The sequence below is a fragment of the Photobacterium minamisatsumaniensis genome (genome assembly GCF_050336695.1).
Classification (GTDB): Bacteria; Pseudomonadota; Gammaproteobacteria; order Enterobacterales; family Vibrionaceae; genus Photobacterium; species Photobacterium minamisatsumaniensis.
In genome coordinates, this window is record NZ_JAKJSI010000029.1 from 1 (window position 1) to 57,671 (window position 57,671).

General features: G+C 44.3%; 35 protein-coding genes. 25 read left to right on the forward strand and 10 right to left on the reverse strand.

All coding sequences use genetic code 11. The features are described 5' to 3' along the window. Positions 1–178 precede the first annotated feature (178 nt). The 25 genes from iadA to L4D78_RS16105 all read left to right on the forward strand — a co-directional run bounded on the left by iadA (position 179) and on the right by L4D78_RS16105 (position 41,502). A complete protein-coding gene (gene iadA / locus L4D78_RS15985) occupies positions 179–1,330 on the forward strand; it encodes a beta-aspartyl-peptidase (protein ID WP_428467852.1) in 1,152 nt (383 codons plus the stop codon). 475 nt (positions 1,331–1,805) lie between these two features. After that, a complete protein-coding gene (locus L4D78_RS15990) occupies positions 1,806–2,774 on the forward strand; it encodes an AAA family ATPase (protein WP_428467853.1) in 969 nt (322 codons plus the stop codon). Next, positions 2,771–3,721: a DUF58 domain-containing protein gene (locus tag L4D78_RS15995; RefSeq protein ID WP_428467854.1), complete on the forward strand. Its 951-nt coding sequence runs from the start codon at positions 2,771–2,773 to the stop codon at positions 3,719–3,721. The genes L4D78_RS15990 and L4D78_RS15995 overlap by 4 nt, the downstream gene beginning before the upstream one ends. Next, a complete protein-coding gene (locus L4D78_RS16000; protein ID WP_428467855.1) occupies positions 3,714–4,181 on the forward strand; it encodes a DUF4381 domain-containing protein in 468 nt (155 codons plus the stop codon). The genes L4D78_RS15995 and L4D78_RS16000 overlap by 8 nt, the downstream gene beginning before the upstream one ends. Then, positions 4,175–5,143 carry a VWA domain-containing protein gene (locus L4D78_RS16005; RefSeq protein WP_428467856.1) on the forward strand — a complete coding sequence of 323 codons (969 nt, stop codon included), beginning with the start codon at positions 4,175–4,177 and terminating at the stop codon, positions 5,141–5,143. The genes L4D78_RS16000 and L4D78_RS16005 overlap by 7 nt, the downstream gene beginning before the upstream one ends. Then, positions 5,136–6,986: a vWA domain-containing protein gene (locus L4D78_RS16010; RefSeq protein WP_428467857.1), complete on the forward strand. Its 1,851-nt coding sequence runs from the start codon at positions 5,136–5,138 to the stop codon at positions 6,984–6,986. Before L4D78_RS16005 ends, L4D78_RS16010 begins: the two co-directional genes overlap by 8 nt. A 6-nt stretch (positions 6,987–6,992) precedes the next feature. After that, on the forward strand, positions 6,993–8,270 hold the full coding sequence (locus L4D78_RS16015; RefSeq protein ID WP_428467858.1) for a hypothetical protein: 1,278 nt from the start codon (positions 6,993–6,995) through the stop codon (positions 8,268–8,270). A gap of 632 nt (positions 8,271–8,902) precedes the next feature. Beyond that, positions 8,903–9,295 carry a DUF2799 domain-containing protein gene (locus tag L4D78_RS16020; protein ID WP_428467859.1) on the forward strand — a complete coding sequence of 131 codons (393 nt, stop codon included), beginning with the start codon at positions 8,903–8,905 and terminating at the stop codon, positions 9,293–9,295. Positions 9,296–9,800: 505 nt separating this feature from the next. Next, positions 9,801–12,188 (forward strand): beta-glucosidase BglX, encoded by a 2,388-nt coding sequence (gene bglX, locus L4D78_RS16025; RefSeq protein WP_428467860.1) that lies wholly within the window; start codon positions 9,801–9,803, stop codon positions 12,186–12,188. A gap of 46 nt (positions 12,189–12,234) precedes the next feature. Further along, entirely contained in the window at positions 12,235–13,887 is a 1,653-nt protein-coding gene (locus L4D78_RS16030) for a sulfatase family protein (RefSeq protein WP_428458674.1), read from the forward strand. A 226-nt stretch (positions 13,888–14,113) separates the two neighbouring features. Beyond that, positions 14,114–17,572, forward strand: coding sequence for a hypothetical protein (locus L4D78_RS16035; RefSeq protein ID WP_428467861.1), 3,459 nt, complete (start codon positions 14,114–14,116; stop codon positions 17,570–17,572). A 452-nt stretch (positions 17,573–18,024) separates the two neighbouring features. Continuing rightward, positions 18,025–19,143 (forward strand): ABC transporter ATP-binding protein, encoded by a 1,119-nt coding sequence (locus L4D78_RS16040; RefSeq protein ID WP_428467862.1) that lies wholly within the window; start codon positions 18,025–18,027, stop codon positions 19,141–19,143. 41 nt (positions 19,144–19,184) lie between these two features. After that, positions 19,185–22,565: a GH36-type glycosyl hydrolase domain-containing protein gene (locus tag L4D78_RS16045; protein WP_428467863.1), complete on the forward strand. Its 3,381-nt coding sequence runs from the start codon at positions 19,185–19,187 to the stop codon at positions 22,563–22,565. Between the two features lie 193 nt (positions 22,566–22,758). After that, the gene (locus L4D78_RS16050; RefSeq protein ID WP_428467864.1) at positions 22,759–23,745 is read left to right on the forward strand and encodes a LacI family DNA-binding transcriptional regulator; all 987 of its coding nucleotides are present in this window, start codon (positions 22,759–22,761) and stop codon (positions 23,743–23,745) included. Positions 23,746–23,882: 137 nt separating this feature from the next. Then, entirely contained in the window at positions 23,883–25,127 is a 1,245-nt protein-coding gene (locus L4D78_RS16055; RefSeq protein WP_428467865.1) for an extracellular solute-binding protein, read from the forward strand. 79 nt (positions 25,128–25,206) lie between these two features. Next, the gene (locus L4D78_RS16060) at positions 25,207–26,082 is read left to right on the forward strand and encodes a carbohydrate ABC transporter permease (protein ID WP_428467866.1); all 876 of its coding nucleotides are present in this window, start codon (positions 25,207–25,209) and stop codon (positions 26,080–26,082) included. Between the two features lie 2 nt (positions 26,083–26,084). Next, positions 26,085–26,906, forward strand: a complete 822-nt coding sequence (locus L4D78_RS16065; protein WP_428467867.1) for a carbohydrate ABC transporter permease — start codon at positions 26,085–26,087, stop codon at positions 26,904–26,906. After that, positions 26,906–27,379, forward strand: coding sequence for a hypothetical protein (locus L4D78_RS16070; RefSeq protein WP_428467868.1), 474 nt, complete (start codon positions 26,906–26,908; stop codon positions 27,377–27,379). The genes L4D78_RS16065 and L4D78_RS16070 overlap by 1 nt, the downstream gene beginning before the upstream one ends. 92 nt (positions 27,380–27,471) lie before the next feature. Continuing rightward, positions 27,472–29,643 (forward strand): glycoside hydrolase family 3 N-terminal domain-containing protein, encoded by a 2,172-nt coding sequence (locus tag L4D78_RS16075; protein WP_428467869.1) that lies wholly within the window; start codon positions 27,472–27,474, stop codon positions 29,641–29,643. 84 nt (positions 29,644–29,727) lie between these two features. Continuing rightward, positions 29,728–31,329 carry a sulfatase family protein gene (locus L4D78_RS16080; protein ID WP_428467870.1) on the forward strand — a complete coding sequence of 534 codons (1,602 nt, stop codon included), beginning with the start codon at positions 29,728–29,730 and terminating at the stop codon, positions 31,327–31,329. A 141-nt stretch (positions 31,330–31,470) separates the two neighbouring features. Beyond that, positions 31,471–33,132: a methyl-accepting chemotaxis protein gene (locus tag L4D78_RS16085; protein ID WP_428467871.1), complete on the forward strand. Its 1,662-nt coding sequence runs from the start codon at positions 31,471–31,473 to the stop codon at positions 33,130–33,132. 88 nt (positions 33,133–33,220) lie between these two features. Beyond that, positions 33,221–33,853: a GDSL-type esterase/lipase family protein gene (locus tag L4D78_RS16090; RefSeq protein ID WP_428467872.1), complete on the forward strand. Its 633-nt coding sequence runs from the start codon at positions 33,221–33,223 to the stop codon at positions 33,851–33,853. 182 nt (positions 33,854–34,035) lie between these two features. Further along, complete coding sequence (locus tag L4D78_RS16095; protein ID WP_428467873.1) at positions 34,036–36,666, forward strand: glycoside hydrolase family 3 C-terminal domain-containing protein; 2,631 nt, start codon at positions 34,036–34,038, stop codon at positions 36,664–36,666. A 107-nt stretch (positions 36,667–36,773) separates the two neighbouring features. Continuing rightward, positions 36,774–39,410: an alpha-L-fucosidase gene (locus L4D78_RS16100; RefSeq protein WP_428467874.1), complete on the forward strand. Its 2,637-nt coding sequence runs from the start codon at positions 36,774–36,776 to the stop codon at positions 39,408–39,410. Between the two features lie 181 nt (positions 39,411–39,591). Continuing rightward, a complete protein-coding gene (locus tag L4D78_RS16105) occupies positions 39,592–41,502 on the forward strand; it encodes a family 43 glycosylhydrolase (protein WP_428467875.1) in 1,911 nt (636 codons plus the stop codon). Between the two features lie 92 nt (positions 41,503–41,594). Here the strand turns inward: L4D78_RS16105 and L4D78_RS16110 are convergent, their stop codons facing one another. The 10 genes from L4D78_RS16110 to L4D78_RS16155 all read right to left on the reverse strand — a co-directional run bounded on the left by L4D78_RS16110 (position 41,595) and on the right by L4D78_RS16155 (position 57,648). Then, positions 41,595–42,533 carry a hypothetical protein gene (locus L4D78_RS16110; protein WP_428467876.1) on the reverse strand — a complete coding sequence of 313 codons (939 nt, stop codon included), beginning with the start codon at positions 42,531–42,533 and terminating at the stop codon, positions 41,595–41,597. 182 nt (positions 42,534–42,715) lie between these two features. Then, positions 42,716–44,185: a sulfatase-like hydrolase/transferase gene (locus L4D78_RS16115; RefSeq protein ID WP_428467877.1), complete on the reverse strand. Its 1,470-nt coding sequence runs from the start codon at positions 44,183–44,185 to the stop codon at positions 42,716–42,718. A 17-nt stretch (positions 44,186–44,202) separates the two neighbouring features. Continuing rightward, positions 44,203–45,609 carry a CehA/McbA family metallohydrolase domain-containing protein gene (locus L4D78_RS16120; protein ID WP_428467878.1) on the reverse strand — a complete coding sequence of 469 codons (1,407 nt, stop codon included), beginning with the start codon at positions 45,607–45,609 and terminating at the stop codon, positions 44,203–44,205. 21 nt (positions 45,610–45,630) lie between these two features. Next, on the reverse strand, positions 45,631–46,830 hold the full coding sequence (locus L4D78_RS16125; protein WP_428467879.1) for a serine hydrolase domain-containing protein: 1,200 nt from the start codon (positions 46,828–46,830) through the stop codon (positions 45,631–45,633). After that, positions 46,817–49,993: an efflux RND transporter permease subunit gene (locus L4D78_RS16130; RefSeq protein WP_428467880.1), complete on the reverse strand. Its 3,177-nt coding sequence runs from the start codon at positions 49,991–49,993 to the stop codon at positions 46,817–46,819. The genes L4D78_RS16125 and L4D78_RS16130 overlap by 14 nt, the downstream gene beginning before the upstream one ends. Next, complete coding sequence (locus L4D78_RS16135) at positions 49,990–51,288, reverse strand: efflux RND transporter periplasmic adaptor subunit (RefSeq protein WP_428467881.1); 1,299 nt, start codon at positions 51,286–51,288, stop codon at positions 49,990–49,992. The genes L4D78_RS16130 and L4D78_RS16135 overlap by 4 nt, the downstream gene beginning before the upstream one ends. Positions 51,289–51,290: 2 nt before the next feature. Beyond that, positions 51,291–52,712: an efflux transporter outer membrane subunit gene (locus L4D78_RS16140; RefSeq protein ID WP_428467882.1), complete on the reverse strand. Its 1,422-nt coding sequence runs from the start codon at positions 52,710–52,712 to the stop codon at positions 51,291–51,293. A gap of 265 nt (positions 52,713–52,977) precedes the next feature. After that, entirely contained in the window at positions 52,978–54,456 is a 1,479-nt protein-coding gene (locus L4D78_RS16145) for a sulfatase family protein (RefSeq protein ID WP_428467883.1), read from the reverse strand. Between the two features lie 55 nt (positions 54,457–54,511). Next, positions 54,512–55,816 (reverse strand): anaerobic sulfatase maturase, encoded by a 1,305-nt coding sequence (locus L4D78_RS16150; RefSeq protein WP_428467884.1) that lies wholly within the window; start codon positions 55,814–55,816, stop codon positions 54,512–54,514. 416 nt (positions 55,817–56,232) lie between these two features. Continuing rightward, positions 56,233–57,648 (reverse strand): sulfatase, encoded by a 1,416-nt coding sequence (locus L4D78_RS16155; protein WP_428467885.1) that lies wholly within the window; start codon positions 57,646–57,648, stop codon positions 56,233–56,235. Between the last annotated feature and the right edge of the window lie 23 nt (positions 57,649–57,671).

A 57,671-nucleotide genomic window follows, 5' to 3' on the forward strand; every position in this document is an offset into this window, starting at 1 on the left:
AAATAATGATCTGTGACAAAGATATTTAACAAAAATAAACCGTATGAAAATAATGATCTGTGACAAAGATATTTAACAAAAATAAACCGTATGAGTCTATAAACAATGATAAAAATAGGCGATGAAATATAAGAATAAGCTGTGACGCACTTAAAAATTACAATATGGAAACAAAAGTATGACAAACCTTACTCTGATTAAAAATGCCAATGTTTATGCGCCTACTTCACAGGGTACCAAAGATGTTTTAGTTGCTGGCAATAAAATTGTAGCTATTGAAGATAATATTAATCTCAGTGGTCTAGGCACAACGGTAAATACAGTTGATGCAACTGGCAAGTTGATGGTCCCTGGACTTATTGATCAGCATGTTCACTTAACAGGCGGTGGCGGTGAAGGTGGTTTTAGTAGCCGGACCCCCTCAATCACCTTCTCTAAATTGATTAAAGCAGGTATTACCTCAGTAGTTGGTGTGATGGGGACTGATGGCTCTACTCGCTCTCCACAAGATTTGTTCGCGAAGGTTATGGGATTACGCGCTGAAGGTATTTCTGCTTGGATGCATACAGGTTCTTATCAAGTGCCGACGGTCACTTTAACAAACAGCATTCGAGATGATCTTGTTTTTCTAGAGCCTGTTCTTGGCGTTAAAATTGCTATTGCTGATCACCGAGGCTCATTTCCATCGACGGATGAATTATTGCGAATTACGTCTGATGTACGAATGGGAGCGATGCTTGCTGGGAAAAAAGGTGTGCTGCATATGCACATGGGCGGTTTACCTGATCCTTTCAAGCAAATAAATGAGTTAATAGAACGGGGTATTCCTCATAGTAATTTCTCACCAACTCACGTTGCTAGGACTATTCCTCTATTTGAAGAGGCTGCTAAGTTTGCCAAAGCCGGTGGTGTTATGGATATCACTTCTGGTGGTAGCTGTGCCTTCAACGACCCTGGTGAGGCTGTGTTTGCTGCTTTGGAGTCGGGTGTACCTTCAGATCGCATTACGATTAGCTCAGATGGTAACGGAAGTATGCCGATATTCAATTCTGCAGGAGAAATGACCAATATTACTGCAGCGGCTGTTGATTCCAATATAAACGTGTTCCGAACATTGATTGACCGTGGTTTAAATGTGAGCCAAGCAAGTGCGATGATGTCAGAAAATGTCGCAAGGTCGCTTGGTATTAATAAAGGTGATTTGGCAATAGGCTCTGATGCTGATTTCCTTCTTCTTGATGATAACCTTGAAATTGATTCGGCATTCGCAATGGGTAAGGCAATTATTCTAGGGAGAGAACAGCTTATTATGGGTAATTTTGAGGAGTAATCAATTAGTTGTTGCGCCTGCTGCCATGGTTGTTATCCGTACTGCAATTCCCATGATAGGTGGTATTGTGACGCTACTGGTTATGACAATGATGCTGATGTAACGTGTCATTGAAAGCCTGTGGCTGGAAGATTTTCTGAGTTTGAATAGAGAAACTTTCAGCTATCAATAAATAAGCCAGCATGTATGCTGGCTTATTTATTTTTCAGTTGTTATTGAACAGAGCGGTGTTCTATACAAAAAAGTGAAATGTTTATATTGTTTAATGTAAACGTGAAAAGCGTGTGGATTCTGATAAATATTCTTCTCTTTCTTCCCTGTTAGGCCTGCTGTATGGCGTTTTATGTAACTTGATAAATTGTGAGATAACATTCACAAAATCTGCTTTTAGCCTCTACAACCGCTCTGATAAATTGATATTCTTGCCGAAATTAATATAAACGTTTCGAAAGCGATTTATTCAGGGGTTTCTTTCATGCAGAACCATGCTCTAGCAGATACTTTCCAGTCTCTTAATGACTACCTCCAATCTCAAGTTATCGGGCAACCTAACTTGGTTAAGCAACTACTTATATCGCTACTTGCGGATGGGCATATTTTAGTGGAGGGGCCGCCTGGGCTTGCCAAAACACGGGCAGTAAAAGTGCTGGCGGAGTGTATTGAAGGCAGTTTTCAGCGTTTACAATTTACCCCTGACTTATTACCAGCTGATTTGACGGGCACGGATATTTATCGCCCTGAGACGGGGAATTTTGATTTCCAGGCGGGTCCTATTTTTCATTCATTGGTACTCGCCGATGAAATTAACCGTGCGCCAGCAAAAGTTCAGTCGGCAATGCTAGAGGCAATGGCTGAAAAGCAAATTACTGTCGGTAAAAAAACCTACCCATTACCCGAACTATTTCTAGTAATGGCCACCCAAAACCCGATAGAGCAAGAGGGCACCTATCCGTTGCCTGAAGCACAATTAGACCGTTTTTTACTGCAGCTACAAGTTGAGTATCCAGATAGTGACAGCGAGTTGGCTATTCTTCGCCTGAACCGTGGAGAAGCCTTGGGGCAAAAGGGCGATGAGCCTGTGCATTTATCGCAGCAAGATATTTTTACGGCTCGCCAAGAAGTACTTGGGCTTCATATGGCGGAAGAAATTGAACAATATATCATTCGTTTAGTCATGGCGACCCGCACACCACAACGTTATGACGATCAACTTGCGAGTTGGTTGCAGATGGGGGTTAGTCCCCGCGCGACACTGGCACTTGATCGTTGTGCTCGTGCACATGCTTGGCTTGATGGGCGTGACTTCGTTACTCCTGATGATGTCATGACAATGGCTTACCCTGTTCTTCGGCACCGACTATTACGCAGCTATGAAGCTCAGGCTGAAGGTATATCGACAGATATGATTGTGTCGAAACTACTGACATGGGTGACAAGCGCATGACCCTCCCTGCTCATAGTGACGGCGTAACACTGTCATTGGCCGAGCTGTTGCACTACCAAAAGCAGTCAGTTCGTTGGCTGCCTCCTGCACGCAGTATTTGGTCGTATCTAAGTGGGCACCATGACAGTGCGGGCAAAGGGCGGGGCATGGATTTTGCTGAAGTACGCCCTTATCAAAAAGGGGATGATGTCAGGTCCATTGACTGGCGTATTACGGCAAGAACGGGCAAGCCGCATACCAAGTTGTTCACTGAAGAGCGAGAGTGCCCTGTGATGGTGGCTGTTGATCTCTCGGCAACCATGCAATATGGCACAAAATTATTATATAAATCGGTTCAATCGGCCCATATCGCGAGTTTGATTTGCTGGCTAACGGTTGCCCAAAAAGATCGTATCGGTGCTGTGGTGATCGGTAATGATCGTGTCGAAGACTGTGTGCCAACTGCGCGCCAGCAAGGCCCGTTGCACATCATGAATACCATGAAGCGGGTTCAAGAGCGCACTCTTCATGTACAGCTTCCTCAAAGCAGTGGCCCTTCACTGGGGGGAGAAACGAATAAAGAGACGTTTTTTACCGCAATGAGCCAATTACACCGTTTATGCCCTAAAGGAAGTGATCTGATTATAGTAAGCGATTTCAATAGTCTGTCTGAAAAATCTGAAAAACGTTTAATGCAACTTGCTCAGCACAATCATTTACGATTGCTGCATGTTTTTGACCCCATTGAACAAGGTGAAACGGCTTATCGAGGCCGATTTTGGTTGGGTGATCAGCGTCGTTCATTACAGGTAAACTTTGGTCGAGAATCGACGCTATCTTCATTGCAGCAAGACTTTGAGCGGCATCAAGCACGGTTAAAGGCATTAGCCCACCAACTACGTTCGCCCTTGTACTCTGTCTCTGCAGGCCAACCGTTGTTAGAACAACTGGGAGGCATTCATGGCTAACACCGATAAATTCCTCAGTTTAGCGCCGCTTGAAAGAGCACCTGAGCCCAGTTGGTGGCCACTTCCCTTGTCTGCATGGGTATTGATTGGGGGGGCGGTATGCATTGCTGTTATTGTGCTCGCTGTTGTTGTTTGGCGTCATGGTCGAAAACAGATCAAACGTAAGGCGTTACATCAATTATCAGGGCTTGCTATAGAACAAGATTTATCATCCCTCGACAATTTACTACGGCGTGTTGCCTTGACGTATTTTCCTCGCAATGAGGTCGCGGGGTTAACCGGAGAGGCTTGGCTAAAATGGCTGGATACGCAACTCGTTACTCCACAATTTTTGCCGCTATCATCGCAGTGGAGTGCGGCTTTGTACCGGGGGAATTCGCTCGATAATTGCCAATGGAACACCTGTATCGCAGCAAGCCAACAGTGGATCACCCAGCTTAAAACGGAGGCCAAATGTTAGCCTTTGAATACTTAGGTCTCTTGTTACTCATTCCATTACCTTGGCTGGCTCGCCGTTTAATGGCTGAAGCCCAGCCTGAAGCTGTACTCAGACTTGGCCGTTTGCCAGACGATCTTAATGAAAGCAAACATGTAAGCAAAGTCCCCATCGTGCTAGTAACGCTTGCTTGGCTGTTCCTGATTTCGGCTTTAGCGCGTCCTGTGTGGTTAGGTGATCCAATCAGTGTTCCGAGTGAGCACCGTGATGTCATGTTGGTCGTCGATCTATCAGGCTCAATGGACATTGAAGACATGAGTGCGAGTGATGGCGAGCCTATTAGCCGAATGACGGCCATGAAAAGTGTACTTGTTGATTTTGTCGGTCGTCGAGATGGTGACAGGCTTGGGTTAGTACTGTTTGCCGATCATGGTTATTTGCACACGCCACTTACTTTAGATATTCGTAACCTTGAACAACAGATCAATCAATTGGCACTGGGTTTAGTGGGTTACATGACTGCTATTGGTGAAGGGGTCGCAATCGCGACTAAAACCTTTATTGATAGTGATGCCCCTCAACGTGTGATGATCTTACTGAGTGATGGCAGCAATACGATTGGCGCCGTTGAGCCAATGGATGCAGCGCAGCTTGCTAAAGACAGTAACGTCACCATATACACAGTCGGCCTCGGGGCTGAAACCATGATGGTGGAAAATGTATTTGGTGATCTTTATGAAACCAATCCCGCTTGGGATTTAGATGAAGAGTTGCTGACCGATATCGCCGCGCTCACTGGCGGAAAATACTTTCGGGCACGTAATCAAGATGAACTTGCGAATGTGTATTCACTTATTGATAGTTTAGAGCCCGTTTCAGAAACCGATCAAACTTGGCAGCCTCGTTATGACCTATTTCAGTACCCACTTTTCGTGACTTTGAGTCTTATTGCTTTATTAACCTTCTATCGGAGACGTTATGATTAATTTTTTTTCTCCCTTATGGTTGCTTGGCCTTTTTGTTACACCTGTTTTTTTGTGGTTCCAATATCAAAAATCACAGCAAGGGCTGGTAGCTTCTCATCTGCAACAGAAGCGTACAGGTTTACATCGCCGTAGTATTGGGTTTTGGATGACAATTGGTTGGGCTATTGCCATGGTTGCTCTGGCAGGTCCGCATTGGAGGGAGCAAGATCGGCCACTTTCAGAGCTTGATCGCGCAAGGGTCATTGTTATGGATATGTCTGAAGCGATGTATGGCGAAGATATTCAACCTAACCGGTTTCAGCAGGCCTTCTTTAAGGTGACCGATCTTATCGAGCAAATTGATGAAGGTTACACTGGCTTAGTGGCATACTCCGATGAAGGTTACATCATTAGCCCGCTTACGCATGACAACAATACCGTGCTTACCCACATTCAACACCTGTCACCAGAAGTGATGCCAAGCTCAGGAAAAAATGCCGCGGCTGGGGTGAAAGAAGCAATCACGTTATTGGCCCAATCTCATTTCACTTTCGGTGATATTTTATTGGTAACCTCAGGCGTGAGTACTGCTGAAAAGCGAAATATAGAGCAGTTACTTATCGATACGGACTACGCCTTATCAACGTACGCGATTAGCACGCCAGAAGGGGCGGTGTTGTATGATGAGCAAGGTCAAATACGCCGTAACGCTGAAGGACAGACCATTTTTTCTCGGTTGGTGCCAGAGCGCTTACAGGCATTAGCAACCCAAACTGGCGGTATAGCCCTGACGTACCAGCATTCTCAGGAAGATATCGAACAGTTGCAAACTTACCTACAAAAAGTTCGCAGTGTCGAAGAGCGTCAGGAGCTCTCAGAAGGCCTTGCCGCTCAATTTATTAACGATGGTTATTGGTTGCTGTGGCCTTTAGCGGGTATGTTGTTGTTTGCATTTCGTCGAGGCGTTATTTGGTCTGTTGCACTGTTCATGGTGTTGCCTGTAACACAAACAGATGCCAGTGAACTTAACACGCTTTGGAAAAATGCTGACCGTCAAGGCTATGAATACTATCTGGATAAAAGTTACCAAGATGCTGCTGAAGTATTTACCGATCCTGCTTGGAAAGGGGCTGCATTATATGAATTGGGTGACTATCAGGGGGCGATTGCTGCTTTTTCACAAGTGACTGATGGCAGCAGTGATTATAACCTTGGCAATGCACTTGCTAAGTTGGGTAATTATGAGGAAGCAATAACAAAATACCAAAGCGTCTTAGAGCAAAACCCAGATCATCAATGGGCACTCATGAACCTAGGGTTGGTTGAAGATATTATGGCAGTTCAAGTGGAAGAAGAGCAGCTTGTTGATGGTGAAGACGGTAACTCTGAGGAGCAGGAAGATGGCGAAAGTGATGGCGATGAAGAGCGCGAGGATGACGCTGAGGAAGATCAGAGCGGTGGCGATGATAATTTAGAGACAGATCCTGACACCGAARACGAGCCTGAAGAACAAGGTGCAAGTGATAACACCGGAAGAAATGACTCTCACGGTGATGGTTCGCAAGATCAGCAATTTTCCGATAATACCGAAGGTGACCCTTTACCGCCCCAGCAACAATTTGGTGAATCAGGTGAATACGATTCAGATAGATTTGGTGTCGGCGATATAGACGTAGACTTTGGTACACCCTCAGAAGAAGAAATCGAAGCAATGAAGCATCAGCTCAGTGAGCTTGGTGAAGTGAACCCCGTACTCAATCGTTTATCGCAAATACAAGATGATCGTACGTTGCTATTAAGAAACCTTTTACAGTTGCAGGCTGAGAAAAAACAGCCCTCAGAACCCATCGACATAGAATGGTAATCCAAGATGACCAAAAGATTATTTATCTTTCTTAACTGCCTACTTGTAAATACGTTGGTGTTTGCGTCAGAGGCGAAAGTGAGTACTGATACTTCACAAGCCTTATCATCACTATCAGCAGAGCAGAGTGAGTCCGAGGTAGATCGAAATACCACTGAGATTTTTATATCGGCTGAATTATTAAATGATACCGTTTACCCAGAGACCGAGGTTATTTATAACTTAACCGTAAAATCTCGCGCAGATATTCATTTTTCAAGCGTTAAACCACCACGAGCAAAAGGCGTTAATGTTCGACGTGGCAAACAAGATCACCAATATAATTTTGTGGGTAATAACGAGTTTAGAGTCTCGACCTATAGTTTTTATGTCTCAGCAGAAGAGGCTGGCACATTTGTTTTAGAAGGGGCGTCTCTGGCTCATGTTGAAATCCAAGAAGACGGAAGTCGTAAACGGGTACTCAATAAGTCACAGCCTGTCAGCTTGAACAGCCGGTCGATCCCTGATAACTATCGTGGATTATGGTTGCCATCAGTATTAGTGACACTAAAGCAAGAGTGGTCATCCGACATTGACACGTTACAAGCGGGAGAGTCGATAACGCGTACGCTTACCTTGTTTATTCATGGGCGAGATATTGACTCATTTCCTGAACTTTCGATGACTTCTCCTGATACTGCGAATGTTTATAATGAACGCCCGCAGTTTCAAGGGCATGACGGTGGGATGAGCATGACATTACAGCAAGTCATTGTTCCTCGACTTGAAGGCGAACTGACTATTCCTGCGATTGCGATACCTTGGTTCGATCTAGACATTAACGAGGTGAGTGTCGCATCGGTAGAGCCTCTAACGCTGACAGTAACGCCAAATCAAATACAGACATTGGCACTTCAGTCATCGATACAGGAGCCCTCTGCAGGTTATTGGCCCTTTGCGACGATACTGGTTACCTTGCTGTGGGGGATGACATCCTACTCATTGTTAAAAACACGAAAAGCTTTAGCCGTTTTTTTAAAACCAACGAAAGTGGTAACAGAGAAAGAAAGCAGCCTACAACAAGCGTTGGAAGACAATAACCCTCAAGCTGTACTTTGTGCATGGCGTACTGCTGATGAACATGTAAAACGATCTTGTAACCCATTGATGGATAACTATCTTGCAGCCCTTTATAGCGCGAACCCTACCAGTGGGGAAAAAGAGCGAGATGCGCTTATCGTGCAGCTTAAGGTTACAAAAAAATCCAAAAAACAGCCTGCGGATTTTGCGTCAATTGAGCCGTAATAAGTACGAAGCTAGGCCACCTGTCTGAGGATAAGGCCTCCGGTTAAAAAAGGGTAATATCTGTTACCCTTTTTCATTTCTGTTCAGTATAGGTTCATTTTCACCCAGTCGATATGATAGATTTAATTATTAAATCTATCATTAGTTAATCTCTGTATTTAATTTTAAAAGTAAATCTATGTAAAAACATTATTATTTTTGATGTTTAATAATAGGGGGTTCGTAGAAATAAAGTGGGATAAATAATTTATTTCTATAAGTGGATATATGCACAATTATATTGTTTCGCGTCCTGCCTTTTTTAAATTGTTGATTTAAAGTGTTAAATTATTTTTATGTTAGTATATTGTTGAACTGAAATGATTATATTTCGATAAGTTTCAATTGCTATATTAAGAATYGATAGAATAATAGAGCATATTATGGTTTATCGATTCGCGTCGCAGGCTAAGTTAAATTAAATGCGAAATTTAATTTAATGGTATATGTTAAATACATACCTTTGATTTACGTTATATGAAATATTGAATCATGTGAGCTATTGATTGTTCCTACATACAATAATTTGTCTAAAACAGAGGTGACTTGGTATTTATTTATCGCACAATAGCCGTTTCACTAAGGAGTTGATTATGGGTGTTAATAATAAACTAATGATTGTTAGCATTACCTTGTTACTCGCAGGTTGCTCTTCAACTATTGCACTTAACGAAGGAGAAACGTGGGAGCAGTTTGGTTATGATTTGGCTATGCGTGGCAGCCAAATGCTTGATGGGCAGCACCTAGAGCCTGCCGAATTACAAGAATACCGTAAAGGCTATATCTCGGGGTTAAAAACATTTTGTAGCCAAGATGGATACGATGTTGGCCAGAGTGGTCTTTTTTACCAAGGCACTTGTGACAAGATTAACCCTGATTTTGCGGAGCAATATAATATTGGTTGGGTAGATTCAGAAATTAATCAGCTAAATTATGACAATGAACTAGGTACATACATGCCGACTGAAGAATCGTATGATTACTAATGTCACACGTTATTCACAAGGTGGCATATAGTGACTCACTATGGTGCTGGTTTGTTTCGACTTCGGTAAGGAGCGATCAATCCAGCATTGTTTTATTGAATGAACACATAACGTTTAACCTCTGATTTTATTGCCAACCTATAACGTTGCCTTATTTTTACATCGCCCTGCATTTTCTATACTCCATTGACCTTTCTGGCTCACTCGTCGTGACCTTTTCTTCATACTTGATTAAACGGGGCTAGTGTCTCATTTTTCAAATTACCTCGTTGTCGAAATGATTCTATTAATCTAACATTCATTTCATTATTTGGAACGCATTTCTTAGCTTGCTACTGATTGGATAATGATTTTTGTCTGTTTTATCAATCAAATATGTTGTTTCTTGTAGGTGTAACACCAATAAATGCAGTCGAAACGTTATGGCTGTATTGGTTGTTTAAGCCTGTATTGATAACGGTCGCAGCTGGTTCCTGCTTGATTTTAAGATGATTTTGGAAATGTTATGAAAAAGGTATTAAAGCCAACTTTGCTAGCGCTTAGTATGACGATGGGTGGTTATGTAATGGCAAGTTCAATAATGTTTAGTGACATGATAAATGTTGAGCGCGTTGCGCCTGTGTCATCTTCGCATTGGCAAGATGATAAAGAAACAATGGATGCCTTCCTTAATGGCTTGATCAATAAGATGTCATTGCAAGAAAAAGTAGGCCAGCTTGATCTGCAAAGTGGTTTTCGTAATGTAACAGGGCCATTTGTCAATGAAGCTTATGAGCAGCAAATTAAAGATGGACAAGTTGGTGCAATCTTTAATGCTTATGGTGCCGAATTTGGCCGTCAGCTTCAGCGTATCGCTGTTGAAGAAACACGGCTAGGTATCCCACTTATTGTGGGCCACGATATTATTCATGGGCACAAAACTATTTTCCCTCAGTCCATTGGTGAAGCTGCTACATGGGATCTTGATGCGGTTAAATTGAGCGCTCGCGTTGCCGCAAAAGAAGCTTCTGCAGATGGCATTATGTGGACCTTTGCACCAATGGCTGATTTAGTAAGAGACCCTCGTTGGGGGCGTGTTTCTGAAGCCGCAGGTGAAGATGTCTTCTTATCGACCGCAATGGCTGTTGCACGGGTTGAAGGTTTCCAGGGTGATGACCTAAGCCAAGATGATACGATTATGGCAACGGCGAAGCACTTCGTTGGCTATGGTCTGTCACAAGGCGGTCGTGATTACCACACCACAGATGTATCAGAGCATGAGCTCTGGACAACCCAGATGCCTCCATTTAAAGCAATGGTTGATGCTGGTGTTGCAACGTTTATGACATCATTTAATGACCTAAACGGTATCCCAGCAACGGGTAGCAAGCGATTATTGAACGATGTTCTACGCGATCAGTGGGGATTTGAAGGCTTTGTCGTCACCGACTATACCGCTATCAATGAGCTGGTACCACATGGCTATGCCCGTGATGATAAGCATGCCGCTGAAATAGCGTTTAATGCTGGCGCAGACATGGATATGGTTGGCCAGTTATACATTAATTATCTTGAAGATCTCGTTGCTGAAGGCAAAGTATCTGAAGAAAAGATTGATACCTCTGTTCGTCAAATCCTAGAAATGAAATGGCGCTTAGGCTTATTTGAAGACCCATATCGTTATAACGATGAAGCACGAGCTGAAAAAGATATTCTGAGCTACGAAAACCAGTCTGCTGCACGTGATGTTGCACGTAAGTCTTTCGTATTACTTAAAAATGATAATCAAACTCTGCCGTTAAAAGACGACAAAATTAAGTCTATTGCCTTGATTGGCCCGCTTGCAGACAGTAAATCAGACATGATTGGCAACTGGGCTGCAGCAGGTGATCGTAAGTCGCACCCAGTAACTGTATTGGAAGGCTTCGAACATCGTTTTGGTAAAAATATTAAGATCAATTATGCCAAAGGCGCAAGCTACGACTACATCACCTCGAAAGAGGACATCAAAGCCCTTGACGGTATTGGTATCCCACGTATTACAGCCGATGATTCGTCACTTAACAGAGAAATGAAGCGTGCAATTTCTGCCGCAAAAAAATCTGACGTCATTGTCATGGTTATGGGTGAAGAGCAGCGCATGTCTGGTGAAGCGTCAAGTCGCGTTGAGTTGACCCTGCCTGGTAACCAGCAGCAAGTGATGGAAGAGCTGAAGAAGCTTGGTAAACCAATGGTCTTGGTTGTGATGAGCGGTCGACCAAATGATCTCCGCTGGGCTGATGAAAACGTTGATGCGATTTTGCATGCTTGGTACCCAGGCACGATGGGCGGTATCGCGGTCGCTGATGTGCTGTCTGGCGATTATACCCCATCGGGTAAATTACCAATGACGTTCCCACGATCTGTTGGTCAGGTGCCAATTTATTACAACGAGAAGAATACAGGCCGTCCTTACCTCGCTGATAACCCGAACCAGCGTCAGGAGCACTATAAATCTCGTTATGATGACTCACCCAATACACCGCTATATGCGTTTGGCCACGGCTTGAGCTACACCCAGTTCGATTATGGTGATATTGAGCTAAGCAGTAAAACCCTTGATACAAATGGTGATCTAACAGTATCTGTTCAAGTGACAAACAGTGGTGAGTATGCCGGTGAAGAGGTTATTCAATTATACACCCGCCAACACGTTGGTTCGATCACTCGCCCAGTCAAAGAGCTAAAAGGTTTCCAGAAGGTGCATTTCGATAAAGGCGAATCAAAAACCATCACCTTTACACTGACACCGGCAGATTTAGCCTTCTACCGTGCTGACATGAGTTGGGGTGTTGAACCGGGTAACTTTGATGTGTTTGTTGGCACAGCTTCTGACAATGTGAAGCAAGCCAGTTTCGAACTTGTTGAAAAGTAAAATAAATTTAGCCCGTCAGTGACGGGCTTTTTTAAAGGGTATTTTCATGAAAAAAGCACTTTTATCTTGTTTAGTTGCTGGTGTTATTGCTCAACATGCCGTGGGTCCTGTTGAAGCTACGGAGCTAAGTACAGAAGCAACGCCAGAACGTCCAAATATTCTCTTTATCATGTCTGATGATCATGCGGTACAAGCACTGAGTGCTTATGGTCATCCTGTTTCTAAGCTAGCCCCAACCCCTAACATTGACCGTATAGCCGAGAATGGCGCGAAATTCCAACGCTCTTATGTTACCAACTCATTGTGTGGGCCAAGCCGAGCAGCCATGCTGACAGGTAAGTTTGGCCATGAAAATGGTTTTACCTATAACGGTCAAATTTTTGATGGCACGCAGTTCAACTGGCCGAACGCACTACAAGATGCTGGTTACACGACGGCAATGATTGGTAAGTGGCACATCAACCGTATTCCGAATGGTTTTAATTTTGATAATTGGGAAATTCTCAACGATCAAGGGGAATACTATAACCCTGACTTTATAACGCCAGATGGCGTAACCATGGAAATGGGCTACACCACTGATTTAATCACAGACAAAACATTGGCATGGTTAGAGGAAGGGCGTAATAAATCGAAGCCATTTGCCCTGTTAATGCACCATAAAGCCCCGCATCGTAATTGGATGCCAGCTCCTCGCCATACACAGATGTTTGAAGATGTTGAGTTTCCGCTCCCTGATAATTTCTTTGATAATTACGATGGCCGAAAAGCGGCAAGCAAAACAACGATGACAATTGCTGACCATACGCAAGATGGTCATGATATTAAAATGACTGTCGCGGAAGGTGACGGCGAGTGGCGTGAAGATATTTGGCCGCACCTCTTGGCCCGACTAACTAAAGAGCAGCGTGCAGAGTGGGATGCTGCCTATCAAGCCCGAAATGATCACATGAACGCCAATGAAGCCAACTGGACTGAAAAGCAGATGGCTGAATGGAAGTACCAGCGTTATATGCAAGACTATTTAGCGACGATTGCGGCGGTTGACGAAAGTGTTGGCGAAGTTCTCGATTATCTTGAAGAGTCAGGGTTAAGTGAGAACACCTTGGTTGTTTATACCTCGGATCAAGGCTTCTTCTTGGGCGAACACGGGTTTTACGACAAGCGGTTTATGTATGAAGAATCGTTTTCAACGCCACTCGTCATGCAGCTACCGGGGGTTATAAAGCCAGGAAGTGTGGTTGAGGAGCTGGTACAAAATATCGATTATGCGCCGACATTCCTGCAATTGGCTGGAGTGGAAACACCGGATGCAGTTCATGGTAAATCGCTCCTTCCACTGCTGAGTGAAGACGGTGCAAGCGACTGGCGTGATGCGCTGTACTATCACTATTATGAATTCCCAGGGTTTCATGATGTCGCTCGTCACTATGGCGTGTCTGACGGCCGTTATAAACTCATTCACTTCTATAACCCAGGTGATGAATGGGAATTTTACGATTTAGAGGCGGATCCGTCTGAGATGGTCAATGCCATCAATAATCCGACATACAAAAAAGAAGTTGCTCGACTAAAAGTACGTTTAGCTGAGTTACAGAAAGAGTATGCTGTTCCGCCACTGAAAGAATGGCGTGATGAACCTTTGGATCGTCATCCAAACCCATCTTTGGAGGAGCTGTTCCCACAAAGTTTCAAGTAAGTCATTCTAGCCGGAAACGCCTTTGTTTCCGGCTAGTCAATAATAATATCCCTTACCGTACTACTTGCTGTTGGCGTGATATTGCTAAAAGGCTCCTGGTGTTCTGATTGTGTTGTTTTAACGCTGGAACAAAATGGGAGTCTTTTTGTTGGTATCTCGTTTTCCTAATGGATGAGGCTGTACTTCTAGCATGCTGGTTTGATTAGGGTGTAATGGACGAGGTTATGTGACAATGATAAAAACGGGCATGCAGAATTATAAAAAATGGTTCGCCCTTAGTTTACTGGCTGTGTCAGTAGCTGGCTGTAATGGTGGAGGTAATGACAACTCTTCGAACGGTGGAAATCCAGGCGTTTCACCTCCCGATACAGAATGGCCGTTACAAGATATCACGATTGATTCATGGGAGTTTGATGGTCAGGGCGACCGTGTTGCTGTCGCTCAGTTTTCTGGTCAATATGCAGTTGCGGAAAGTAGCCGCTTACAAATCGAAATCCGTAATATTCGCCAAGAACTACTCAACGAGATTGATGTTGCTGATATTTCGTCACTAGTGCCAGAGATGAACCTGTCTCACGACGACGCGCTGTGCGGAATGACCTTCACGCCTTCTGGTCGCTTTCTCTACCTTGCGGTTTGCGATAAAAGGGCTGGAAACGATGGCGCTATTATTGCCTTCAATACCAATACTAAAAAGGCGACACTGTTAACCAAGTTAGCGCTCACCAAGCAAGGCCAGAGTGGTGATCATCAAATCGGTATGGGGTATTTTGCGTCACAGCTTTATGTTGGTACTGCTGGTGGTGTTTATCGAATCGGGGCAGATAAAAATGCCGCCTATGAAGGACAACCGTCACAAGCGCCACAGCTTATCTCATTACCGAGTCCGGTTCGTGATATCGCCATTGATATGGCGGAAGGAAACCTCTTTTTACTGGCTGGCGATGTGATTTATCGTATGGCATCCGAAGGTAGTCAGCCAAGGGAAGTCTATCGTCAAACCAATATCTCCGATCTCAGTTTTAGCCGAGTATTTGGCCAAGAGTCTGATGGAGGTCTGTATTTCTCTCGCTTGCCTAATAGTGATATGGCGCTGAACAGCGACCTAAAAGAGCAGTTTAATACTGAGTTGTACTGGGTGCCGGTTAATGATGCTCGCAGCTCGTCATCGTATAACCCGAAACCTTATCTACGTACACAAGCTGAGTGGAGCAGCTTTTCACTCACGCCAGATGGACGTCTTTTGTTTAGCGATGGATCACCATCCATTTTATCTGACAATGCAGATAATCGTCTAGGTTTTGATGCTTGGATGAAAGACGAGTTAGGTAATTATGTCACGGCGATTAAAGGGCTTACCGCATCGAATATGTCAGGTAACTTTGCATCTCCGGAAGGTTTTTTACATCGGAAACTAGAACATACCAACCCTAATACCTCTCCAGTTGCGGACAATGTTGGCTGGGCTTTGTACCTGCTGATGATCGCTGACCAAATTGAGCATGATCCAGAAATTGAACAGTACGTTGAACTATTGATTAAGCGCCATGCAGGGCTTCATGAAGATGGTCAGGGCGGTGTGAAAAGTATTGATGGCCATTTTGTACGTAACTACAACACCGATGGAACAATCAACGCGAATAACCCGCAATACCAAGTTTACGTCAGTATGAAATTTCTACCTGCTGCAATTAAAGCGGCAGAGATGTATCCAGATAACGACAACATCGTCAACTATGCCAAATATCTTAAGCAAGTGTTCCAACGCTCAGGAGACGTAGTACGTGCAGAGCAACGTGTTACTTGGGACTCGGATGATTTTGGTCCGGTTCGATTGAACAGACTGATGTCTAATGAATCATGGCTGTACGGTGATATTGCGGCCGCTCAAGACCCCATTGCAACACGTAACTATGGTGCGTTCACTTATGAAAGGGAAAACTTTAGGTATGACGACGAGTTATTAGATCAGCCTGTCATTATGTCCTCCCATTCAGCGTTCATTATCATGGGGGGCCCACTGATTTTAGATCATCACTTTAATGGGAGTGCGTGGTCTGAACAAAACCATAATTACTATGCGTTAACCCAGTCGGAGACTGATGAATTAGGTTTGCCTTATTTTGCTGCTTTCTCAGCAGGCCATAGCCCGAACTCAAGTGGTAACTACTACAATGATGGGCCTACTGATCATCCGGATGATTTCATTCACTTCCCCGCGGTTAAAGGGTTCGGTCAATTAGGGAAAACCGATGCGGTAGTTGGTGCTTACATGGCTTATCGTGATGGCCGTCGCGATACCATGGTCAGTGCGGGAGGCCGTGATGCTAACCTGTTAATGCGCTGGTCAGCCAATATGCCAAACTACGAGCAAATGAGCGTCGGCATCGCTGATTTCTGGTATGGGGCAGTAGGCTTAGCCGAAACCATCCAGCCGGGTGTAGTGCAGAAGTTTAGAAATACCTTTTACCGCCCTGAAATCGAGATAGAAACTAATGCCCAGGGACATCAGCAAGTACTTTATTCAACCATGACACCGCGTTTAGTCACCGGTGTACGCTCCAATGGGGATGAAGTGCAGTTTGGCTACCATCGCTCGCCATTCGTTGTGCCTACAGGTGAAACTTTTTCTGATTTTAAAGTAGAAGACCCACAAGGTGACTGGGTAGAACTTGATGACATTGTCGGCATTCACAATATTACCGCGCCAATCGAAGGCCGTAAGGTGATATTTAAGAATCCTAATTTCAACCAAGGCCTTGCGGGTTGGGAAACCTTAGCTGGTAATGCCAATACTAGTGGTGGTATCCATGACAACGGTGTGACGTTGTCTGATGAGGCTAACTTAACACAAGCTGTTCATCTACCTTACGGCATTGAAGGCAGTGAGTATCGCGTCTCTACTTTTATCGAGCCGCAAGGCCAAGCTGGTAAAGCTAAACTTCGTTTAAGCTGGTCAAGTACTGGCAATATCGCTGATGCGGATATTAGTAGCCAAGTCGTAAGTGGTAACGTGTTTGGAAATTGGTCTGCTAGAGTTGTCACTCTTGATGTGAAGCAGCCTGTGGATGCAATCTACCTGCATATTGAGTACCTGACTGAAGGCAATGGACCATTTGTCTTTGGCAATACAGCGCTGCAATCTTTTGGTGCGAAGCAGTTTTTCAATAATGGTAATTTCGAGCAAGGCAATACGGACTGGAATTTAAGCAACAATATATTCATTACCGAAGATCCAAATGAAGTCATTCAAGGTAGCAAGTCACTGAAGTTTGAGTTAAGCGGTGGCGTGACGAGTTGGCGAAGCGCTGAGCGACACATCGATATTTCGAGTGATCCTGTCGGTACTCGCTACTTGGTGCGCTTTAACGTAGGTGATCGTGATCTGACTGATGCCAAATTTGAAATTAAGTTTGATATCGAAAACCCGCAGCAGCCACCAAACTCAACAGCAAAGCCAACAGATGATTGGCGAGATGTCGGGTTTATTGATAACGACACGCCTGATGAGGTCACGGTAACTGTGCGTAAACGTCCAGGAGAAACTGGATTGAACTTGGTACTCCGCATGCAGCAGAATAGTAACAATGCAGGGCACAGCTATGTAATTTTGGATGATGTGCGTGTTTATCACCAAAAAATGCTTGATGACAACTACTGTAATTACGGCGGGCAGTGCCAGTAGTCGTTCTATAACAGGTCATTGAAACAAGAAAAGGGCGCGAAAGCGCCCTTTTTTATTCAGGCGATATACAGTTTTGGATCACGTTCTACCGAAATGTAGATAAATCGTTTCGAAAGCAATGAAATTTATTTTGTGAAATTTCAATTAGTATTGAGGATATAGTTAGATATATATCAATGTTTAGCTATGTTTATGATGTATATCACGGTTTTTCAATCTAATTAAAACGCTATTTGATAAGAAATAAATAAAAATTCGACATTTGTGGTGCGCCATCTAAGTGCTTGTTTTTAATCACTTTGTTTTTGTTTTTTTGTTTTTTCAATTTAAGCGAAAAGAAAAAATGTGACCGATGTACCTGATTTGAGACCTTTTGTTGACAGAATAAAGGGCTTTCCTTAATATCCGTAGAAACGTTTCAACACAAACAACTTTCTACGAAGAGTACGGTTATGGCCCAGGTCAAGCTGCAACACATAAACAAAATTTATAAGAATGGTTATCACGCTGTTCATGATTTTTGTCTGGACATCAAGGATGGTGAGTTCATGGTGCTGGTTGGCCCTTCGGGCTGTGCGAAATCAACCACACTACGAATGATTGCCGGTCTTGAAAGCATTACCAATGGTGATCTTTATATTGGTGATAAACATTGTAATTCTGTTCAACCAAAAGATCGCGGTATTGCGATGGTGTTCCAGAATTATGCTCTCTACCCACATATGACCGTGCGTGAAAATTTAGCGTTTGGTTTAGAAACACGTAAAAAGCCAAAAGACGAAATTCACCGTCGAGTGACAGAAGCTGCGGAAATACTTGAAATTACAGAACTGCTGGATCGTAAGCCTGGCCAAATGTCAGGTGGCCAGTGTCAGCGTGTTGCTCTTGGTCGTGCAATGGTTCGTAAGCCTGAAGTCTTTCTGTTTGATGAGCCTCTTTCAAACCTAGATGCCAAATTACGTGTTTCGATGCGTATGCGTATTTCACGTTTGCATGAAGAACTAAAGCAAAGTGGTAGCCCTGCAACAATGATTTATGTAACTCATGATCAGGTTGAAGCGCTGACGATGGGTGATCGAATTTGTGTGTTGAACCGTGGTGCAATTATGCAGGTTGATACACCAATGAACTTATACCATAAACCAGTTAATAAATTTGTTGCTGAGTTTATTGGTTCTCCAACCATGAATATGTTGGAAGGCAGACTTGTTAAAAAGGATGATGGCATTATCGCTGTCGACGTAGATGGAAATACATTTACATTACCTGAAGAGAAACAAGCATTAGCAATGCAATACCTTGGTCATGATATTTATTTAGGCCTGCGTCCAGAACATATTTTGATGGAAGCCAGTGACAATAGCTGTGATGCGAATATTACAGATATAGAAGAAATGGGTTCAGAGTCATTTGTATATTTGGATTTTAATGGTAAGCAGATGATTTGTAAGCAATCAAATCCTGACCTGTCATTGTGCAAACAAAGTGTTCACCGTATTTCTTTTAATATGGCTAAGTGCCATATATTCGATAAAAGCACAGAAGAAAATATCTCTCTTCTTACAGAATAATTGACAGTTTTTAAAATTTAATTAATAGGTAGCTATATTTCATGATTCATTCAATTACTGATTCATGCCATTTAATGTCAAATGGTCTTCTGAGCCTAACGTTTACAGACCATAACATTCTTCAGAATATTAAGTCTGGCAATGTGATGGTGAACTTGTATGAACCAAACGAGTTCGAATGTGCACTATCAAATATTTACATTCGAGTTAAAAGTGATGCAGGTATTACTTTTACACCGTTGATGTATAACAATGAAAATATGCGTACCTTCCGTACTAAAGAAGGTTTAGTTGGTTGGGAAACAACAACTGATGCATTTCGTGCTTCTGTCATTATTAGCTTAGATTCGGGTTCTGAAAAAGTTTTCTTCACGACTAACGTTGAGAACTTACAACAAGACAGCTTGAAGTATGACTTAGTATTTGGTCAAGATCTTGCGCTTGCAGATGAAGGCGGTGTTAAGAGTAACGAATGTTATGTTAGCCAATACCTAGATCATCAGGTATTTGATCTTGAAACTGAAGGCTATGTTGTTTGTTCTCGCCAGAACTTGCCTCAAAGCACGGGTAACCCATGTTCACAAATTGGTTCTCTTACCGATAAAGTTGTCGGTTACTCGACGGATGGTTATCAGTTCTTTGGTAAAGACTACCGCTTTGAACCGACCCCAGCGGTACTTTCTAAACCAACGCTTGAAAACGTCAAGTTGCAGTTCGAAATGGGTTATGTTGCACTTCAAACTGCAGATGTAACGCTAAAGACGTCTGAAATGGCGCAGTCTGTTTTCTACATTGTATTCAACAATAATTTGCCAGCGTCGAATGTGACTGAAGCTGCGGCTATCGACACAATCCAAGCGGCATACCAGACACCAGCAATCGAAACGGCGACAGAGCAAACATTGCCAGCATTTTTCTTAAATACTCAAAATGTATTGGTTGGTGAAGCATTATCTGCAGAAGAAGTAACAGAGTTCTTCGGTGAAGAGCGTCGTTTTGCAGAAGAGCAAGACGGTGAACTACTGTCATTCTTCTACGGTAAAGAAAAAGGCGAGAGTAACTACGTTACGCTTGCGGCAAAAGAACGCGTACTTGAACGTTCAACAGGCCACATGGTGTCTTCTGGTAACTGCCAGAACTTCGAAAATGCCGTAATGAGCTCAACGCATGGCATGTACGGTGTATTCAACTCACACGTTGTTATCGGTAATACATCATTCAATAAACTATTGGGTGTTGATCGTACCTCGCTAAACTTATTCAAGTTCAGCGGTCAGCGTATCTGGGTGAAGGACGGTGAAGAACACCGCATCCTAACCATGCCATCTGCTTATGAAGCTGGCTTGAATTTCTCTCGCTGGGTGTATAAATATCAGCAAGGCTTTATTTTAGTTACTAGCTTCAGTGCACAAGATTCTACCGCTATCCAAATGGATATCGAAACGGTGAATCTAGAAGCGTTAGATATTATTGTAACCAACCAATTGGTAATGGGTAACAATGAAAATGATGCAACCGTAACGGTTAACCGTGATGGTGCACATCTAAATGTATGTGGTGATTTTGAGCTGATTAGCTCAACGTACCCTGAAATGCATTATTCAATTCTTCCTGATGCAGCGCTGGCTGAAGTGTCTCTTGTAAAAGCGGGCGACTCTGTTCGTTACGCACTTTTCCAAGGTCGAGTAGAAAGCAAAGCAAGCATCACTATTCTAGGTGCATTGTCAGCAGATAAGCCTCAGCAGGCTGCGAAATTAAATGTTGAAACTGAAATTGCTCAATATCAGGCTTCACAGCATGCACTTATCAATAACTTCAATGTTGAGTTTGAAAACGATAGCTACAATGCGCAGAAATTGAATGATGCAATGCAGTGGTTTACTCACAATGCATTGGTTCACTACAGCACACCTCACGGTCTAGAGCAGTACTCTGGCGCTGCATGGGGTACACGTGATGTATCACAAGGTCCGTTTGAATTCTTCATGTCGATGCAACGTTATGATCGCGTGGTTGACCTTCTAAAGACTATCTACAGCCATCAGCATGTTGAAACAGGCACATGGCCACAATGGTTCATGTTCGATAAGTACTCGAAAATTCAGCAAGAAGACTGTCATGGCGATATCGTTGTATGGCCACTGAAAGCCATCGGTGATTATATTACTGCGACAGGTGATGTTGATGTACTAAACATTAAAGTGCCTTATACCAGTATCGAAGATGGTTTTGAATTCACAGCGGAAGAGCACACGTTGTTTGCGCACGTTGAACGTCAGGTTAAGCATATTTTTGATAACCTAGTTCCGGGTACGTCTCTGTCTTGCTACGGCGATGGTGACTGGGACGATACGCTGCAGCCTGCAAACCAATCACTTCGTGAAAACATGGTTAGTGGCTGGACGATTCCACTGACGCTACAGGCTTTGAAGACGCTAAGTAAAGCACTTAAATCTGATGATAAGTACACAGACTTTATTGCTAAAATCGAAGATTTAGCCGTCAACATGGAAGCGGATTACCACAAGCTACTGGTTAAAGATGGTGTTATTGCTGGCTTTATCCACTTACCGAACAAAGATGTTGATCAGGTAGAGCACTTGCTACACCCATCAGATCAGAAAACGGGTATTAAATACCGTTTACTGCCTGCATCTCGCTCTATCATCTCTGAAACGTTTGATAAAGAGATGGCTGACCAACATATGGCGATTATTGAAGACAACCTTGTTCACCCTGACGGTGTTCGCTTGATGGAAAAAATGGCGAAGTACCAAGGCGGTAAGCAAAGTTACTTTAAGCGTGCTGAACTGGCTGCAAACCTGGGCCGTGAAGTTGGTTTACAGTACTGCCATGCTCACATTCGTTTCATTGAAGCGTTGTGTAAAATGGGTAAAGCCGATGAAGTTGTAGAGAACCTGTATAAGATCATCCCGGTTGGTATTCAGAAAGCAGTTCCGAATGCTGAAGTTCGTCAATCAAATGCTTACTTCTCAAGTTCAGACGGTAAATTTAACGACCGTTATGAAGCTTACCGTGATTTCGACAAGCTTAAGACCGGTGATGTAGCAGTTAAAGGCGGCTGGCGTATTTACTCTAGTGGCCCAGGTATCTACATCAATCAGGTTATTAGTAACGTACTGGGTATTCGCTACCAAGATGACTCATTGCTACTTGACCCAATCATTGCTAAATCAATGGGTAAAGTGACATTAGACTTCACGTTATATGGTAAGCCTTGTCGTTTGGTTATCAATCCTGAAGAGGGCGTATATACGCCGAAACGTGTTGAGCTAAATGGTGAAGAGGTCGCTATCTCTTTAACTGAAAATGCTTACCGTACTGGTGGTGCATTGATTAATAAGCAAGTGCTTACATCAGCTTTGAAAGATACCGATAACGAATTGGCTATCTGGCTGTAAGATCAATTGCAGCGCCTTGGCATCATTAAGGCGCTGCAGTTTTCGTTGTATCTGTGTCATGCGTCAATGTTGCTCTCTGGGGATTTGTAGAAACGTTTTACATAATCCGTTATACTTAAGAAAAAAGCGCTGTATGTATTTGAAGTCATTGCAGCAAGTGGATTTGAGTTGAGTGAGGGATAAGATTGAACTAATGAGACCTACAATTAAAGATGTCGCTAGAGAAGCGAATGTGTCTATTTCTACTGTGTCATACGCTATTAATAATAGTGATCGTATCAGTGAAAAAACACGCAACCATGTGTTAGAAATAGCCAAAAAGCTGAATTATTCAGCGAACAGCAACGCAAAACGTCTCCGACAGAAAAATGTAGGTGCTATCGGTATCTTCTTTAACTCTTGGTTCGGCCCTATCTATAGTGAATTGGTTCAGGGCATTGAGCGTAAAGTACATGAAATGGGTTATGACTTAATTGCTTGTAGCTTATTTGGCGGATCTGAATCGACAGCACACCGATACCTTAAAGATCAGATGATTGATGGTGCGATTATCCTGAGCAATGCGTTTGATGATGATTTTCTTAAATCTGTCGCGTCGAGTAACTTGCCAATCGTCGCTCTAGACCGAGAAGTGAAAGCGCCGCATATCTATAATATTCTAATTGATAATTTTGGTGGAGCCTTTGGCGCAACTAAACAATTAATTAATAGTGGCAGTGAAGAAGTTCATTATTTCTGTGGTCCAGATGACTCTTACGATAACCAAAAACGCCTAGAAGGTTACATTGCCGCATTAGGCTTTTATAATGTTAAGTTTAATAATAACTTAATTATTAAATCTGATTTCACAGAAGAAGATGCTTATTTAAAAATGAAGGAAACGATTGAACAAGGTGTTATTCCTGAAGCAATCTTTTCGGCAAATGATGAAATGGCGCTTGGTGTAATTAGAGCAGCGAATGAATGTAATATAAATATTCCAGAAAAACTGAAAATTATCGGTTTTGATAATATTCGAGAATCTGAAAGAACAACCCCTGCATTAAGTACTGTAACTCATCAAAAATATGAAATGGGTGTTAAAGCCGTTGAAGTATTATTCAGTGCAATGAAAGGTGATAAAGAAATAGAGCAGGTTACCATATTACCAACTCAAATTATTGAGCGAGAAACATTGTAATAAATTGTTCTGTTAATGACTTTCTTTTAGAAACTTGAATTACCATTTAATTAATGTATAGCCATGACAAAAGTCATGGCAATACCCTTATTTTGTGTATTCCGGGCGAAACTCTACAGCCTCACAAGGATAACTAAATGATGTACAAGTGGCTTACAATATTTTTAGTTGCCATAACCAGTTCTGTTCATGCAAAGGAAAGAATAGAGTTTATGGTGTCATCGGGCGATCAGATGGCATTTGTTGAACAAGTCATAAAGCCAGAGTATGAGCAGCGTTATCCTGATGTCGAGTTAGTATTAACGAACGATGGTAATTTGGAAACCCGAATGGCCGCAGGCGATTATCCAAATGTATATGCGGGTATTTTTGGTTACATGGTGCCTCGATACGCAAAGCTTGGGCGCTTGATGTATTTGGATGAGTTCGACGGTTTTGATGAACTAAAAGAACGTATTGAACCGCAGTTCATGGATCAACATTTTGGCCGCCAGTATTACATTCCATGGCACGCAACCACTCAGATGATGATTTACAATAAAGAGTTGTTTCGTGAAGCAGGCTTAGACCCAGAGTTACCGCCTGAGACTTGGGATGAATTTATTGCAGCAGCAGAAAAGATCAGTAACTTACCCGCACGTTCAAACGGGTCACGTGTTCATGGTGTTGCGCTATGGAATGATGCATTAGCCAGTGGCGGTTGGTATTGGAATATGTTGTCACCAATGTATTACAACTTCAATGATGGTGAGTACCAACTATTAAACCGTTACGGTACCCACCCAGTGTTTGATAAAGAAGAAGCCGGTATGGTGCCGTTTCTTGAAACGATGAAGCAGCTGCAGCAGTATGCACCATTGACGATGGAGCAGAATTTCTTCTCTCGTACCATTGGTATGTGGCCTCAGTATGGCATTGCTTGGCGAGTGAACTTACAAGATGCAGCAGGCAAGCCAATGGTGATTGGTGAAGATGTTGGTATTGCCCCAATTCCCGTACGTGAAAAAGGCGATATTCATTATTCTAATTTAGATGGCCGTGCGTTGATGGTATTTAAAAATACACGTCATATTGAGAAACGTAGCTGGCAACTTATTGAATTATTAATGGAAGATGACTTTAACCTTGAAGCAAATATGCAACTGCAAAATTTGCCAACGTTAGCGTCATTGCAAGATCATCCATATTTTCAACAGCCTGATATCCAACCATTTGTTGAACAGCTACAACATGTCGTGATGAATGAGTCAACAGCTGCAGTATCAGAAGTATCAAGTATTATCCTTAACTATTATTCACAATCAGTTGTGATGAATAGATTAACACCGGAAGAAGCAGTGAAAGCCGCCATGGAAGATGTGAAAAAAATAATGCGGAAGTAACGCTCGATTTTGTTTTCGATTAAAGGCTGCAGGCAACTGCAGCCATCAAACAGATTTTAAATTTAAATGGAATAAAACCATGAACATAAAACGTTACTGGGTGTCATACCTGTTTATGTTGCCATGGGTAGCATACTTCTTAATCTTTATGCTCTACCCCTTCTTTTTATCACTGCAAAATAGTTTTTTGGATATTAATATTCTTAACCCTGAAAACACGCGGTTTGTCGGATTAGGCAACTGGGTGAAATCGGCGACAGACTTTAAATTCTGGCAATCTATTTTTAATGTGTTTTTTAATCAGGCTATTTTTATAACCTTAAGTTTTGTCTGTGCCATGGGCGCGGCTTTAATGTTGAATGAAATCACGTTCTTGTCGAGCTTATTCCGTACGGTATTATTTATTCCGGTTGTGACATCTATCACGGTGGCGATGATTATATTCGATTTCATTGCGGGACCTTCTGGCCCAATTCAAACCGTGCTGATGGATATTAATTTACTCAGCTCACCTATATTTTGGAAGTTTGAACAATGGCTTCCTATGCCAGTTATTGCGGTATTCAGTGCTTGGAAGTGGTTTGGTGTGCAAATGATCATCTTCCTTGGTGGTATCGCGAGCATTAACAAGTCGTTGCTAGAAGCCGCTGACATTGATGGTGCAGGCTGGTGGCGTAAAATCACCAAAATTATATTGCCGCTTATTAGGCCTCAGATTGTTTTCGTTTTAACCATTAATGTCATTAATGGCCTACAAATGTTTACTGAAGTCTTCATGAACTTCGATCTACAAGGTGGCCCACATAATTCGGCATTAACACCGGTTCTTCACTTATACCAAATTGGTTTCGAACAAATGAAGATGGGTGAAGCGTCAGCCGTTGGTCTGCTGTTGGCCATCGTGATCTTTGTTCTAACAATGCTTCAGTTGAAACTGACAAAGGGTAAGGATTAATAATGAATAATTCTGCAAAGGGTAAGTGGTTGATTTATATTGGCTTGTTCGTCGCAAGTCTTATCGTTCTATACCCGTTTTTCTTTATGATTATTAACTCGTTTAAATCGGGTTCTGAAATAATGCACTCACCAAACTCATTGCCTACTTCGTGGTCGATGAAAGGCTACACTGAAGTGTTTGATAGTGTAAATCTATGGCGCATATTCTTTAATACTATCTTTGTTTCAGTGTCGGTAATGGTATTGAATTGTCTGTTATCTGCAATGGTCGCTTATGCAATAGCAAAAACGAATATGCCTAGCCGTCATGTTTGGTTACGCCTTATTCTATCTTCGATGATGGTGCCAGCGATTCTATTTACCATTCCGGTTTATATGATGATGTATGACTGGGGTTGGGTAAATACATACCGTGTGCTTATCATTCCTGGTGCAATCAGCGCTTATAACATTTTCTTGCTTTACCAGTTCATGACGCAGGTTGATGAAGCGTACCTTGAAGCTGCCCGAATTGATGGTGCCAGTGAATTCCGCATCTTCTTTAAGGTTGTATTACCAATGATGCGCCCAGCAATGGCCACAGTCGGTATCTTGACCTTCATGGGCGCGTGGAACGACTTCATGGGACCGCTACTTTATATCCGTGATGACTCGATGCTGACATTGCAAATGGCGCTGTTTAAGTTCCAGCAAGATATTCCAGCAGGTAACCTTGAGCAGGTCTGGGCAATGACAACCATGATTGCGGTACCAGTGGTCTTTGTCTTCTTCTTCATGCAGAAGAACTTTATTAAGGCATTTACTGGAGTAGGGGTGAAGTAATGAATCAGTATAAAAAAATTGCCATGCTTCTGGCCGTTGTCTTGGTCGCGTACTGGGCTGCATGGGGAAAAGCGTATTTTCTTTCGAAAAGCTATTTTGATTATGCGGTAGAGCAAGAAGCAGCTCAAAATTATGTCTTCGCACTAAAAGGCATGAACAAACTAGAACTTAGAATTGATGACGAATATTTAGGTGGTTATCAGCAAGTTATCGAGTCGTGGGAGTATGCATTATTTGGTATTCGTCCTGCTTTTTACGAGAAAGCGCTAGTCGCACCTCAGCGTATTATTCCGTTATTAAGTGATGATGACTTACAAGCTTTCATCGATATTTATGTTCAGCTTGATAGCAAATATGTGCCAGAAGTGGCGTTAATGCAGCTGAAGCGCGCTCAGCAAGCCGGTAATGAAGAACTTGCTGCTGAAATGGAAGAGTTCTTGTCCCAAGCATTCCCAGAGTTTGACGTTAAGTAATAACGTTTATTGTCTTTTGCCGCCCCATGGGGCGGCCTTTTTTTAATGATCTCAACTGAGATTAATTTGCCTTATAGATTTCGGAGTATTGTATGGTTACGCCATATCAGAACAGCACTTTGCCAGTAGAAGATAGAGTTGAAGACTTATTGTCTCGTATGACGGTGGCAGAAAAAATTGGCCAATTATGTCAATCGCCCATGCTGGAATACAATACTCACCGTGACGCTTATCTTGATAATATTCGTCAAGGTCGTTGGGGATCACGCATTTTGGCTGATACTGCATGGGCAGGGAATGCGCCAGGTGAAACCGTTAATCCGGTACAGCTAAATGAAATTCAGCGTGCAGCGGTTGAAGAAAGCCGTTTAGGTATCCCTTTAATTGTTGCTCGTGATGTGATTTACGGTCAGCAAACGGTATTGCCGATTCCACTGGCACAGGCAGCCTCTTGGAATCCTAAGCAAGTTCAAAAGGCCTATCGTTGTATTGCCAAAGAAGCGGCTTCACTGGGTATTCATTGGACATTTGCACCGATGCTCGACATTGTTCGTGACCCGCGTTGGGGACGTGTCATCGAAAGTAGCGGTGAAGACCCATACCTAACAAGCCAATTTGCTAAAGCCGTGGTAAATGGATTCCAAGGCGATTCTCCAGCAGATGAAGATTCATTGGTTGCATGTGCCAAACACTTTGTTGGTTACGGCGCTTCTGAAGGCGGTCGTGATTACGACACAACAGAAATCTCAGACAATACCCTTCACAACGTTTACTTGCCGCCTTTTGCCGCAGCTGTAGAAGCCGGCGTTGAAACTATCATGTCTGGGTTTAATGATCTTGGTGGTACACCCGTTTCAGGCAGCGAGTCGCTAATCAATGGTTGGCTAAAATCGCAGCAACAATTTGATGGTATGGTCATTAGTGATTGGGGCTCAATTGCCGATCTTGCGTATTTTGGTATTGCAAAAGATGCAGAAGAAGCGGCTGAAAAAGCCTTGAAAGCTGGCGTTGATATGGCTATGACCAATGAAGCGTATGAAGATCACCTACAAGCTTTGTTAGATAAAGACGCGATTGATATTGAACATGTTGATGAAGCTGTTCGTCGTGTTCTTCGTACTAAATTCAGAGCGGGTTTATTTGAAAAGCCTTTCGTTGATGAGTTTAAACACAAAAGCGTTATGCGCCATCCTGACCATGTTGCAGAAGCGCTTACCGTGGCAGAACAGAGCATGGTGCTATTGAAAAACAATGCGGTGCTACCTATTAATGTTCAGCCAATGACGATTGCTGTTATTGGTCCACATGCACATTCGAAGCGTCAACACTTAGGTTCTTGGTGTTTAGATGGACGAACAGAAGATGTGACGAGCATCTATGAAGGTATCACCCAATGGGCATCAAAATTCGATTGCGCTATTGATGTGATTACTGAAGAGGCAGCATTTACCGATGAGATGGTGGAATGTGCCCACCGTGCTGACGTTGTTATTTTATGTACTGGCGAAAGCCACCGTCGTACAGGTGAAGCCCGCAATATTGCCGAGCTCGAATTACCTGCTGGTCAAGAAGCGCTAATTGAAGCTATTGGACAGGTTGGCAAACCGTTAGTGGTTGTACAATGTACTGGGCGTCCCGTCCCTTCTGCTGCCACAGAGCAATATGCTGACGCACTTTTATATGCATGGCAGTCAGGTACTGAAGCGGGTCACGCCGTTGCTCGTTTACTATTTGGCGATGTATCACCATCTGGTCGTTTACCGATGTCTGTACCGCGTAGTACGGGTCAGATCCCGATGTATTACGCCCGTAAGCCGTTGGGTAAAATGCGTGATTTCTTAGACTACCAGCCGTATAAAGATCAAAAAGATACGCCACTGTACCCATTCGGGTTTGGCTTAACGTATGGCCAATTTGAATACAGCAACCTGCGCTTAAGTCAGAGTGAGTTGACTGAGGGTAGTACGCAAGATATCACAGTAACATTGACCAATAGTGGTTTGGTGAAAGCGACGGAAGTGGTTCAGTGCTATGTACGCCAGCAGACAGCATCGACTACCCGTCCTGTACGTGAGTTAAAAGATTTTACCCGAGTGACATTGCTGCCCGGTGAGACGGCAGAAGTGACGTTATCTCTGTCTGCAGAAAAATTGAGTTTCTATGGTCTGCAACAGACTTTCTCGTTAGAACCCTCAATTGTTGACGTTTATGTGGGTGGTGATTGCAACGCTACCTTGAACGCTTCATTTCAAATTAAGCAGTAACGATAACGATCGTTAAGTTCATATCCGTTAAGTTTGTAATACCTTGTTGCTAACCCAGAGCAAGGTATTGCTAAAGAGTTAGCTATGACTAATAAGAATGCCTCTGTTCAGCAATCTCAGCCTCGTCCTAACATCATCTACATCATGTCAGATGATCACGCTATTCGTGCTTTAAGTGCTTATAACAGTGATATCGCCCATTTGGCTCCGACCCCGAATCTTGATCGTATCGCTAAAAATGGTGCACGGTTCGACCAATCTTTCGTAACCAACTCGCTATGCGGCCCATCTCGTGCGGCAATGCTGACTGGCAAGTTTGGCCATAAGAATGGGTTTAATCACAATGGTCAGTTATTTGATGGTCATCAGCCAACGTGGCCAAGATTACTAAAATCTCATGGCTATAACACAGCATGTATCGGTAAATGGCACATTAACCTAACACCGGAAGGCATTGATTTTGACCATTGGGAAATTCTCAATGATCAAGGCGAATACTATAACCCTGATTTCATTACAGCTCAGGGGGTTAAGCGCGAGCATGGCTACACCACAGAGCTGATCACACAAAAGTCGTTGCGCTGGCTGGAAGAGCAGAAAGACAGTGATGAGCCCTTTGCGTTGTTGTTGCACCATAAAGCACCCCACCGTAATTGGATGCCAGCCCCTCAGCATATGAAAGCATTTGAGAACACGACCTTCCCAGTTCCTGATAATTACTTCGATACGTATGAAGGGCGTGCGGCGGCTGCCATGCAAACCATGACGATTTATCGTGATGCGCAAGAAGGCCATGATTTAAAAATGACCAAAGGCGTTGGTGACACTGAATGGCGTGAAGATATTTGGCCGTTTCTATTGGCACGTTTAACACCTGAACAGCGTAAAGCGTGGGATGAAGCCTACCAAGATCGCAATGATTGGTTTAATGCCAATGAAGCGGGCATGACAGACAAAGAAATTGCAATATGGAAATACCAACGTTACCTGCAAGATTATTTAGCCACCATTATTTCAGTTGATGAATCGGTTGGTGAAGTGCTTGATTACCTAGAAGCCAATAATATGGCTGATAATACGATTGTCGTATATACCTCCGATCAGGGCTTCTACATGGGGGAGCATGGCTGGTTCGATAAGCGGTTTATGTATGAAGAGTCGTTCCGTGCCCCATTGTTAATCCAATACCCAAATAAAATAAAGCCGGGCACCGTTGTTGATCACATGGTGCAAAATATCGATTATGCCCCAACATTCTTGGAATATGCGGGTGTTGCTGTACCGTCTGATATTCAAGGTGAATCGATGGTACCGTTATTAAACGGCGAATCGCCAGCAGATTGGCGTCAGTCACTGTATTATCATTTTTATGAATATCCTGCGATGCATGATGTAACACGCCACTATGGTACACGTGACAGCCGTTATAAGCTGATGCATTTCTACTATGATATTGATGAATGGGAATTCTACGATATTGACGAAGATCCAACCGAGATGAATAACGCCATCAACGATCCTCGTTACCAGCAGGAAATCGCCCGCTTAAAAGCGGAAATCACTAAGCTTGAAATTAAATACGATGTGCCGCCACGCAGTGAGTGGGTGAATCTTCCATTAGAGTATAAACCTGCACCAACTCTGCAAGAACTGTTTCCTCATAGCTACCAAGTTACTAGTCAATAGCCAAGCACCAAGCACCAAAGACAAATAATTAGTACCCCAGCTCTGCGCTGGGGTATGCATGCCACTCCGGTACTGAAACTGTGCTTAGTTTTTGAGCTCTGAAAAATAATAACACCCTACAAAAAGAGAATAAAAATAACTATGTCATCATTACTTATATGGATAAGAAAAATAACCAACCGGTTAATCGTCACTATCGCAATTGCCTTTTGTTCTATTGCATTTGTCGGCTATGAAGGATTAACGGGACTTAATTTAATATCTAATCAAACTGCGTTGTTGGTTGAAGACGATTTAGCGAAAATTATCACTATCAGCGATATTCAGCAGCGTGTTGAGCAAGCTCGAGTACACTCGATGCTGGCGATTCAGCATGACCCAAGTGGTATTAGTGCCAACTATCATGAGCATCCAATCTCGAATCATACTGACTTAATCCTCGATAGCTATGATGATTTACAGGCGCTTTTTTTCGATCTCATGGCGTTTAATATGGGCACATCTTTAGCTCAGACCGCAACGCGTGCCGAATCTTTAATGGATGAAATATTTTTTTCTGGTTTTGAAGAAGTTGTCGATTTGCTTGCCGACGAGGATTTTGAGCAAGCGAATCTTTTACTGCTCAATACTATCAACCCCTCAATAGAGCAGCTAAAAGTACTACTAAATAGCATGAATGACTTGAGTGCCACAGAAGCTCGGGATGCGTACGCTAGCTCTGTCAGTAGCGGACAACGTTTTGTCTTTAGTATGACAGCGGCTTTGATCCTTAGCACCTTGATCTTAGTCGCTATTGCATTTGTCACCGTTCGACGGATTGTTTTTGCATTGAAGGGATTACAATCAACAGCAAACAGTATTGCTAATGGTGATCTAACTTGTCGTGCGCAAGTGAATGGGCAGGATGAATTTACGGTTATTGCCGATGCGGTTAATCAAATTGCGGCTAGCTTTCAGCAAACTGTTTCTCTCATTGGTCATTCAGCGACAGAGTTGAGCAGTGTGTCTCAGCAGAACACCAACTTGAGTAAGCAAACAGCATCGAATGCCGCCTCACAACAAACACAAATTCAACAAATTGCTACCGCGACAGAAGAGCTCACTGCAACGGTAAGTGATGTTGCAGCAAGCGCTGTAGCGGCAGCTGAGGCCTCACAACAGTCTGACGATTTAGCACAGTCTGGACTAGGTATTGTCAATGAAGCGATAACACAATCGATTGAGTTGGCTCAGGAAATTGAGCACGCGAAAGTTGTTATTAATGAACTTGGCCAACATTCCCAAGATATTGGTAGTGTGTCTGACACCATTCGCGATATTTCCGACCAGACTAACTTATTGGCATTAAATGCAGCAATAGAAGCAGCACGAGCTGGCAGCTACGGTCGTGGTTTTGCCGTTGTTGCTGACGAAGTTCGATCGTTGGCGCAACGAACTAAAGATGCCACTCAAGATATTCAAAATATGATTGCGCGTTTACAAACGGGCTGCCAGCAAGCTATTGAACGGATGGACTCGGGGGATCAATACGCCCGTGAAAGCACCGAAAAAACCAAGCAAGCAGGGGATTCATTGAAAGGCATTACAGAGACAGTTGCTAGCATTGCCGAAAAGAATATCCAAATTGCTTCTGCTGCTGAGCAACAAGCGGTGGTCACGGCTGATGTTAATACCAATGTGTATGAGATAAATACCTTAGCGGATAAGACCGCTTTAGACTCTGAATCTAGCCAAACAGCATCACAGTCGATTGCTGAACTTGCGAAATCTCTATCATCAGAAGTGAAACGCTTCACTGTGTAGAAACGCTGTGTTGCTTGATTAACCGGTATGTTTTGAATGAGGACTGTTATTGATGTCGGTACCATTTTTTAGTTTCAGGATGATATGTTTGTTGCTGCCATTTCTATCGATGTTTCCAATCCAAGCGATAGCAGGTAGTGATAATACGATCCACATAGCTTGTGTCGGAGACTCGACCACGTTTGGTATGAATATCAAGGAGCGTGAGAATTTGAGTTATCCCGCTCAACTGCAACAGTTACTGGGGGATAACTATACAGTGGGCAACTTTGGATCCAATGGGGCGACAGCCATTCGGACCACACCAAAACGCGGGCCTTATATCACTCGTGATGTTTATCAGCAGAGCCTTGAGTCAGAACCCGATATGGTGATCCTTACCCTAGGGGCGAATGACTCGAAAGCCAGTTTTTGGAATGAGCAGCAATATCAAAAAGATCTTACTCTGTTGCTGGAAGAATATTTAGCACTAACACCCATCGTATTGCTGGGGCTGCCTGCTCCTGCATTTAACCAGTCTGGGGAGTGGGATGTGAATGAAGGTAATCTTGTGCATGCACGCCTTTTGGTGCGCGAACTTGCGGCAAAGTATCATTTGCAGGTCGTCGATTTCTATTCTCCGTTACTGGATGAGGGCTTATTCCAAGCCGATGGTGTTCACCCTAATAGGTATGGTGCCCAAAAGATGGCATATGCGGTAAAAAATCACTTAGGTCTCTGAAAAATAGCTCTAATCCAGAGCTGTCGTCTTATGTATTAGCGATAATGATAGAGAGGTTTTTTTATGTTTCTTTAGGGTAAACATAGCTCTCAAAAATGACATTTTGCATGCTTTGTGATTAGTTTTAAACCAAGTGATTTGATAGCCTTAACTGTAGTCGAAACGTTTAAATTGAGGCAAGGATGAAACTAAAAACGATGGCCATTGGTGCAAGTCTATCTGCTGTTGCCATGGGCGTAAATGCCAGCAATCAAGACTATGATAACCAAGAGAATATTGCATTTTTTGATCACATGCTCACAATCGAAGAGCGACTAGATGACATTAGTGCTCGGTTAACAGATAAAGAAAAAGGCAATATGATCTCACTGTGGAACGAAGGCGTTCCTCGTTATGGGTTAACCTCATTTATGCCGGGCGAGGCTCTTCATGGCTTGGCATCCCCCCGACAAAATGCAGCTACCGTTTTTCCTCAATCAATTGGCTTGGCTGCGACTTGGGATCCCGAGGCGTTAACCCGTATGGGAGATGCGGTTTCGGACGAAGCAAGAGCGCAATATCATAATGGCCCAGTAATAAAAGATGGTAAGCGTGGCCCGTTAACGTTTTGGTCTCCTGTTATTAATATTGCCCGCGACCCTCGCTGGGGACGAACACAAGAAGCGTATGGTGAAGACCCACTAATCAATGGCACGATGGCCAGTGCTTATGTTAATGGTTTACAGGGTGATCATCCTACATATCTAAAAACAGCGGCGGGTGCAAAACACTTCGTTGCTAACAATGAAGAACATAACCGCTTTCACGGCAACGCTGACATTTCAGAAAAACAGCTAAGAGAATATTATTTCCCTGCTTATAAGCAAGTGATTCAAGAGGCTAATGCTCAGATTGTCATGACCGCTTATAACTCACTGAATGATGAGCCAGCCGTTACCAATACATGGTTAATCAAAGATGTTCTTCGAGGAGAGTGGGGCTTTAACGGGTTTGTTCTTGGTGATTATGGGTCTATATTAATGACCACGAAAGGCTGGGGAGAGCGCGGATTTCATGGCCATGATATTTATGAATCCCATGTTGATTCGGTCGCAGCAGTACTAAATGCTGAAACGTTAGATTTTGACAATACCCGTTTATTCCGGCAAGAAGCAATAACGGCAATCAAGCAAGGTAAAACCAGTTCTGAACAACTGGACCGAGCATTCCGAAATACCATGCGTGTTGGCTTACGTTTAGGCATGTTTGATCCCGAAGAGCTATCGCCATGGAAAGACGTGCCGTTTGACATTATGACAACTTTTAAACCGCTAGCGCTTGAATTAGCTGAAAAAAGTATGGTGTTATTACAAAATGAACCGGTTGACGGCTCACCATTACTTCCTCTCGATAAATCAGCATTAAAAACGGTTGCAGTTATTGGCCCAAATGCGAATGTCCTCAATTTTGGTACCTATGCCGGTACACCAAGAAACCCTGTCACACCACTTAAAGGGATTACTGAATATTTAGGAGATGATGTCGAGGTTATCTATGTACCGTGGCAAGGAAACCAAGAGACATTAACGTCAATTCCAATGGATAACATTACCTCACTTGATACGCAAGGAATGGGGGTGTGGAACGCCGATTATTTCAGTAATAATGGTGCTTATGGCGAGCCTATTGCAAGTGATACTGCTGGGGATATTGATTTCAATTGGAATGGCGTTTTACCTAACTCTGCCCTGAAAAAAGGAGGCCGTTATTCTGTTCGCTACTCGACAACGATAGTACCACCACAAAGTGGTCTTTATACGTTAGGGTTTGAGAGCATCGGGGCTAACGTTACTTTGAATGTCAACGGTTCGACGGTGTTACGCAGTCACAGTGATCCGAATAAACGTTTACCGTCACAGGTCGAAATTGAATTAAATGGGGAGCAAAGCTACGAGCTTGAACTCTATACCATGCGCCTGCCCCATGCACAGAATCATGAACTGACTTTTGGTTGGAAGCTTCCAACGGTTAATTCAGCGCTTTCTGGTCAAGAGCTTGTTGCAGCAAAAAATGCCGATGCCGTTATTGCGATAATGGGACTATCGACCGATTATGAGCGTGAATCTATAGACCGTATCGCGGAAGGACTACCTCGTGAGCAAACAGAACTCCTAGAGCAAGTGGTTGCCGCTAATTCTAATACCGTAGTGGTGCTGCAATCGGGTTCTTCTATTGAAAGCCCTTGGTTAAAAGATAATGTGCCAGCTATTTTACAAAGCTGGTACCCAGGTGAGCAGGGCGGTGTTGCCATTGCCAATACCTTGTTTGGTGACAATAACCCTGGCGGCAAGCTACCAATGACTTTTGTTAAAAGTTGGAGCGATTTACCAGCATTCAATGATTACGACATTAGCAAAGGGCGCACTTACCTGTACTTCGATAAAGAACCGTTATGGGCCTTCGGTCATGGGTTGAGCTATACCCAGTTTGCTTTGTCAGGTTTGAAGTTAGGTAACAACGTTACTAAAGATGGCCAAATTGATGTCACAGTCTCGGTGGAAAATACCGGTAAAGTCGCAGGTGATGAAGTCATTCAGGTCTACGTTGCGGATATGTTTGATCGCAGCGAAAAACCTATTCAGCGTTTGAAGGCGTTCGAACGGGTGTCGCTTGAGGCCGGCGAAAAACGCGATGTTACCTTAACCTTCGATGTCGCTGATTTGGCCTATTGGGACGAGAAAACCAATGGTTGGATGCTAGGCGATAAATACGGAATCCGAGTAGGAGATGCGTCGGACAATATATTGCTGTCAGGTGCCATAACGGTTGAATAGTTATTTCTATTTTTTGTTAGTCCAATGAAATATTCGTCGTTGATATAAAACGGCGAATGTTCTTCCCCATATAAAGCTTTTTTGAATTACAAATGTAGGTAGAAACAATGCAGGTATTTCCATTCCGTTTGTCTGTGTTAGCAGGGTGTCTTGCCATCCAGTTAGCTCAGCCAGCACTATTATATGCAAATGAAGCCCCATTAATTGCTGCAGGACAAGACCTCAATGCGACTCGTGACGAACGTATGGCCTGGTTCCGTGATGCCAAATTTGGCATGTTCATCCATTGGGGTGTTTATTCCATGTTTGAAGGTGAGTATAAGGGGGTCGACACACCACGTTACGCGGAATGGATTTGGAACAACGCCCGTATTCCGGCGCAAGAATATGTCGATTTAGCGAAAGAGTTTAATCCCGTAGCCTATGACCCTGTTGAATGGGTGAAGTTGGCGAAAGATGCCGGTATGACTTATATGGTATTGACTGCCAAACACCATGATGGTTTTGCCATGTTTGACACCGAAACCAGTGACTGGGGGGTCAAAGGTTCAACGTGGGGCAAAGATACAATAACCCCTCTGAAAAATGCCGCTGATGACGCGGGTTTGCGCTTCGGCCTGTATTACTCACAATCTTTAGACTGGGGGAACCATGGTGATGAAGGTGGAGCACATTGGGATCGTTCTTATTCCCCATACCCTTCTCTCGATCGTTCGAAATGGCCTGAGCGATTCAATCAATATATGAATGATGTTGCTTTCCCACAGCTTGAAGAATTAACGACCAACTATGGCAAGCTGGATATGTTTTGGTGGGATATGCCTAAAAACATAACGGATGGTCAGGTTCAGACAATGGCAGACATCCTTTGGGGTAATCAACCACAAATCGTTTCTAACCGTCGACTTGCTAGCCGTCAAAACTCACTGCACTTTGGTGATTTTGATACTCATGAGCAATCTATTCCACCTGTTCCCCTGCTTGATTCGTACTGGGAAAGCTGCATGACGATGAATAACACTTGGGGTTATCGTCGCTCAGACCAAGACTGGAAGAGTACTGCTGAATTGATCCATAACCTTACCGGCGTTGTCAGTAAAGGTGGCAATTATCTATTGAACATTGGTCCAAAACCCGACGGCAGCTTCCCACAAGCATCCATCGAACGTTTGCGGGATATTAGTCAATGGATGGATGTTAACGGCGAGTCTATTCATGGAACCACGGCGACCCCGTTTCTATTCCAACAGGCTTTCCGTGGGGCAACAACGCAACGTATACATGATGATGGTGTAACGCTATACCTGCATGTTTATGATTGGCCCCAAAATGGTGAGCTACAGGTGCTCGGTGTTGCCAATGAAAAACTGTCAGCTTATATCTTAGCTGATAACGAAAAAACGCCGCTGAAGATCAGCCACAATGATAAGGGAGTAACTATTGCTGTCCCAGAGCAGGCACCAGACCAATATAGCTCTACGGTTGTTCTAGACATAGAGGGTGAACTGGAGATAGAAGAAGTGACGGGTGTGATGACCGTTGATGGTATGGTGCTTCGCTCCTTAGATGCCGATACCACGAGTGTTCATTATAATAGCTGGTACAACAGCTTAATAGACTGGTCTGGGGCTGAAAGCTCTGCCAGTTGGGGCGTGGATTTTGCTGAGCCGGGACGTTATGCGGTGCAGATGTTCCATGGAAACAAGGATGAATCCCGCATGCAGTTAACACTGGGTGATAATACCGCAAATCTGATCATTCCAGCCACGGGTGATGAGAATATGCGCCGTAAATATCCAAAGCCGACCATTGTTGGGGAAATTGTTGTCACTCAAGCGGGTGAACAAACCCTAACTCTGGCCCCTGCCTCTGAAGGTTTTTCTCGGGTCAATATGGGTGAGTTGACTATTTTGCCTTTGGGTAATGCCCTACAAGGGCCGGATGGCAACATTGGCATGCACGCTTTGAACGCTGACTACGACGGGGAAGCGGTTGTTTACCGTGGAGCTCGCCAGTTCTTGGATGGGAAAAAAGAGGCGCTGTCATGGGAAACCACCATTACTCGCCAGACGGGGGCTTTTGATGTCGTTTCCACCTATCGTAGTGAGAAAGCACAGGAGATAACCCTTTATGTTGGCGATAAAGCGTATCCTTTCACGCTGCAAGCAACGGGCGAATTCCCTGAGCCTCTAAACTTACACATTGGTCAAATTGATTTGACTGAATCTGGGACTACGGAAGTACGTTTAGAAACAACAGCCAACGGAACTTTTGATTTTTATGGTATTGAGCTATTTGAGGCGGGGTTTTATGCGACCAGTGAAGAACCATTAGCCACAGTATTCCCTATAGCGCGTAGTCACAATAATTACGTAGACAAAGGACAGCATCCAAAGGCTCATTTCTCTGACAAAGTGTTGGATGGCAGCAATGAAACTCGTTGGTTACCGTCGCCCCGCAACCCAAATGATATGTGGTTCGAAGTTGATTATGGTCAGCCTCAACACATCAAGCACATTAAACCGGTGATAGAGGAACGCCTAGGACAGACAGAGTTCTTTAACTCTATTGAACTGATTGTGACTTACCTTGATGAAAGTGGTGAATGGCAGAAGTTAGCTACATTGCCCGCTCAGAAAGCTAACCAAGGATTTGCCGTTAACCAAACAGCAAGGCAGTGGCGCTTTGAGTTTAGTTCAAATCGACGTGGCACATTCTCCGTAAGCCAGTTGATTATGAATTAATGAGTGTTTTTACGGTTTGAATCACCTTAGTGTCAGGTTAATAAATCTGGCACTTTGTTATTAACCTGAGTGTTGAAATATTTAATTTTATCCGTCTCCTTATAATTTACTTCATATGTTGTATGACGGTTATTTATTCGAGTACCAAGTGCTTGAATCTTATTTATAAATAAAGGGATGTATGAGAAAAATTTTATCTCTAGTGGCTTTGTCCATGTTTAGTACTGGTGTGTTGGCTGATCGTACTTATATTAACCCTATGGATCTCGAATATCAGTATGGTGAAAGGATTCCGGAACGTCGCCAATTCATTAAGGCTGAAGGTTTGGTTACTCGGCAAAGCGCAGATCCGGTTGTCGTAAGCTTTGAAAAAGATGGCAAGCATCAGGGCTATTTTTTGTTTGCCAGTCAGGGGCGGGGATATTGGATGTCCGAAGATCTAGTGACCTGGCAGCATATTAAGCCGACTGGTGAATGGCCTGTGAGCTACTTTACGCCGGGTTCCGGCTCGGATCCTACTACCGAGAAAGATCCGCAGACCGGGCTGGAATGGAAAGATATGATAGCACCGGCAGCCTTGGCGAAGGATAGTAAGATCTACCTGCTGTCATCCAATCGTAAAGGCGGTCTGACAACGCTGTTCGTCTCTGATGACCCGGCATCAGGTAAATGGAAGGTGGCCGATGAGGACCTAGGCTTCCCTGTTGTTGGAGATAGGAACCTCTGGGACCCGGCGCTTTACCACGAGGATGAGCAGTGGTACGTATACTGGGGCTCCTCAAATTTATATCCATTGTGGGGGGCTAAAATCAATCGAAATAATAAAGACGGCTTGTATATCGACCGCTTTGCCAAGCCTCTGCTTGCTATGCATCCAGATGTGCATGGTTGGGAGCGGATGGGCTTTGACCATACTTCCCCTCAAGCCCCCTACGTGGAAGGGCCGGAAATGCTTAAACATGGCGATACCTACTATCTTTCCTACGCTGGTCCCGGTTCAGATGGAAACGTGTATGGCGATGGGGTCTATATCGGCAAGTCCCCTTTGGGGCCGTTCACTTACCAGGAGCACAACCCGGTGACTTATAAGCCTGGAGGCTATGTTCATGGCGCTGGTCATGGCAACACCTTTAAAGATGCCTTTGGTAATATCTGGCGCAGTGGCTCTAATTGGTTTGGGGTTAATTGGGTGTTCGAGCGGCGAAATGTGATTCTACCGTCTGCAATCGACGACGATGGCATTTTATATTCAACGGCCCGTTTTGCTGACTTCCCGCAATTTGCGCCAACGGGTAAGTACAGTGATCCCAATGATCTGTTCACTGGCTGGATGTTACTGTCCTACAATAAGCCAGCTTGGGCGACGTCCGAACTGCCTCCCGAGAATGGCCGTACTTTTTATGCGGGCTTTGTGACGAATGAAAATCCTCGCAACTTCTGGGTTGCGGGTAAGAACAATGATGCCCAGCATGTTGTGGTGGATCTGCAAGGCGATAAAACGGTCAATGCAGTTCAAATCAATTATGCCGATTACATGGTGGCTGGTGAAGAGTATCGGGCGCCGTTACCAAGAGATAACAGGATTGCGGAATATAAGCAGCGGATCTATACCCATTACCGTCTTTTGCTGTCCAGAGATAATAAGACCTGGACGGAGGTCAGCAATAATCTCGATAAGCAGGAAAATCGGTCAAATATCTACATTGAGTTGGACGAGCCGGTCACAGCCCGTTTCGTGCGCTTTGAGAATGTTAATGTTGGGGTGAAACATCTGGCGTTGAATGGATTACGGGTGTTTGGCTCTGCCAATGATGAGTTGCCAGCTATGCCTGAACAAGTAACGGTGAAGCGAGATACTGATCGCCGCAACGTATATGTGGCTTGGCAGGCGGTGGAAGGCGCTGTTGGTTATAACGTACGCTTCGGTATTGCCCCGGATAAGCTTTATCATACCTACCAGATATGGGGTGATGAGTTTGATGGTCAAAAGGAGATTCGCTCACTAGACATTCATAAAGGCTATTATTTCGCGGTCGAGGCATTTAACGAGACTGGCGTCTCCAAGTTGTCCTCTCCCAAGATGGCCAAATAATCAGATTCTGCCAATGCTGGGTGCCGCTGAATGAGAAAATAAAAATGCGCTGACTACCATTAGCGCATTTTTTATTGTCTACGGACGAGGGATCAATAAACTTGGTACTCAGCGGTCCAATTGAAGCTTTGCCCGACAGGTACATTGACCTCAATGAAGTTTTCCGGAGACAGTGAACGGTCATTTGCCCAAATGACTAGCTTGTTTAATGGTTGGTCTACCTGAACATTAATACCTCTGTTTAGTTCACGGTGATGGACGCGAAACTGGTGATCATTAGGGGTATTGCTAAACCCCGTCAGTGGAACGTACAGTCGCTTATCATCGCGGATTGAGTCAAGTATCTTGAGGCTATCATTTTGTAGTTTTACACGTGACTCACTCTTGTGTTTTTCCGGCGTAAAAGGAAAAAATACTTGATATTGTTCATTAACATCCTGGTCATCAATGACAAAAAAGTGGTGATTAAAGACGTTGGTTTCAATCAGTTTCTCACCCGTGTTTTCCAGTAGATGTGACATGGTGAACCCTTGCTCATTCAAACTAATGTTTTTCTGATAACGATAGCTGTAACCATTATCGGCTCGTAGCGTGTGAATGAACTCGACACTGTCTTCTAAAGCGTTAACTTGCCATTCACCATGGTCAAGAATCTGGTAGGGGTTGGTAAAGTTAAATCGTTTCTCGTCTTCTGGTTTTTCCAGAACACCGATACCGATACGAACAAAAGTATCGGATTCACCATAGCCTAGATTATCGAATATCTGAGCCGGCCCTTTCACGCTGAAGTGCAGTTCCGGATCATGTACAGGCTCAGGGCGCCAGCGACCGAAGTATTCCACACCTTCAAATTTAAGCGAGTGAATTAAGCCTGACCAATCGAAGCGAACGGAGCGGTAAGAACCTGCTTCGGCATCTGGTAGGTAGATCGCCATTTCAACTACATCGTTTGTTAACCGTGCTTCAGGGAAGCTGAAAGCTGAAACGCTAACTAAAGATAAACAGCCACATAGTAACCCGCAGACTTTCATTCAATTTCCTTTATATATGTATTGAAAAAAGGCACTAACCTAGCAGAAAACCGACTAACCTCATGTCAGCCAGTAGGTATCTGCTAGGGAGCTGCGTCACTAGCCTTTAAGTGAGGCTTGCTCTTGTCCTTATAGGTTAGGGCTGCCCATTGTGTTGTTTTTCATTGTCGGGTGAAGATTAGTTAAAGATCTTCAGTAAACTCAACTGTGTAAGGAGTCTTGAACAGTGCTGGGTATTCTGGCTCTGGGAACTCTTCTAGCAATGCCAAGTAGTCGTTGAATAGTTCATCAAACTTTTCAGGCTCTTCATTCCTTAGGTCACGGCGCTGGGCAACATCGTCATTGAGGTTAAACAGCATGGCTTTGACATCTTCTTTAACCAGTTCGCGATTGGCACGTTTTTCACCTGCGACTTTGTGCTGGTCGTTCCATGTAAGTACCCAATCGCCTTTACGGTAGGCAATGTCATGGAAAAAGCGGAAGAACAGGGCTTCATGTGGTCTGCTTTCGATTTCGCCGTTTAGGTAAGGGATAAGATCAACCCCGTCCAGCTCAGGGGTGTTTTCAACCAAAGGAATATCGCGGGTTATTGTAGGCAAAATATCTAATGAAATGACAGGTTTCGTATACTGCTTTCCTGCCGGTACAACGCCAGGCCAGTTAATGACAAATGGGACTCGAATGCCACCCTCAAAGGTATCCCCTTTAAAGCCTCTTAGATCGGCTGGGTTGCCTGCGAGGTTGACTGGGTCTGTACGGCGAACAATGGTTTGGTAACCATTGTCGGATAAGAATACAATCGCAGTGTTGTCATCGATGCCTTTTTCTTCAAGCGTTGACATGATATCGCCTAAACCGTCATCCATTGCCAGCAACATGGCGGCAATAATACGGCGATGTTTGGTTGCGAAATCCCCCCCTTTAAGTTCATCTACTCGTTTAAGGTAGCTTTCAGGGGCTTGGTAAGGTGCATGCACAGCATTGTAAGCGAGATACAAGAAGAATGGATCTTCATGGTTCTTTTCAATAAATTCAACGGCTTCTCGGCTAAATTCGTTGGTTAGATAGGTGCCATTTTTATAGTCGACAATCGCTTCGTTACGATGAATAGGGGATCGATTTGGCTTGCCTTTATATTCCTTGTTTGCATAGAAATAATCGTGACCACCGGCCAAAAAACCGTAAAAATAGTCGAAGTTACGGTTCCAAGGTTTGTGCTCTTCTTGATTCTGACCAAAATGCCACTTTCCAATGGCACCTGTCGTATAGCCCGCCTCTTTGAAGTGGTCTTGCATCATTGGCTGGTTAGTCGGAAAGCCTCTTTGGGCATGACGAGTGAAATTCCCCCAAATACCCAACCTGTCTTGGTAACGGCCTGAAATTAAACCAGCACGAGAAGGGCCGCAGACAGATGAGGTGACATAGCCTTGGGTAAAGTGGGTACCGCCTGCCGCTATTTTATCGAGATTGGGCGTGAACATATCATCTGCACCCATAAAGCCAGATTCGTCGTAGCCAAGGTCGTCGACCAAAACCACAATAAAGTTGGTGTTGTCATTCTCAGCAGGTGATAGGGCTGCAGGCTGCTGAGCTGCAAATGACATACAGGGTAACAGCGCGATACCGAGTGCCGCTTTGGTGAATATTTTCATTAAGGGTATTCTCTTTATTATTGTTGCTGCCAAAAAATAGGATTTGAGTAGAACCACAAGTCTTGCCAAGGGTATTGATTACCTTGCTGTCTTTTCGGTTCCAATATGTCGGTACTCGTACCCCGTAATCGTAGATAACCGTTCTGATGATCTCGCGGGATATCGATTGTTAGAGCAATAGTGTTGTTTTTCACTTGCCACTGTGACTGATCAATCCGTTGTATGACTTTGGTGGTGCTATTCGAGTTGGGCTCATTGGTGATGGCTGGGTCAACGGCTCCGGTAATCACGTCGATGCGATTTAACTCTGGAATATCACCGTTGGCATTCTTGTCGTTAGTGAGAGCTATCTCAAGCTTCAGTGTTAGCATGTCTTCACCATTGTTTACCAACAGGGTCTCACCAAGAGAAGCGCTGTTGTTTCCTTCGTTGTTGGTAATACCTGCGCTTAAATCGGCATGAAGGCCGTTGATCAGATCACCAAAGACAATAAAGCTGCGACCGTGACGGAGTCCGTCCATGATGTCGGCTGGCTCGTTGCGGGCATAGACATAGGTTTTGTTGTACTCGCCCGGCCAGAAATCACGGCCATCTATGCTGGCATGTTTATGAGAATCGGCAGAGGAGGTGATCCAGAAGCGCATGCCGTTGCCAAGGATATGATCCCATACCCCGCCAACAACAGCTGTCATTTGGTCGGCACCTCTGAAAGTACCAAATTTAAAGTAGCTTCCGCGATTACCTCTAGCTGCTTGGTGGCCCGGTGTGCCAACCATACCGATAAATACCTCTGGGTCGGTTTGGTGCCAAGTCATCAGCTTTTCAGGCGTAACTCTTGCCCACTCGTTAATGCCTGTTGCCTGACGGCTAGGGTGATTCTTGATGATGATGGGCTTTTCATCTTGGCTGGCGAGGAATGCGATACCCTTTTGCATGTGCCCGACATTGTTGCGGTTACGGGTTTCTTTCCGGTATTCCCTAATAGAGAAGTCACGCTGGAATTTGACCAGCACATCGCGCTCGTCAGCATTGATAGGCATCATGACGGTTGCGTGCTCACCAGCCGGTACGTCCAGCTCGATACCGAAATACTGATGGACATCCGGCACGGATTCACGTGCTGCCAGTAACTCGGGGTAGGCATGTTCATCGAGTAATTTGGAATGCTCTGGACCACCATGATCGGTATTGACTAACCAACTAAGGCCGTACTTCTTGGCGGCTTGTGCATTATCGAGATAGCTATGTAGGCTGTCACCGCCTTTGATGGGGGACCAAGGCGTCGTGGATTTGTCCCACTTTACACTCCAGTGCGTATGGGCGTGGTGCTCACCGGCAAGCCATTGTCTTTCTTGAGCTACAGCTTGCGAGGCCATAAAGCTTAGTGTCAGGATTGTCGCTAATGTTATTAATCGAGGTTTCACTTTAACGTCCTTTAATAATAATTATTTCGTTGGTGGGATTGCAGGTAAAATGTATTCAGGTACAAATTGCAGAGGCACACGTCGCTGTTGACCCGTATTGCTGCTAGTGACGGCGACGATAAGATCCAATTCAGGATTCACGAAAATAAACTGGCCACGGGCACCTCTTGCCGAAATGGTTTTTAGCTCTTTACCATCTAAACGGAAGTTCTGAGTCCACCAGAAATAGCCATAGTTACCGTTTCGCGTCTTGGGTGTTGTTGCGGTATGTAGCCACTCTTTTGTAAGTAACTGCTCACTATTAAACTGCCCTTTGCCTAACAAGAGCATGCCGAATTTAAGCATGTCTCTTGATGTCATGTGGAGCCCTGAACTGGCTTTAGTCAGGCCACAGGCGGATGTCTCCCAATAGGCATTGGTTATTAACATTGGCTTGAAAAAATGCTCGTTGGTAAAAGCCGCAAGATCTTTGCCTGTTGTGTTGTACAGCACATGGTTGAGGATGTCGGTATCCGCACCTTGGTATTTGAAATGTTTTCCCGGTTCGACATTGTCAGATAACGTGAGGTATAACTCTGCATGGTTATCGGCCGTGATCGGCGAGTGGTCAGCGGTATGCTTGGGAATAGAAAGACCTGATTGCATGCTGAGTAAATCATGCAAGGTGATAGATTCGCTGCCAGTCGCGAGTTTCTCTTTATCGATATTGGAAAGGTATTTGATTGCGGGATCGTTGACGCTATCTATGTATCCGAGTTCAATAGCTTTACCGATGGCATTGGATAGCATGTTTTTGGTGATAGAAAACATAAAATGCGGTTTATTTATCGCACCATCATTCCAGTAATCTTCCGAAATTAATTTGCCTTGGTGATGAATCAATAAGCTGTCTATTTGACCAAAATCGCCTGCGGCAATCTTCTGACGCAGCTGCTCAATACCATCAACGTTGATGCTGGCATCGTGAATATTTTCCGTGAAAATACCGTCATTAAGAAAGGCTGGAACGCTATAAGCAGTGCTACCGCTTTTTATAACATGAGATAACGATTCGGTCTTGGTGGCTGTAATGTGATTAAGCGTGACTTCCTCGTCACTGAGCCCATCTTGAGCTTTTACGGGTAATGCCATGGAGAATACCAGTACTGCCCCTATCTTTGTAGAGCGGTAGCCATTGGCACTTCTCATTCTTAGCAAACTGAGCAAATCATGACACATCATTCATGGCTTCCTGTGTAGAAACTTCTGTATAAGAATTTGAGCTAAACAAGGCTTTGATATCTTCCAAGGCCGCGTACAAGCACGGTAGAAGTACTAGCGTGATGAAGGTCGCGAAGAGGATGCCAAAGCCGAGAGATATGGCCATTGGGATCATCAACTGAGCTTGATTAGAGGTTTCCAATATCATTGGCGCAAGGCCACCAAATGTTGTTAGGGTCGTGAGGATGATAGGGCGGAAACGGCGTGTACTGCCCGCGATGATAGCGTCTATCAGCGCGACTCCCTTTTCTCGGTTACGGTTAACTTCTGTGACCAGTATTAAGCTGTCGTTGATAACGACCCCGCTTAAAGCCAGCGTTCCCAATAGACTGACAACGCTTAAGGTGTAGTTGAGCATAGCGTGCCCAATAACCGCACCAATCAGCCCGAATGGAATGATGATCATAATGATCAGCGGCTGTGTGTAGCTACGAAACGGAATCGCGAGTAAGCAATACAAGGCGAGCATGACCAAGGCGCCATTTGTTGCAAGGCTGCTTAAGCTTTCTTTTTGTTCAGCCTGATCCCCTAAGAAGCCAATACCTAGGCCTGGGTATTGCTGCTCTAGAATCGGAAAAACATCACTGGCTAACGTTTGTGAAAGTGCCATAGCCTCTGATGAAGGGGTAATATCGGCGCCAACGGTTACTCGGCGGCGACCCTCGCGGCGTTGAATGGTTGAGGCTGAATATTCACGTTCAACGCTGGCAATTTGCGAGAGCGGCAAGTAACGATCACCGACTTTTATCGGTAATTGTTCAAGGTGGTAAACACTGGAACGTTGCCAATCAGGAAGCTGAACTTTTACATCAACTTCATCGCTGCCGCGTTGTTGGCGCATTGCTCGCACCCCGTTAAAGGCATGGCGCACCTGGCGAATAAGATCTTGTTCGTTTAACCCCATGCTCTTGCCTTCGGGCAGCAGTGATAGGCGGATCTGCTGGCTGCCAGACATGAAGCTATTTTCAATATCAACGACACCATTATAACCGGCAAGGATCTCACTGAGGTCTTCACTTGCCATCTGTAATTGTTGGGTGTCTCTGTGGGTTAGCTCAACGGTGACACCAGCAACGTCTGCGCCGGGGCCGTTGCCTGTTGCTGAAAAGCGAACCGCATTAGCCGTCGGTATATCACCGGTTTCTTGTCGCCAAGCCATGGAAACCTGGCGCGTTGGAATATCTCGAATTTCTGATGGTTGGAGAAAGATCCGTGAAATAATAATGAACTCACCATCACGGCTCCGAATATGCGTGGATACGCCTGTGGCGAGGTCACCTCCGCCATTCTTTTGGATCACCTCCATTGCGGCTTGTTCGAGTTTATATCTGACCTCTGTTGCTTCTTCATAGGAGGTGCCAACAGGCATGAATGCACGCGCAAGTGAAAACTCGGCTTCGACCCGTGGCATAGTGGTAAAGCCGAGGTGACCACCAGAAATGTACCCGATAGAAATAAGTAACATAACGACACCGCTACTGATAACGAGGTAGCGCTGAGCGAGTAACCATTTTAAGGCTGGGGTGTACGCGCGGGTGATAAACCATTGCAGCCCTTTATCAACATAGCCTTGAAGGAAAACAAATGGCTTTGTCCATGTTGGTTGCTGGTGGCTGTTAATGTGTGCCAGGTGGGTAGGAAGGATAAACAGTGCTTCTACCCAAGAAATGATAAAGACACAGGCAACAACCAGTGGAATCACTTGGAACATCATGCCGAGTGTTCCTGGTAGGAACCAGATAGGGATAAACGCGACAATGTTGGTTAGAATGCTGAAGGTCAACGGTGTTGCAATGTCTTTCGCCCCTTCAATTGCCGCTCTGGCAAAAGGTATGCCTTGGCTTATTTTTTCATGGATGTTTTCTCCTGCAATAATGGCGTCATCCACTACAATACCCAGTGCGATGATAAACGCGAACATGGAGATCATATTGATGGACACATCCATGGCGGGTAAGAAAAGTAGAGAGCCAAGAAATGAGGTTGGAATACCGATAGTGACCCAAAACGCAAGTCGGACATCAAGAAATAGCGCGAGTACAAAAAGAACCAGTAATAAGCCGGAAAATGCATTTTTCAACAATAAGTGCATACGCTGTTGGAAAATCACGGCGTCATCGCTCACAACACTCAATGTCATGCCCGGTTGTAAGGCATTTTCAAGTTCTGGTAACCGTTCGTAAACGGCTTCTGAAATTGATACCGGAGTTTGATCGCCAATACGGTACAGTCGAATACTGGCCGATGGTAAGCCGTTATAAAATGAGCTGTTATTTTTATTCGCAAAGCCATCACGAATATCAGCAATATCCTCAAGGTAAACACGCCCACCTTGCGGTGTTTGCATCACGACGATGTCGTTAAATTCTTTCGCCCACCCTCGGCGCTCATCAAGCTGTAATAAGATATCTCCGCCACTTGACTCTATTCGTCCACCCGACTGGGTGACAGCATGATTGCTGATGCTACGAGCGACTTGGTCTAACGTTAGGTTATAGCGTTCAAGAGTTTGCGTATCGACTTGAATTTGGACTTCATATTTGGAGAAGCCGTTGACTTCGACCTGCGTTAAGTCAGAAGAACGTAGAAGGATATTTTGCAGCTCGGTACTCGTCTCTCGCAGGGCGATAGGGTCGGTGTCACCATAAAGTACCAGCTCCATCGACTCTTCGCGGGTTTCACTGCGTAACACCCTGGGTTTTTCTGCGCCTGCTGGCAACTGTGCTGTATTGACCGCATTTTCTATTTCACGCTTTACTCGTTCAACATCCACATTATTGATGAGTTCTGCGGTGATATTGGTTCCCGCAGAGTTAGCCCAAGAATGGATTTCTTTTATGCCTTCGATGCTACTGATTGCATTTTCTATTGGGAGGGTGATGCCCTGTTCCATTTCCACTGGCGTCGAGCCTGGGTAGTAAACCCATATCCGGACAGCGTTATGCTGCTGGTTCGGTTGAACTTCTTTCTTTATTTGCCACCCCATAAGTAAACCCCCAATGATGAAGAACATCATCAGTAGGTTTGGAGTGACCCGATTATGGGTCATCCACGCGATAGCACCGCGAGGTTGTTCATCTTTAGCTCGCTCATTTTGAGACTTCTCATCGATAGAGGCGCTCATGAGCTTTTCTCCTCTGTTAACATCGAGATGCCATTCGTTGATTCTGAAGGAGTATCAACGGTTTCGAGTTGTTCAACTGGAGAGCGGAGTTTTAAAGCGATACCTTCAATTGCACCGATCAACGGTGAAGTCACTATTCGATCACCAGGGTTTAAGCCATCGGTAATCAGTACCGTTTTTTGACCTCTATGGGCAATCATCACATCTCTTGCTTCTAGCTTGTTTTGATCATCCATAATCCAAACAAACTGATCTTTTTGAAGATAACGACGTGGCAATTTAACGGCGTCTTCAATCGGCTTAGCACTAAACTCGGCATGAAGAAACGCATTCAGAAGAACTGCTGGTTTTCCATGGTTCTCTGGTTTTTGCGCGAGTGGGTCATCTATTTTGATCAGCACTGAAGCGGTTTTTATTCGCGGGTCGAGCTCTGGTAATAGGCTAGTAACACAGCCTTCTCGATATTGATTCGCGCCCCATTCATTCGGGTTACGTATAATTACTTGCGAGCCAAAGCAATCGTCTTGATGGTTATAGAGGTGGCGGTCTGCTGATGGGATCGTTAGCCATTGTAATTGCTGGGCGGGCATACTTGCCTTTAGCCAGAAAGTGTCTGTCGCGACAATGTCCATGAGCACGGTATTATCACGTACTTGGCTGCCTTCAGCAGTATCTATATTAATGATTTGACCATCAAACGGAGCGGTTATCTGAGTCCGGTCGTAATTGATGATGGCCTTTTCTAATGACGCTTGACTGCGTGCGGTGTCTGCTTCAATTTGTGCCAATTGTGGGTGACGCAAAACTAAAGCAAGATCCTCTTCAGAGAGATCTTGCCCTGACAATTGGTATTCCATTTCAGCAGCTCTTCGACGCCCCACTTCAACGTCATAGAGCGCTTGTTGCCTATCAAGTACCGCTTCAGCTTCTTTGACCGCTAAGTAGTAATCTCGTTTATCCAGAGTGACTAAAGTTTCACCTTGTCGCACAAAGCCACCGGGGATCAAGTGGTGAGGAAGTTCAGTAATCGTGCCGCGTAATTGGGAACGAAGGTTAACACTTCGTTTTGCGATGACATCTCCCTGCGCAACAATTGTTGGGGCTTCATTGCTGTATTCAACGTTGTAGACATCAACAAGTCGAGCGGGTGGGGTGCCTGCTGGACGATGATGCTTAGGTTTTCCTTCCATTAACGCGTTAGTCGTATAGATACCTGCGGCAAGTATGGTGCAAGGTAGTAAGACTTTTAACGTCTTAGCAAGGTAGTGCATAGGTGTTGCGACCTTGTCTGTCATGGTCAGGATTCCGTTCTATGTTGAAGTTCAATGGTGCCGTCTTCAGAATGCGAAACAAGATGGCCGCCTAGTGATTGATAGGTGGCGATGCGGCGTAAAAAGAGTTGGCGTTGCGCGCTGAGTGTACGTTGCTGGAGAGTAAATAATTTCTCTTGGGCATTTAAAACATCTAAATACCCTTGCATGCCTCTGCTGTATCGAATTGATTCGACTTCAAGGATACTTTCTGCTTGCTTAGTTTGACGTTCTAAAGAGTCGAGTTGCTCTTGCTGGCTCAACTCTTCAAGCAGGTTAGTATCAACTTCTTCAAGAGCGGTTAGTACACCTTGGGTATAGTTGTAAAAGGCGATTTCAGCGGATGCTTCCGCCGCTTCTTGCTCCGAGGCTAACTTACCCGCATTAAATAATGGAATGTTTAGCTGAGCACCAAGGTCAAGCCGCCACAATTCAAAGGCATTCGACCAGTCATCGGATGATACGCCCGTGTTGATTGAAAAGTTCGGTAGCCGAGCGGCGGCGGCGGCTGAAACATCTTGTTGGCTAGCTTCATATTGATACCAAAGGCCGCGTACATCGGGTCGTCGTTCCAGTAAAACGGTTGGAATCCCAGAATTTGGTAAGGCCGGAAAGTCAGGAAATGCTGTGTACTGCCAGTCAATCGCCGCTGTCGGTGAGCGGCCCAGCAGTACATTCATTTGCTTTTCTAAGATCAATAAACGTTTTTGAGCCTGTTTCTCTTGTGCCTGTAAGCTTTCTAGCAGCTGTTCTTGTCGCCATAAGGCGCTAATGCTGCCTTGGCCAGTTCGATAACGGTGGCCTGTAATTTCAGCAATGACTTTGGTATTGCTTATTTGATGATTAAGAATGGTTAAAGATTGGTGCTGCTCTGTAAGTTGATACCAACGGCGAGCAATATCACCAGCGAGGCTTTGAGCTGCTGTCTGTAGTTGCTCGGCATTAGCAAGGTAGTTGAAATAAGCGGCAGTCGCGTTAGCGTGATTTTTACCCCATAGGTCGACTTCCCAACTTGCGTTTAACTTAATGCTTTGCGTGTCATTTTGGGTAATATCGCCACCGAGGTTGTTTCTTCCTCGTCGAAAATCACTCTCTATTGTGCCTCTTACATCAGGGTAGCGAGAAGCATCCCTTACGTCGGCGATAGCGGCTGCCCGCTGTACCCGTGCGACACTTGATTTTAGCGAAAAGTTGGACACTAAAGCCGTATTCACTAATTGTGTTAGTTGAGGGTCGTTAAAGTCGGTCCACCAAAAGGTATCTGTTTGGGCATTGCCTGAAATACTAAATGAATCCGAAATAGTGGTGGTGATATCAATGTGCTCTTTGGGTGTTTGAGTACACCCAGATATGAGCACGCTAATAGCTATAGCGCGTATAAAAATAGCTGTCCGACTTTTTGAAGGCATGAGTAAGCATCCACAAATCACAAAGGTGGTTATAGCAACCTAAATAATTATCTGTTCATCCATTCGGACTGAAATCGACTATGCGGTGTTGATTGTTTTTATTAATAACAAGTGGTTACCGCGATTTGTTTTGTGGTGTCATCGATTTATCCAGAGCAATTAATGACCATTTACTTATCCAGATTGGAATTATTAATAAAAGTAAATATGCACACATGCCCTCCCATTGGTTGAAAATAAGAGGGCGGGTTAAAGGGTGAACTATTTATTTTGAGCGGTTAAAAGCTTCGACGCTAATACGTTCGCCTTGATTGTAATTAATATTCCGGTTGGTCGGTTTATCACTGAGTTGATTAATAGGAAGAGTTGATTCCCATGCGTCAAACTTGTTCTTCAATGATTGTGCTATTTCAGGCTTGTCGTCCGCAAGATCAATCCACTCTCCAGGATCATTAATCATATTGAATAATCGAATTGTCCGAGGGCCATTATCGTCATTGACTGTCAGTTTCCAATCACCATCGCGAATGGCGTAATCATTATCCCGGCGCCAGTAAAGCGTGTCATGTGGTTGGCCGTCTTGTTCATCTAATAAGTAAGGGAAAAGATCAACGCCATCAAAAGGCACAGCCCCTGTTTCGGTGATGCCAAATCGTGCTGCTATGGTGGGAAAAACATCAAGGGAGCTGACCATGTGCTCATACTTTTTACCGCTAGGTAACCCAGCAGGGTAGTGCATAATGAAGGGAACGCGGATCCCGCCTTCATAGGTATCCCCTTTAAAGCCATTGAATGGACCTGGACTCGACATGGTGGTTTCACCACGTTTCTTTTTACGGGGCTGGTCGAACCCTTGCCCTGAAGGTGTACCGTTATCGCTCATGAAAAACACCAGCGTGTCGTTTTCCAAATCATGCTCTTTCAACGTATCCATGATGGCACCGATACCATCATCAAGAACTAAAGATTGCGCAGCAAAGAAGCGTCGTTCTTCGTGATGGACATCAAGGTGCTCAAGGCGTTCTATATAGCCGTCTGGCACTTGCCATGGGTGGTGAACGGCGAAGTGAGCCACATGCAGAAAGAAAGGTTCATTTGCATTTTTCTCAATAAAAGCGACCGCTTCATCGGTAAATAACTCGGTTAAGTAGCCATTGCCTTCCTGAATTGGCGCTTCAGTTTTTGTATTTCGATAAAGAGGAGAGAGCCAAGGTTTTCCACCCTCTTTTTCATCTGAATACATGTAGTTATGAGAACCACCATGAAAACCGTAAAAGAAGTCAGCGCCGCGCTCATTAGGTCGACCTGTTGGTTCGCCCATATGCCATTTACCCACAACGCCAGTGACATAACCAAGATCTTGCATCATTTCCATCATCAGCGGCTGGCTTCGAGGCACGTGGTTCTGTTCAAAGTTGCCATAAACGCCAAAGCGTTGTTGGTACACTCCAGTTAACAGCCCCGCGCGCGATGGACCACAAACTGATGCACTGACATAGGCTTGCGGGAAATGGACGCCACCAGCGGCTAAGGCATCGATGTTTGGGGTATGGATATCTTGAAACCCATGATAACCAACATCACCCCAGCCTTGATCATCGGTATAAATAACAATGACATTCGGCTGGTCTTGAAGGTTATCTCGGGTGGGCTGGCTTTCGTTTTCCGCCACACTACTGTTTACATAGAGCAACCCTGTTATCGTTAGTGCTAATACAGATTTATTTGGCTTTTTCAATATCATCTTATTATCTCGATGTGCTAGGAGTTACTCTGCGTAAATAGGCATATAAGCGTGATTAGCTCTGACAGCAGCGCTTAAGTTTTTTACCGCTACCACAAGGGCACGGTGAGTTTCGTCCACCACTGAACGTGTTCGTTGAAAGCTTTTGTTGCAGGTCGAGATAAATAATATCTGAAGCTGGTCGACCACGAGCTAACAAATCCCGCATGGTTTTCATTTTTGATTCTGTGTGTTTAAAGAACGCTTCTAGGCCGGTACAGAAATAGTTATGGCCAGGCTGCCCTGATTTTGAACGAGCAAAACGGTGTTTAGGACACCCGCCATGGCAGGCAGAACGGTATTCGCAGCGACGGCATTGTAGGGTGAGCGTATCTTTTTTGTCTTGACCAAATTTGACCGCAACGTCGAGCTGGTTCATATCACGGATTGTGTCGGTGTGAATATTTCCTAGCTTGTGCTCTGGGTAAACGAAATGGTCACAGTTATACATGTCACCATTCGATTCAAGAATGAAAGCATGTCCACAGGTTTCAGATTGCACGCAAATGCCAGAAGGCTGGTTACACCAAGTCGCGAGGGTCGAGTCGAATGTGTTGACGAATATGCGCCCAACATCTTTCTTCACCCAGCGGTCGAAAACACGGTTAAGGAATTGGCCATACGCAAGTGAAGGCACTGACCATTCAGTGACATCTGCTTCTTCTTGGTAATCGGGGCTAACTAAATACAAGCCCTCTTCCGTTACCTGCTTTGCTGAACGCTCAACAATAGGGATAAATTGCAGGAAGGTAGAGCCAATACCGGTTAAAAAGTCATAGACTTCGTCAGGGTACTTGACGTTTTCACTGTTTAGCACGGTGAGTGTATTAAAGTCGACGCCATGCTTTTTCATTTTGTTGATGGCAGCCATGACTTTTTCATGGCTGGCTTTTCCGGCGCGGGTTACGCGGAAGTGATCGTGTAAGCGTGCAGGACCATCAATCGAAACACCAATTAAGAAATTATGTGTTTTGAAAAATTCACACCATTCATCGTCTACCAATAAACCGTTAGTTTGAAAGGCATTGGTAATACGGTGATGTTTTTTGTATTTTTGCTGTAGTTCAACAGCTTTACGGAAGAAATCGAGCCCCATTAAGGTTGGCTCGCCGCCTTGCCATGAAAACTCAATATTTTCAGTATCATGTGAATCAATGTACTGCTTAACGTAAAGCTCAAGGGTTTCATCAGACATTTGCCAGCGGCTTTTACGCTCGGGGTAGAGGTTTTCTTTCTCAAGATAAAAGCAGTAGGTGCAGTCAAGGTTGCATACTGAACTGCTAGGCTTCGCCATTACGTGACTTTGTTTATACGTAGACATTGATTACCTTTTGGGCGTTATTGCATAGGCTATTACACAGAACTGTTTGTATTTCTAGCATCCTTGACTGTGTTTATTGTTCTGGTGCTGCAACCTATAACGGTTTTGATAAGTTATTAAATATTAAGCACTAATATGAGTGGCTTTAGTGCTTAATGTGTTTACGACTTTCACGACAAATAACGTATTAAGGCGTAAGAAATATGGGTGAACGCAATACTTTTTTAATGTTCAGTATAAACGTTTCGCTTAGTGGGTAGGTTACAGGAAACCCCGTAGTGCCTCAATTTTTGATTGGTTTGTCGTGGTTGGAATGTGAGCTATATCTACATTAATATCGATGTAGTAGAAACGATGAAAAAGACAGCGCCGAAGCGCTGTCTATGTATTTATCGATTACAGTTACAGTATGCGTACTATAGGCTGTTTAGGTTTCGCCAGTTAGTTTCGACTGGGAACATATTTTTGTTCCATCCCCATTTAGCGTCTTCGTTTTCAGCATCCCACGCGTTCCAAGCGTCTTGCAGGCGCTTAACTTGCTCTGGGTGCTGCTTCGCCAAATCGGTAGATTCCGAGATGTCATTGCTGATATTAAACAGCTGAACGCGAGGACGCTTGTTACGGATGTTTGGCATCACCAATTTCCAATCTTGGTCACGAATAGCACCCGCTGTGCTGGTGTTCCAGAATAGGAAACGGTTCTCAAGCTTTTCTTCTTCGCCTTTGAGCAATGGAAGAATATCGACACCGTCAAGTTGCCACTCGGCTTGCACTTCCATGTTGGTTGCCGCAGCAAATGTTGGGACTAAATCGAGTGAAATGATTGGGTCATCAATAGTCTGCCCTGCTGGAATCGTACCAGGCCAAGAAATAGCAAACGGTATGCGCATACCACCATCCCATAATGTGCCTTTTTCAGCTCGAAGTGGGTGGTTGTACGAATAGTTACCTTCGTATTTACCGCCGTTGTCTGAAAGGAAGACAACAATGGTATTTTTTGTTAGATCATTTTCTTCAAGCGAATCAAGAATTCGCCCGATGTTCTTATCCAAATTGTAGTTCATTGCAACAAGCTTACGACGCTTCTCATTTTCAATGTGCTCGAAGCGTTTCAAGTCTTCTTCTGTTGCTTGAAGTGGGCCATGGATACCGTTAAATGGTACATACAAGAAGAACGGGTCTTCTTTATGGCGCTCAATAAAGCTAACTGCTTCAGTACCAAAGCGGTCTGTTAGATATTCATCGAAATTATCATCTAAGACATCATTTCGATAGATCGATGAAAACGGTTTTCTTTTTACGTTTTGTTGGTTGTTCGGGCCGACAAAATAGTTAGCTGCACCATTGTTGAAGCCATAAAACTCATCGAAACCACGGTGATGTGGCCAGTAATGGCGCTGTTTACCATCATGGTGCTTACCAATCATGCCAGTGGTGTAACCCGCTTGCTGGAAGTAATGACCAAAGGTTAATTGGTCATCTGGCATACCTTGAATAATGCCTTCTTCACGTACAAATGGGCCAGTATTATTGTGGTAGCCAAAACGCTGCTGGTAGCGACCTGTGGTTAAACCCGCACGAGATGGGCCACAAACAGGCGCCGTAACATAACCTGCCGTTAAAATTGCACCACTTGCCGCAAGACGGTCTAGGTTAGGCGTTTCAACATCTTTGCTTTGGTTTTGGAAACCTGCATCGGCGTAGCCCATGTCATCGGCAAACAGGAGTACGACATTGGGTTGGCTAGGGGCTTCTGCATAAGCAACGGCACTGCTTCCAAGCGCTGCTAACACTGTCATGCTAACGGCTGTTCTTTTTAGTATGTTCTTCATAATGAATATCTACTTTTATTGTA

Coding starts and splice junctions, on each gene's coding strand:
- L4D78_RS16070 (WP_428467868.1), top strand. CDS start 26,906: ATGAATCAGTATAAAAAAATTGCCATGCTTCTGGCCGTTGTCTTGGTC.
- L4D78_RS16005 (WP_428467856.1), top strand. CDS start 4,175: ATGTTAGCCTTTGAATACTTAGGTCTCTTGTTACTCATTCCATTACCT.
- L4D78_RS16150 (WP_428467884.1), bottom strand. CDS start 55,816: ATGTCTACGTATAAACAAAGTCACGTAATGGCGAAGCCTAGCAGTTCA.
- L4D78_RS16155 (WP_428467885.1), bottom strand. CDS start 57,648: ATGAAGAACATACTAAAAAGAACAGCCGTTAGCATGACAGTGTTAGCA.
- L4D78_RS16000 (WP_428467855.1), top strand. CDS start 3,714: ATGGCTAACACCGATAAATTCCTCAGTTTAGCGCCGCTTGAAAGAGCA.
- L4D78_RS16145 (WP_428467883.1), bottom strand. CDS start 54,456: ATGATATTGAAAAAGCCAAATAAATCTGTATTAGCACTAACGATAACA.
- L4D78_RS16115 (WP_428467877.1), bottom strand. CDS start 44,185: ATGAAAATATTCACCAAAGCGGCACTCGGTATCGCGCTGTTACCCTGT.
- L4D78_RS16075 (WP_428467869.1), top strand. CDS start 27,472: ATGGTTACGCCATATCAGAACAGCACTTTGCCAGTAGAAGATAGAGTT.
- L4D78_RS16140 (WP_428467882.1), bottom strand. CDS start 52,712: ATGCCTTCAAAAAGTCGGACAGCTATTTTTATACGCGCTATAGCTATT.
- L4D78_RS16085 (WP_428467871.1), top strand. CDS start 31,471: ATGTCATCATTACTTATATGGATAAGAAAAATAACCAACCGGTTAATC.
- L4D78_RS16080 (WP_428467870.1), top strand. CDS start 29,728: ATGACTAATAAGAATGCCTCTGTTCAGCAATCTCAGCCTCGTCCTAAC.
- L4D78_RS16065 (WP_428467867.1), top strand. CDS start 26,085: ATGAATAATTCTGCAAAGGGTAAGTGGTTGATTTATATTGGCTTGTTC.
- L4D78_RS15995 (WP_428467854.1), top strand. CDS start 2,771: ATGACCCTCCCTGCTCATAGTGACGGCGTAACACTGTCATTGGCCGAG.
- bglX (WP_428467860.1), top strand. CDS start 9,801: ATGAAAAAGGTATTAAAGCCAACTTTGCTAGCGCTTAGTATGACGATG.
- iadA (WP_428467852.1), top strand. CDS start 179: ATGACAAACCTTACTCTGATTAAAAATGCCAATGTTTATGCGCCTACT.
- L4D78_RS16055 (WP_428467865.1), top strand. CDS start 23,883: ATGATGTACAAGTGGCTTACAATATTTTTAGTTGCCATAACCAGTTCT.
- L4D78_RS16105 (WP_428467875.1), top strand. CDS start 39,592: ATGAGAAAAATTTTATCTCTAGTGGCTTTGTCCATGTTTAGTACTGGT.
- L4D78_RS16045 (WP_428467863.1), top strand. CDS start 19,185: ATGATTCATTCAATTACTGATTCATGCCATTTAATGTCAAATGGTCTT.
- L4D78_RS16020 (WP_428467859.1), top strand. CDS start 8,903: ATGGGTGTTAATAATAAACTAATGATTGTTAGCATTACCTTGTTACTC.
- L4D78_RS16125 (WP_428467879.1), bottom strand. CDS start 46,830: ATGATGTGTCATGATTTGCTCAGTTTGCTAAGAATGAGAAGTGCCAAT.
- L4D78_RS16030 (WP_428458674.1), top strand. CDS start 12,235: ATGAAAAAAGCACTTTTATCTTGTTTAGTTGCTGGTGTTATTGCTCAA.
- L4D78_RS16110 (WP_428467876.1), bottom strand. CDS start 42,533: ATGAAAGTCTGCGGGTTACTATGTGGCTGTTTATCTTTAGTTAGCGTT.
- L4D78_RS16135 (WP_428467881.1), bottom strand. CDS start 51,288: ATGACAGACAAGGTCGCAACACCTATGCACTACCTTGCTAAGACGTTA.
- L4D78_RS16100 (WP_428467874.1), top strand. CDS start 36,774: ATGCAGGTATTTCCATTCCGTTTGTCTGTGTTAGCAGGGTGTCTTGCC.
- L4D78_RS15990 (WP_428467853.1), top strand. CDS start 1,806: ATGCAGAACCATGCTCTAGCAGATACTTTCCAGTCTCTTAATGACTAC.
- L4D78_RS16095 (WP_428467873.1), top strand. CDS start 34,036: ATGAAACTAAAAACGATGGCCATTGGTGCAAGTCTATCTGCTGTTGCC.
- L4D78_RS16060 (WP_428467866.1), top strand. CDS start 25,207: ATGAACATAAAACGTTACTGGGTGTCATACCTGTTTATGTTGCCATGG.
- L4D78_RS16015 (WP_428467858.1), top strand. CDS start 6,993: ATGACCAAAAGATTATTTATCTTTCTTAACTGCCTACTTGTAAATACG.
- L4D78_RS16050 (WP_428467864.1), top strand. CDS start 22,759: ATGAGACCTACAATTAAAGATGTCGCTAGAGAAGCGAATGTGTCTATT.
- L4D78_RS16040 (WP_428467862.1), top strand. CDS start 18,025: ATGGCCCAGGTCAAGCTGCAACACATAAACAAAATTTATAAGAATGGT.
- L4D78_RS16130 (WP_428467880.1), bottom strand. CDS start 49,993: ATGAGCGCCTCTATCGATGAGAAGTCTCAAAATGAGCGAGCTAAAGAT.